Origin of the sequence: Massilimicrobiota sp. SW1139 (assembly GCF_012027715.1) — a bacterium.
GTDB classification, from domain to species: Bacteria; Bacillota_I; Bacilli_A; order Erysipelotrichales; family Coprobacillaceae; genus Allocoprobacillus; species Allocoprobacillus merdigallinarum.
The window spans coordinates 1-48,304 of sequence record NZ_SJOR01000016.1 but is presented as its reverse complement, the minus strand read 5'-3'; the positions used below and the strand labels follow the sequence as shown (position 1 = coordinate 48,304).

Here is a 48,304-nt window from a genome sequence, read left to right as displayed (position 1 = left end):
TTTATTATAAAAGAAACAAGACTTTGAAACAAGCCCAAACATTCACACAATCTTCTTATTGTCATATGTCCTGAAATTTGTTAGAATATGAACATTAGGAGGCATCAAACATGAATTTTATAAAGAAGTTTGCAAAAGAAATTAGTGTCTTTGGATTAGTACTTTTGATATTCTTAGGACTCTTTATATATCGTCAGGCAACATTTAAAGATTATAAGACAGTATCAGAAAGTCGATTAACTCAAATGATAGAAGATAAAAAAGATTTTGTCGTTGTATTAGGAGATTCAACTGATTCTACAATGGTCAGTTATCAAGACATCATGACGACATATACAACCAAAAATCGTTCTACACCTTTTTATTATCTAGATACATCTGAAGTTGATAATATTGACAGTTATGTAGAAAAAACATTTGATACAAATGTAACTTATCCAGCAACTCTTATTATTAAAGATGGAAAGATGACTGCCAAAAAAGAAGGATACAATCAATATTATTCTTTATATGATTTCGTTAAAGAAAATTTCGAATAAAAAATAAACAATATTATAAAATGAAGTTGACACTATTTTAACCAGAAGTGATATTCTCTTCTGGTTTTTATTATTGTATTCTCACTGACCATGACAATGACAAACTTGAGATATGACTTTTTACCTTTTATTTTTCATACAAAAATATTTTGTCTCTTATCTCATATATAGAAAAAAGAGAAGCATATTTATATACTCCTCAAAAATCATCATATTCTTAACTCCATCATATTTTTCAATGGAATTTTTATTTTTTATAAATTCTTTCGACACGTTCACTCACTAAACACACAATTTCATATGGGATTGTTGACAATTCCTTAGCCATACGAGCCAGTGTTATATGTTCACCAAAAATTTCCACACGATCATGTAAATGAACATTCTGATCGACCTTAACCATCATTTGATCCATACAAACTCTACCAACAATTGGATAATAATGTCCCTCTATATAAACTTCTCTACCCTGATTCGCGCGAATCAATCCATCGGCATATCCAATAGGTAATGTGGCTATATACTCATCTTCTAAAGCTGTATATGTGAGTCCATAGCCAATGCGTTCACCCTTCTTAACCTGTTTTATCATTGAAACACGTGTATATAAAGACATCACCTGTTTGAGTGCTTGACATTCTTCACCAGATGGATCAACGCCATACATAGCTATACCAATACGTGCCAAATTAGAGCGGTCATCTTGATGATACATCATAGCAGCTGAATTTTGGCAATGGATATATCGAAAAGAATGTTGACCAATAATATCATAAAACATCTGAATTTGCTGTTCATAAGCATCATTTTGCATCTCATCATCAGCAGTTGCAAAATGCGTAAAAACACCATCAACCTGAAATATAGAATTTTGACAACAAGCCAAAATGTCCTCAAATTCTGCTTTTGATTTCAAACCAATACGATTCATTCCAGTATCTATTTTAATATGAACTTTCACAGGTTTATGATGATGATAAAGCTTTTGAATTTCAGCCATATATTCCTTTGAAAATAGCGATAAAGTAATATCATAATGAATAACCAAATCCAAATCTTCAATAGGAATAGCACCTAAAACAAGTATATCCTGTTGAATCCCAATCTTTCTTAAATCAATAGCTTCTTTCAGTGTTGCAACACCAAACATTGAAATATGTGGATTATCCTTTAAAATATTGGCAACCTGCTGATAACCGTGTCCATAAGCGTTAGCCTTAATGATGGCCATAAGCGGTTTACGTACTTTTTGATATAATGTTTCAACATTATCCTGTAAATAATCTAGACGAATGCAGGCATAGGTATCACGATAATGTATCACATTTTCACCCCTTTTCATTGTTTTAGTATAATCCATCATACTCTTTTTTTCAAGAAAAAATAGGGTTTTCCCCTATTTCACTTGTGATGATTGCATACTTGATAAAACAGCGAGTTTTTCTTGTGATGTTAAATCATTAGAATAAAGAGAACAAACAACCCCTGATGAAATATATGTCATTTGCTGATCATTTTCAAAAGCTACTCCATCAATCATATCTATCATATTGCCATCAATACTTTCAATTTGTAAATCATCATTTTCTTTTGATGTTTTTTCAACGATAGTAAATGATTTTTCACCAGTAAATTTTAAAATATGATTAATTTCATCATCAATTGTAGATACTTTTTCATTTTCTAGTGTTGATCCCATTAAAGAGACTGGATAAAGTGGTAATGATGCTGCCACACTATCTGTGTATTCTGTTTTTGTTTCTTTAATGATATTGTTTTGTAAAAAGCTATCTTTTTTCATATCCTGATTCATTTCAAAAGATGTGACTTCAACTTTAATAACTTCTGTTCCATCCTGATCAAACACACTAATATATACTGGTTTTAAAGATTTATCAAACTTCACTTCCTGACTTTTAACACGTTCATCATTTTCATAAGTCATTTCACCTTGAACCAGATACCCATCTTTGACTTTTTCAGATTTATTATCTTTTAAAAATGATACAAGTGATTGATAGATGTATGGTTTAGGTGAATTATGAGGCCATTCGCTTTGAAATTGAAAAGCCTGATTCAGTGATGGCGTTAAGACAAACACACCTTCATCATTTCTAACAATCACTTGTGATTGATTTAATGATTTATCGTAAAGCTCAACTTTATAATAATCTTTTTTATCAATACGTGCAAAAGTTGATGTGACCTGATAAGATTTTAATTCATCATTCTCTAACATCTCCATATTTCCTACAAGTTGATAACTTTGACATTGATTTGCTTCTTCAATCAAATCATTAAGTGATGTAGATTTCAAAAAAAACCAGCTTACACCTATAACAATCACAACAATCACACTCACTGCAATAGCAATGATTTTTTTATTCATGATTATTCCTCCTCATCACATCTTATGATTTGTCAATGTTTTTATGAATAAAGATATGAGGTTTGGTTATAATATCATTAGGAGGATAGAAAAAATGAATATGATACAGAAAATTGCTTTAGTTTTTACCATTATTGGTGCAATCAACTGGGGACTCATTGGCCTCTTTAATTTTAATCTTGTAGAAGCTGTTTTTGGCGATGCGCTTTTAAGTGCCATTATCTATATGATTGTAGGAATTGCTGGTATTATTAATATTATGTTGTTATTTACTGATTTAGATCGATAAAGAAAAGACAAAACGTTTGAAGTATAACTTCTAGACGTTCTGTCTTTTTTATATGATGATTTTTTTAAAAATCACTTATTTGACCAGTCTTTAAAGCAATTCTTTTTCTATTTTTAACAAGAGCTAACATAGGTAAATCTGAAGTAGAATCAGAATAACCAATAGAGTTTTCAAAATCAATTTCAATATTCTGTGATTTTAAACATTCAAGAATACGTGGTACTTTTCCTTCACCTTTACAATTTTTACCAATAACTGTGCTTGTTGGTTGACCATTTTTTGTGAGTGTTCGAGTTCCTATTAAATAATCAGCAGGTAACTGATGATATTTCATATAAACTTCACAAGAAGCTGTACAGACAATCACAATATAGCCTTGTTGATGCTCTTTTTCCATTTGTTCGATCATATGTGGATAATAGCTTGGAACAACTTCATTTTCATAAAATGTTTTTAATTGTGAATTATTCATATGATCAAGTGGAAACAATAAAGCAGATTTGGCTTTTTCAAAACTACTGATATGTAATAAATATAAAAAGTAATAAAATGCGACTTTAAAAAAATAGAAAAAATGTACAGGATGCTTCTTTAAATCATATTTCAATAAACGAACGATTGTATCTCCTGAAGCAATTGTATTATCAAAATCATATAAAGCAACTTTCTTTAACATTAAGCAATCTCCAAAGCTATTTCCATCATTGTCGTAAATGTCTGTTCTCTTTCTTGAGCAGTTGTTTCTTCCTGAGTCACTAAAGAGTCAGAAACAGTAAGTAATGTCAATGCTTTTTTACCAAGATAAGCCGCTGTTGCAAATAAAGCATAAGATTCCATTTCGACACCTAAGCAGCCCATAGATGCCCATTTTTTCCCTGAATTCTGATCAGCATGATAAAAAATATCAGATGCAATGACATTTCCAACATGATAGCTGGCACCTTTCAATTTGGCCTGTTCTACAGCTTTTTCTAATAAATCATATGAACTAATCGCAGAATAAGTACCTGGCAATTCAAACTGATGAGCAAAATTACTATCTGTACAAGACCCTTGTACAATAATAATATCTCTTAAATGAACATCTTTTTGTAAAGAACCGCAAGATCCAATACGAATAATAGCTTCTACATCATATTGCGTAAACAATTCATGTGAATATATTCCTATAGATGGTTGTCCCATTCCAGAACCCATAATAGAAACTTTTTTACCATGATAAAATCCTGTATATCCAAACATATTTCTTACAGCATTAAATTGATGTACATCTTCTAAATAATGTTCTGCTAAAAATTTAGCGCGCAACGGATCTCCTGGCATTAAAACAGTTTTCGCAATTTCTCCTTTTTGTGCTTGGTTATGTGGTGTTGACATTTTTCATCATCCTCCTTCGTGAAATGTCTGACCTTCTTTAAAAAAATATATTTCATGATTATCAACTGATAATTCTTCTCCAGCAATAGCCTGACGAACCATTTCTAAAAATTCCTGATCTTCGCCCATCTGATAACCTACCCATGCAAAATAGCCATCTAATACAATAAAAGGCACACTACCTGAGTTATCATTCACAACATAATCTTCTAATAAATGACAGGTCTTGGCATAAGATTCGATTGATGATTCCTCATCAATATCCAGCTGGATAATATCCATATGGCTACCATATTCTTCTTCCAGATCAGGAATGACAACTTGAATAAACGAACGACAATGTGGACATGTTTTCGCATAATAAACATATAAATAATATTGTGGTCGATTTTGACAACCACTCAAAAAAAGCAATAAAACAAGAAATAACTTTTTCAATTATTCTTGTTGATAAAGAAAACGTAGTCCACTTAATTCATCACTTAACGCTTTATCATTTATAGCGTTATCAATATCTTTGACTAAATATTCTTCATCACCAGAAGTATAGCCAACTTTCGCAAAATAACCATCTAAGGCATACATTGGCCCCATCCCATAAAGCGATTGGTCAAACTGATCAAGCTGTGTAATGACATCTTCATAAACAGCCTGTGTCGCTTCATCATCAAGATCATATTGTTGAATTGTTAATGAATCTCCAAATGTTTCTTGTAAATATGGAATAGCATCATCCTGGAAAGATTGACATTCTGAACATGTTTCAATATAAAAATAGAGCAATGTCGCTGGTTGAATTAATGTTATTTTATTGATGGGTTGTTGACTTGATTGACACCCCATTAATAACATCATTGATAATATAAATAATATTTTCTTTTTCATTCTTTTCTCCTTTTACATGTATTATAAACTATCTTATCCAAATTGTATACTCACACATTTAAAATCTTTTTTAATTTTGTTGCAAAAAAATAATTTTAATAATATAATATATTTAAGGAGGAGGATATAAATGAACTTTGAATGGTCAACAAATGATATAGCCACAATGACTGTTACCATTTATGAAACAAATTTAACTTTAAACAAAGCAGCCTGTGTTCATTTTGAAGACGTGAATTATGTTCTTTTAGGGATAGATAGAACCGCTAGACAAATTGGAATCAAACCTGTTACCAAACAGGAAATAGATGAAAATATTTACCCAAAGAGTCAATTACATCGTATTTCACTAGGAAAAAGCTATGGAAGAATTTCTAACAAATCATTTGTATTAGACCTCAGTGTGGAATTTGATCTAGATTTTTCAAAACAGCAATGTTATAAGTACAAGGCTACATATGATATTGTTCATTCTATTATGATTGTTCAACTATAAGAGAAAGGGGAAATGATTATGTCAATTACTCTTGTATGGACTATTATTCTTGTCATTGCGGTCATTGTCGAAGCCATTACAATTGACTTGGTCAGTATCTGGTTTGGGATTGGAGCCATCGCTGCATTAATCTGTCATTTCTTTGGTGTTGGAGAAGTTTTGCAAATTGTTATTTTTGCGATTGTTTCCATTGTCTGTATTGTTGCCTCAAGACCACTGGCTAAAAAATACTTACGTGGAAATACTGTCAAAACAAACCTTGATCGTATGATTGGAAAACATTGTTTAGTTACTGAAACAATTACTGCTGATCAAAAAGGTGAAGTCAAAGTCATGGGAAACTTATGGTCAGCAACAAGCCTTAATAATGAAACAATTCAAATTGGCGATTATGCTGAAGTTATTTCAATTGAAGGTTCACATGTTGTCGTAAAAAAAATAAACAAAGGAGATGATACTTCATGTTAGATGGAATCTTTAGATATTTATGGATTATTTTATTAGTTGTATTAGTTGTTGTCATTATCGCAAAAACAATTCGTATTATTCCTCAATCTTATGCATATGTTGTAGAAAGAATCGGAGCTTATAATCGTACATGTACAGTTGGGTTGCATATTATGATTCCTTTGCTTGACAGAATCGCAAATAAAGTTTCTTTAAAAGAACAAGTATTAGATTTTGCTCCTCAGCCTGTGATTACAAAAGATAATGTCACAATGCAAATTGACACTGTTGTTTATTTTCAAATCACAGATCCAAAATTATTTACTTATGGTGTTGTCAGACCATTGAATGCTATTGAAACCTTAACTGCCACAACACTTCGTAATATTATTGGTGATCTTGAACTTGACGAAACATTAACATCTAGAGATATTATCAACTCAAGAATGCGTTCTATTCTTGATGAAGCTACAGATCCTTGGGGAATTAAAATTCATCGTGTTGAAGTTAAAAACATTATTCCTCCACGTGATATTCAAGAAGCTATGGAAAAACAAATGCGTGCAGAACGTGAAAGACGTGAAGCCATCTTACAGGCTGAAGGTAAAAAAACTGCTGCTATTTTAACTGCTGAAGGTAAAAAAGAATCTATGATTCTTGAAGCCACTGCAGAAAAAGAAGCACAGATTGCTCGTGCTGAAGGTGAAGCTGAGGCATTAAGACTTGTTTATGAAGCTCAAGCTAAAGGTATCGAATATATCAATAGTTCTCAACCTCAACAAGCTTATATTACATTAGAAGGATTTAAAGCATTAGAAAACCTTGCTAAAGGAGAATCAACAAAAATCATTATTCCAACTGATTTACAAGGTATGGCTGGTGCTGTAACATCTATTGCCGAAATAGTTAAAGATCCAAAAAACAAACAATAAACAAAAAAAACAAAGCATGTCAGTCATAACTGATATGCTTTATTTTTTCTTTTGAAAGATAAAACTTACACCAACATCATGATTCTTTGCAGTCACAGAATACTGGAACATAGAAGCAATCTTACTAACAATAGAAAGTCCTAAACCAAATTGCCCTTTCACTCCTTTAACATATGGATCGAACAAATATGGTAAAGTGGCTTCATCAATATTTTCACCATCATTATATATTTCCAGATAATCTTCCTTAAGCGTAATTTTAATAACAGATTTTGCATAGCGTGAAGCATTTTCAATAATATTTTCTATAGCCACTCGCCAATGTTCCTCATCACCATCAAATTGTACATTTTCTAACTCTGTTTCTAAATGTAAATCTGGCTTCATGAAATCCATCTGCAAAACAATTTTTTCAATTAAATCTTGAATAGCAAAAGATCCTATTTCATTATCTTCACCCTGCAAATAATCCAAACGATTTAAATATAAAAATGATTTGACTTTATGTTCTAAACGATCAGCATTTTCCAAAATAATATCTATAGAACTGTCTTTATCTCCATAAGGATAGACATCATCTTTAATACTTTGTGCATAAGTTTGAATAAGAGCGATAGGTGTTTTTAAATCATGAGAAATATTGTGAATCATTTCTTCTTTAATACTTTCCTGTTTATCTAGATCTTCTTTCATTTCGACCAAGGCCTTAGAAACAATTCCAATCTCATCTTCACGATTCATAATCAAATCACTATCTTTTCTATCTTTAATATTATCAATATAATTTTTTATCTTTTTCAAAGGATTGATTAATGTTAAAACCCATAGAATCATCACTAATGCAAAAATAATAAAGAAACCATATTGAATATAAATAATCTGATTACGTAATGAAGTAATCAAGGAAACAGAGTATTCACTATCCACAAGTGAAATCAAATATTTTGAAGTATTATTGATTTTCGTAATCATATAATAGTATGTTCTTTCATCATACTCTCCTTTATTCTTTAAAACTTCCTGATCTGTATTGACAATTTTGGCTAAATCATCTTTAAAGAGATAAGAGTATAAATCATAAACAACCTGAACACTCCCTATATTTGATTGAACAAAAGAATTATTGGACGTTTCATAAATAATATGATAGACCTCTTTTTCCTGTTTATAGGGCATAATATTATTATATATGATAGAATACTGAGAAATTGTTAAACGTTCATACATCTGCTTATCAACAATTGAAGTCACATTATAATCAACAATAGGCATTAATACAGCAACCAATAATAATCCAACAAAACATAAAACAACAATCAACTGTTGAACCAACGATAATTTTTTTAAAAAAGATAATTTTGATTTTATTTTTTCCATATTAATCTAATCTATATCCAAATCCATAAATCGTCTTAATATTTAAATCAGGCATCTTTTTTCTTAAACGACGCAATGTATCATCTACAACTCGGTCACTACCAAAATAGTTTTCATCCCAAACTTTAGATAAAACCTGATCACGTGAAATAGCCAATCCTTTATTTTTAATAAAATAAAGTAATAATTCATATTCTTTTGTCGTTAATTCAATTTCAGTATTTTGAAATAAAACCTTTCTTTTTTCTTCATCAATGGCATATCCATCAATATTAATCAAGGCTGGATCATCCTTATAAACACGTTTTAAGACATTATGTATTCTTAAAATCAATTCTTTAATATTAAAAGGCTTAGTTATATATTCATCGCAGCCTTTTTCCAATCCAATAATACGATCAAATTCCTGATCTCTGGCACTCATAAAAACAATAGGCATATCAGGCTTACAACCTTTGATTTCATTCAGTAAATCAAAACCACTATTTTTATCTAACATAATATCTACAATCCATAAATGGACATCATCATCTTTATGTAAAAAAGCTTCTTCATATGTATAAAAAGAATAAACAATATATCCTTCTTTTTCTAAATAAGTTCTGACAAGATCATTTAAATTTTTTTCATCATCTATGATATTAATACGGTATTTCACATTCCTCACCTCTTTCATTCATTATATACAAAATATTGCCATATAAAATGGCAATATTTTGTGATAATATGTGAAATTATATTATTTTTCTACAGCATACCCTTTTGCTTTGATTGTATTAACAACTTTCAAGACATATTCATGACAGATTTCATCACTTTGTGCTTCGACCATGACTCTTACAACTGGCTCAGTTCCACTTTCACGTACTAAAATTCTTCCTTCATCACCTAATGCTTCTTCAACTTCTTTGACTGCTTTTTGAACATCAGGATCATTTTGAGCTAAAGCCTTATCACTCACTCTTACATTAATTAATAATTGAGGATAAATTTCAACATGTTCAGTTAATTGAGCTAATGTTTTCTTATTTTCAACCATTGTTTCCATGATTTTCAATGATGTTAAAATACCATCACCTGTTGTTGCATGTTTAGAGAAAATAATATGACCAGACTGTTCTCCACCAATACAATGTCCATTTTTCACCATATTTTCATAAACATATTTATCACCTACAGCTGTTTTTTCATATTGAATACCAGCCTTATCCAATGATTTATATAATCCAAAATTACTCATCACTGTTGTAACAATGGTGTTATTTAAAAGTTCACCTTTTTGTTTCATTTCTAAACCACAAACATATAATATCAAATCACCATTGACTACACGTCCAAATTCATCTACTGCAATACAGCGATCCGCATCACCATCATAGGCAAAACCAACATCCAAGCCATTTTCAACCACATATTTCTGTAAAACTTCAATATGTGTAGAACCACAATTTGTATTGATATTCAAGCCATCAGGCTGATTGTTAATCACATGTGTTTGAGCACCTAAAGCATCAAAAACACTTTTTGCTATGGCACTTGATGAACCATTGGCACAATCAAGACCAACTTTGATATCTTTAAAAGCACGTGTTGGAATACTCATTAAATATCCAATGTAACGATTTCTTCCCATTGAATAATCAATTGTACGTCCAATCTTATCTTTTGTAGCAAATGGAATAGGATCTGCTAAACCATCAATATATTGTTCAATGAGGTTTTCTATTGTTGCTTCTAATTTATGTCCTTTTCCATTGATAATTTTAATACCATTATCATAATAAGGATTGTGTGAAGCAGAAATCATGATTCCACAATCAAACTCTTCGCTTCTTACTACATAAGAAACAGAAGGTGTTGTTGTCACATGTAATAAATATGCATCAGCTCCACTTGCAGTTAATCCAGCAACAAGAGCATATTCAAACATATAAGAACTTCTTCTTGTATCCTTTCCAATCACAATTCTTGCTCGATGAGAACGTGAAAAATACCATCCTAAATATCTTCCTACCTGATAGGCATGTTCTACTGTCAAATCTATATTTGCTTCTCCTCTAAATCCATCTGTTCCAAAATACTTTCCCATTTTTCTAATTCCTTTCTATATTAATTGTAACTTTAGATGATGATAATAATTTCATTGTTAATGTTTCATCATCACCAGCTATTTTAACATTCACCTGATGCGTTCCAACATCCAAACCATCAATATCAATTGTTGCTTGAATATTGTCAACTTTTAAAGTATTGATTTTATCCTCGGTTCCCGTCACTGATACTGAAGCATTCTGTCCTTGGCCAGCAAACGAAACCTTATAATCACGCGAATTATTCAACACCTTAATAGGAATGTTATCGAATTTTTTTGTAATGACTTTTTCGATTTCCACACTGACATCAATTGCATCCTGTGAAAATTTATTAATACCGGCTATCTTTTTCAATGCAAGATTCGTCATAGTTGTACTTGATTTTAAATCTGTGATATCAACATCAACTTCAACTTGTTGAATTTCATTTAATTGTTCTTCTAATCCAAAAATTGTAACTTCACTTTGTGACAGTGTATACTGAGATACCTGATATCCCGTTGGCAGGTTCCCTACAAGATTAACATGAATAGGAACTGTCTTACTATAAGATGATACCTGACATGTGACATGGACAGATTCAGGACTCATTTCTACATTTAATTCTTCACCATTACTGTCATAAGCTCTAATTCTTGCATTTTGTTCAAAATCTTCAGTCTTATCAGATACATCAATGCAAGCCTCAACCATTTCGACTCTAGATAAAGTTTCTTCACTTGCTCGTAACTCCACGGTATCTAAATCCATTTGATTCACACTGACCGAATATTTACTATCCAGTTGATCTTCATTAATAAAACGATATCCTAAATCAAATGTACGCGTTACTTTTTTAGCAAGCGTCACCTTAATTGAACTAGGAATGGATACAACCTGTAACGATTCAGGAAAATTACGTGTCCTTAAATTCAAAACATAATCTCCTTCATCTAAATCCTGCAAATCTAGATAAACCTGATAATCTTTAGAAAAATTCGTTTTATATATATCTAGCGATGGTCCAACCAAAACAACTGATACACTTTCAGGTATGCCTGATGCTTCCAAAGAATCATTAAGATTTTCTACATAAACAGGAACATTTTCTAATGTTGCTCCTGAAGTTGGACTTGTGAGAATATCTTTTCCTGATACACTATAAAATAAAACTGCAGCCATGACAAAAGATAAAATTGTAATCGAGACCTTACTTGATAATATTTTATCTAAAAGCTGATTCATATAGTTATAAAAGCGTGCCCCCGTATCAATAGCTTTCACTTTTTTTTCATTAACACTTTCTTTACTAGATATATCTTTATTTGTCTGGTCTTTTTCTTTTTCAATAATTTTCAAGAAAAAGTCAGTTGTTGTATCTTTTAAAGGTCTGTTATTTTTTTGATTTCTAGGACTCATGAGCTTGACCTCCTTCATCACTAGATTTAAACCATTGCAATTCATTCACTAATGATGCCCTTAATTCCTTAATAGGAATCTTTCTTAATTCACCATTCGTTGCAAAAGAAATGGTTCCCGTTTCTTCACTGACAACAACAGTTAATGAATCAGTAATTTCACTAATTCCAATCGCTGCTCTATGACGTGCTCCATATTTAGGACTGAGTTCCTTATTTGTTGGTGGATAAAATGCTGCCGCACAGGCTACACGATCCCCCTGAATAATTGTTGCCCCATCATGAAGCGGTGTCCCTTCCCAGAAAATAGTCAAGAAAAGTTCACTACGTATATCGGCATTGATTTTTGTTCCTGTATTGATATAATCAATCATGGATTGACCTCTTTCAAAAGTAATTAATGCTCCTGTCTGCTCTTTTGCAAGAGTCGAAATCGCATCTACCAATTCATCCATCAGTCTTTCCTTTTCATCATTACTTATTTCTTTTTTAACTTCTAATTTAGTTTGTCCCATCTTTTCCAGTAGAGTTCTAATTTCTGGCTGAAAAATAATAATAATGGCTAATACACCCCAATTAATAATACTATCAACAAGATAATTAAGTGTCGTTAATCCAAGCAAACTTGTTAATACTTTGACAATCAAAATAAAAAGAACACCTTTAAATAATTGCATGGTTTTCATATTTGTCTTAAACATTGAAATTAAGTAATATAAAATAAACCATACTGCAATCAAATCTATCGCTGATCTTATAAAATTTATCACAACACTAAGATTCAATCTTTATCACCTACATTTCTTTTTTATTATATCAGTTTTCCATCAAAAGTAAAACGTTACCTTTTTCATTTCCTGAAAATCTATATCTTCATTTTGTGAACTTCATCTTTTTTATCAAAAAGAAACAAATTCCTTTGCAAACACACAAAAAAGTTGTAAGATAAGTATGTTATAGGAGGATATTTTATGGGAAAAACAATTTTAGTCGAAACTTCTGCTAGACATGTACATTTATCACAAGCAGATTTAGAAACTTTATTTGGTAAAGGATATGTTTTAACAAACAAAAAAGATTTATCACAACCTGGACAATTTGCCTGTCAGGAAAAAGTCACTGTTATTGGTCCAAAAGGCGAAACAAAAATGTCTATTTTAGGACCTACACGTGCTCAAACTCAAGTTGAAGTCTCTTTAACAGATGCTAGATCATTAGGAATCAAAGCATTAATTAGAGAATCTGGAGATATCGAAGGAACTGCTGGATGCAAATTGGTTGGTCCTGCTGGTGAAGTTGAAATTTCTTGTGGTGTTATTGCTGCAAAACGTCACATTCATATGACACCTGCTGATGCCCAAGAATTTGGAGTACAAGATAAAGATATTGTCAGTGTTGAAGTGAAATCAGCTGACCGTTCACTTGTTTTTGGTGATGTTGTCTGCCGTGTCAGCGATAGCTATGCTTTAGCAATGCATATTGATACTGATGAATCAAATGCTGCTGGTGCACCTTGCGAAGGAATCATTATTAAATAAAATAATACCTATAAAGATTAATCAAATCTTTATAGGTTTTTTATTATATTGAATCATTTCTTAAAATAAAAAAAGCTGTCATCACAGCTTTTTTATCTCATTATTTACCATTAACAACATTCTTTAAAGCTGAACTTGCTTTAAATGCAGGAACTTTACTAGCAGCGATTTCCATTGTTTCACCAGTTCTTGGGTTACGTCCCATTCTAGCTTCTCTTGTACGAACTTCAAAAGTTCCAAAACCTTTTAAAGAAATCTTATCTCCTGCTTTTAATACATCAGTTAAAGTTTCTAAAAAAGCATTAATTGCAGCTTCAGATTCTTTTTTTGTTAAACCTGATGCTAAAGAAACTTTTTCTAATAATTCATTTTTATTCATACTATAATCTCCATTTCTATGTATATTAGGGTATTCCCTAAAATTTATTATAATACAAGTCTCATGTCTTGTACAGTGCAATCGTCTATCTTCCATCAAAGATTTTCAATAAGCGAAACAAACGATAATACAGCTTCTTGAGAAGTTGCCCATGAAGTGACAATACGTACGCGCTCACCACCAGGAATAGCTCCCATATGCGTCACCATAAACTCTTTTTCAATAGCCTCTAAAGCATTTTGTGGTAAATCCACAAAAATCTGATTAGTGGCAGAAGGCTCATAAAGTGGGATTCCTTTTTTCATCAATGCCTGACGTATCATATCAGCCATTCTATTTTCATGAAGACCAATCTCTTCATATAAATGATCTTTAAACAATTCATAAAATTGAATGCCCAACAATCGTCCTTTTGCTAACATAGCCCCTTTATTTTTCATATGATAACGAAATTGAGGTTTTAAATCATCATGAATAATAACGAGCGCTTCTCCAAACAAAGCACCCATTTTTGTTCCACCGATATAAAAGGCATCAACATATTGTGCAATTTCTTGAAGCGTTGGAGCATCTGGTAAAACCAGAGCACTTCCAAGTCTTGCTCCATCTAAGAATAGATATAAATCATATTTTCTTGTGACTTCATAAAGTGCTTTTAATTCATCACGCGTATAATAAGTTCCTAATTCTGTTGTTTGAGAAATATAAACCATACGAGGTTGAACCATATGTTCATCTGTATGTTGCTGACAAATGTCTTCAATCATTTGACATGTCACTTTACCATGGACATGTGGACGTGTTAAAATCTTATGTCCTGCTCCTTCAACAGCACCCGTTTCATGAACCTGAATATGTCCTTCATCACAGGCAATAACAGCCTGATAATGTTTCAAAGCATATGAAATCATTAACATATTTGTTTGTGTTCCACCAACAAGAAAATGAACATCAGCCTGTTCATTATGAATACGTTCTTTAATGACCTTTTGAGCCAGATGACAATATTCATCTTTACCATAACCAACAGTCTGAATCAGATTTGTCTGATTTAATGCTTCTAAAATTTGAGGATGTGCTCCTTCACTATAATCATTTAAAAAACTATACATACTTTCTCCTATTCTCGATATAATAATCCATATCGAACATATATTAAATTCAATAAACTTAAAAAATTCATTGTTCCCTGTAATGAAGATTCACTGTATTGACTTTCAGTACCATCAATACGATAAATCCAATCTATATCATCATTTTGATATGTCTGATTCATTGTTAATAATAAAATCTTTGGATGATGTTCCTTAATTTTATCTATTAATGCCTTCATCAGCTGTTCTCTGGCACGGACAGTAATAATAATAACCAGACTATCCTTATCTATAATATCCAATCTTTGAATTTCATCACCACGTTCAACAAACGCATAAACAAATTTACGATGTTTTAGCATCTTCATTTGAAAATCATTAGATATAATCTTGTTAAACTGATAACCCAACATATGTACTTTTTTAGCCTGGTATATCATTTCACAAATACGATCAATATCTTTCATATCAATAGATTTTTCAACAAGTGCCAAAGACTCCATTGCTTCATGATACATTTTCTTTTTTAAATAATCAGGATCTTCCGAAACTTTTTGAGCATCCTGAGTTGATAAATGAATTTCATTGCGTGCAATTTCTAAAGCTATAGCAATTTCGTTTTTAAAATTCACAAAGCTTTTACAATTCATATCTTTACAAAAACGTGAGATTGTTGCTGGAGAGGTATAACAAAGGTCTGCCAAATCATTAATGCTGATACTTGGAATCTGATCTATATGAGTTAAAATAGTATGAGCAATCGCATAATACATGTCCTGAGGTGAAGAGACATTCACATAAGACATCAGAGTATATAAAATATCAACTTCATTATAATCATGAATTGTCATGGCTATGCTCCTTTAAATACTGACTTCTACCCATTTCATATAAATCATGTCCATAGCAGTCAATCACAACTGTTAAAGGTAAATCTTTGACTACTAAACGACGAATAGCTTCAGGACCTAAATCCTCAAAAGCAATGACTTCACAAGATTGAATACATTGTCCAATATAAGCGCCTGCTCCTCCAATCGCTCCAAAATAAATACTCTGATAGTCCATTATAGCTTGTTTGACATGATCTTGACGATAGCCTTTACCAATCATTCCACGCAAACCTAGCTGCATAAGTGCTTTCGCATAAGCATCCATGCGTCCAGATGTTGTCGGTCCCCCACTGCCAAAAACATGTCCTGGTTTTGCTGGAGTTGGTCCAACATAATATATAATTTGATCTTTAACATCAAATGGTAATTCTTCTCCCTTTTCTATTAAAGCCAGCAAGCGTTTATGTGCCGCATCTCTGGCAGTATAAATAACACCTGATAATAAAACCTGATCGCCAGCTTGCAAGGCAAGAGCCTGTGATTGCGTCAAAGGTGTTGTCATATGTTTGATCATAAAATAACCTCCTTATGTCTGGCAACATGACAGCAGATAGAAACAGCAACTGGCATTCCTGCAATATGCGTTGGATATGTCTCAATATTCAATGACAAAGCTGTTGTTTTCCCTCCATAGCCAGCTGGTCCAATACCTAACTGATTAATTTTTTCTAATAATTCTTCTTCTAATTGTTGATATCGTAAATCACTATGATGTGTTCCTATATCTCTGAGCATCGCTTTTTTCGCAAAATATGTGACATAATCAAAAGAACCCCCAATACCAACTCCAATCACCATAGGAGGACAAGCATTAGGTCCTGCTTCTTCCACAACTTTTAAAACAAAATCTTTAATTCCTTCTACCCCATCACTTGGTTTGAGCATTTTGACCTGACTCATATTTTCACTACCAAAACCTTTTGGAGCAACAATGATTTTCAATTTGTCACCTTCCACAATTTCATAGTGAATCAAGGCAGGTGTGTTATCTTTTGTATTGATTCGATCAAAAACAGGATCATCAACAACACTTTTTCTTAAATATCCTTCCTGATATCCCTGTCGAACACCTTCCTGTAAAGCCTCCTGTAAAGATCCCTGCACATGAACATCTTGTCCTATTTCAACAAATAAACAAGCCATCCCTGTATCCTGACAGATAGGGACTGACAATGATTGAGCCATTTTTGCATTTTCTTTTAAAATAGATAATGTCTGTTTAGCCAATTGACCATCTTCAGTTTGACTTGCCTGATCAATCGCATTTCGAACATCTTGAGGCAATTGATAATTAGCCTCTATGCATAATGTTTTGACTGCCTGTATAATATCTTCCTGTTTTATTTCCCTCATGTTTTCACCTTCTTTTATTATGTTTATTATATATAATTTTCTATCCTACCACAAGAAAAAAAGAATTAAAGAAGATGCCCCTTTAATTCTTGAAGTGAAGGATAATATAAACAATAATATCTCAGTGACATAAGTTCTACTGCAGTTAACAAACTATGTTTACCTGTTTTTCTGTTTTTAGATTGACCTAATACTAACTTATGATGAACTGGTATTTTTAAATCCAACTGTGGATGACAAGTCATCAAAACAACCTGACATCCTGATTTTTTTATATACTGTAAAATCTTTGCATTACTGTTTGCGAAATATCCATTAACAGTCATAATAATTGCTACACTGCTTTGATTTAATTGTTTTGCACATTCTAGCTGTCGTGAAGAATCCATATATGCCATTGTAAACTTTTCTAACATCAGTAAATCTGTTTGTAAGTGTAAAGCTGCACTTTGTGAAAATTGTGTACCAAAAAAAGCAACTGATTCACTATCATGAATTAATTTTAAGATTGCATCAACTTCATTCCAATCTAAAAGCTTTGGTAAGTCAGAAATGTATTGAATAACTTGTTGGATATATTGTTGCGTTGCCTGTAAAGGAGAATCCTTCATTGTTTCGAGTGAAATATTAATAAGATTATTGAATTTTTTATCATGTGAATGGAATGTATAACATTCCTGTTTAAGATGCGCAAAATTTTCATAGCCTAAAGCACGACAAAAACGTGAAATCGTTGCTGGTGAAACAAAACATTCTGCGGCCAACTCACTAATACGCATATTCGCAATACGATAAAAATTATTAGCCATGAACCAGGCAATATTATAATTGGTATCATTTTCTTGAGCTGTATCTAAAAAGATAATCAGCCTATAAAACAAATTCTTCACGATAAATCCTCCTGTAATACATAATGCCCAGACAAATCAGCACTCAAATAATTTTCTTCATCAGTTATTTTCACAATAACATAATCCTTGCCAAAAGTAAATGTCAATTGGCAGTCTTTTTGATGAGATAGTATACATGTTGCCTGTTGATGAGAATCATCCTGGTAAGTAGCAAAATCCCCGATTCCAGATTGATTGAGTTCAAATTCAAAAGTAAAACCATTTTGCTTTTCATCGTTTTCATAAATATATAAAAGATAATCATGATATTGATAAACTTTTCTATCAAGTGGCTTTTCATGAAATTGAGATGATAGAGGTTGTGAGGAATGAACTTGACAACCTACTAACAAAAACACACATATCAAAAACATTACACACTTTTTCATAAAGAGCTAACCTCCATATTTCGACTTTATATGATTATATCACAAAATGATTTATGAAATATAGTCCCATTTATGTAACATCAAAAACAATCACATATTTTTTGACAATTGCATGAAATTTTATACAAAATAATTTGTTAGATTATATGTGTAGTCAAAAATAATTTGTTTTCCCTTCAAATTTGACTACTTCATGATATCCTTTCCCAAACTGATATCAAAAAAAGCAGATGAGGACTCCCACCTATCTGCTTTTTTATTTACTGAAGAATATCTTGATAAACTCTCAAAACATTTTTAAAGAATATTTTTTCAATCTCCAACGATGATAATCCCGCTTCTTTTAATGCCTGTTCTAACTTTGGAAGATAAGAGGCATCTTTTAATTCTAAATATGGTGGAATACCATCAAAATCACTTCCTAGACCAATACAGTCAATGCCAGCTAAATTTTTAATATATAAAATGTGTTTGACAATATCATCTATTTTTGATAAACACTTTTCTTCATCATTTTCTGTTAAAAAGTCAGCAGCATAATTCATCCCCATGACTCCACCACGACTTGCGAGTTTTAAAATCATCTCATCAGTTAAATTACGCGCATGTGGACAAACACTTCTCGCATTGGAATGTGAAGCGACAAACGGTTTAGTAGTCAAACGATAAACATCTTCAAATCCAGCGTCTGAAAGATGTGAAACATCAATAATGATTCCTAAACGTTCACATTCTTGAACATATGCCTTACCAAATTCAGTTAAACCATTTTTTGTATCACAAACATGATAGCCATGATTGTCATCATCTCTTGAAAAATTAGGATAACCTATACCATTAGAAAAATTCCATGTGAGCGTAATCATGCGCACACCTAAATCATAATAATGTTGTAAATAGTGAAGATCATTTTGTACAACCGCACCCTCTTCAAGCGTTAACATAGCACTCATACGATGCTGATTCATATTATTCATAATATCCTGATAATTTTTAATGACACCTATCATATCTGAATACTGATTCATTTCATGATAAAAAGCATCTATCAGATCATGCGCATATTGAAAAGGATTATCAGTTTTATGCAAAGGTGTAAACATGGCAAAGTTTTGTAAAAGGTAATCACCTTGTTGCATTTTTTCTAAACTTATATTCAGGTTATTCTGTTTTAATGATATATCTTGATTTGATTGTCTTTGTAAATATATCTCAGAAATTGTATCACAATGCATATCAACAACTTTCATTTCCAATCCCTCCTATGAAAAATAAATTTCTGTTGTCTGATATAATTTTGTGAGTGATTGTGTTTCTTTAAGCCAGTCTATTGCTTCATTTATTTCTTCTGGCGTTAATTCTACAATTCCATAAGTCGCCAGCTGACAAATATCATAGAGACTTTGCCATAAATCATCAAAATCATGTGTTTGTTCATCAGCCTGCTCACTTTCTAAATATGCGCTCATTTGATGCGCTTTTTTTGTTGCTTCTTCTTTTGTCATTAGAACTCTCCTTCTTGAATCAATCCCAGTTGAAGACATGCATAATATATACCATCTTCATCAATAGGTTTTGTAATAAAAGTAGCGATAGATTTTAATTTTTCATTTCCTTGCCCCATTGCCACACTTTGAGAGGCATGTTTAAACATATCGACATCGTTTAAAGAATCTCCAAAAGCAATATATTCCTGAAGTCCTAATAAATGCATCAGTTTTTGAATTCCTGTTGCTTTTGATAATCCAGCAATTGTAATATCAGCATATGTAGATTCTCCAGGCAAAACATGAACTCCAGATACTTTTTGAAAAGGTGCATAATCATAGCCAAGTGGTCCATATACAATCATTGCATCGACTTCTTGACCACAATATGTTCCAACTGGGGGAATCTGATTTTGAAAATATCTTTGTGTCTGCAAAACATATTCATCAGGTTCCTTAGAAATAATACGTTGCTTAGATTTTAATGTCACAGCATAATTATATTGTTTCGCTATAGATAAAACTTCCTGTACGGCCTGAGGATCCATGGATGCGTGAAAAATTTCTTTTTTATAGGCATCTAAAACAACCTGACCATTATTACAAACAAATCCATCCCATTCAAACATATCCATAAGTCCTGTTCGTGTTAATGAATCAATTCCTCGCCCTGAGGAAATAATCATATGATATCCATTTTTCTTTAATAGACGTAACGCCTTTTGTGTTGATAACGACACTTGATGATGGACATTATCTCTTAATGTACCATCAACATCAAAACATAATAATGGCTTCATACTTGTCCTCCTTGTCTTTTTTATTATACAGTAAAATAACTTTTATAAAAAGAAGAGAATTTATTCAATCAATAAATTCTCCATATTCACTCACCTTTTGTTCATAAACACGTCCTTGTTGGAGGCTTTTATGAATGTCTATGATTCTTTGATTAGATGAACCTTTATAAATCAATTCTAAACTACGTAGTGATAATACAAAACGTCCATCTACCAATGTATCGCATAATGATAATAAATCAATGGCATCCTGTCCAAGTTTAAGAATGTCTTCATAGACATATCCACTATAAATCATAATATGTAAAGAAGTTTGAGCTTTGATTTGAGAAACCAATATTTTCAAAGGCTTCACTTGTAAAAATGGTTCACCTCCAGAAAGGGTTATACCATCTAAAAGTGGATTACTTAAAATATCAGCAACAATTGTTTCAATATCTTCTTCATATCCACCATTTATATCCCAGCTTTGAGGATTATGGCAACCAGGACAATGATGTAAGCATCCTTGTGTAAATAGAGTATAACGTAAACCAGGTCCATCTACAATTGAATCATGAACAACACCATATAATCTAATCTTTGTTGATTCCATGTTTAACACGATCTTTTTCTTCTGCTCTTTTAGCATCATTGAAACGATCAAGCGTTCCTACAAGATAACCTGTGATACGTCTAATTCTTTCAAATTCTTCATGAGGTGCTTCTTTACGACCACATTGAGGACAAACATCATTAATAATGCCATTATATCCACAAACAGGATCACGATCAACAGGATGATTAATAGCACCATATCCCATATTGGCATCATGCATAGCTCTTACAATTTTTTCAAAAGCTGGTAAATTCTTTGTTGGATCACCATCCATTTCAATATAACTAATATGTCCTCCATTTGTGAGTTCATGATAAGGTCCTTCAATTCTTATTTTATCAAAAGCACTGATTGGATAATAAACAGGAACATGAAAACTATTTGTATAGTATTCTCGATCTGTGACTCCTTCAATCTTTCCATATAATTGTCTATCTAGTTTTACAAAACGTCCTGATAATCCTTCTGCAGGTGTGGCAATTAAAGAAAAGTTTAAATGGTATTTCTGACAGGCTTCATCAACACGACGACGCATATGTGCTACAATTTGTAATCCCAAAATTTGTGCCTTTTCACTTTCACCATGGTGATAACCAATCAAAGATTTTAATGTTTCGGCTAAACCAATAAATCCAATCGTTAAAGTCCCATGTTTTAATACTTCTCTGACTTCATCTGTTGATTTTAATTTTTCTGAATCAAGCCAAACACCCTGTCCCATTAAAAATGGATAATTCATCACACGTCTTTTACACTGAATTTCAAATCTTTCTAATAATTGATCTATACATAAATCTATTAATTGATCCAGCTTAATAAAGAATTCATCAATATCACCTTTTGATTTAATCGCTAAACGAGGTAAATTAATAGAAGTAAAACTTAAATTCCCACGTCTTGGAGAAATCTCACGAGTTGGATCATAAATATTCCCCATAACTCTAGTACGACATCCCATATATGCAATTTCTGTTTCTGGTGTTCCTTTATAATATTGTTTATTAAACGTTGCATCAACAAACGAAAAATTAGGAAATAAACGCTTTGCTGAAACACGACATGCTAATTGGAATAAATCGTAGTTAGGTTCACCTTTTTGATAATTAATGCCTTCCTTAACTCTAAATATCTGAATTGGAAAAATAGGTGTTTCTCCACCACCCAAGCCAGCCTCCGTTGCAAGAAGGACATTACGAATAGCCATTCTTCCTTCAACTGATGTGTCCATGCCATAATTCAATGAACTAAATGGTACTTGTGCTCCAGCACGTGAATTCATCGTATTTAAATTATGAATCAATGCTTCCATAGCCTGATACGTTTCTTTATCAGTATCCTGATATGCTCTTTCACTTGCAAATTTTTGAATACGCTCAATAATTTGTGGAGATATATGATTATGCATCAATACATCTTTTTCTTCTATAACATAATTTTGACAACTTAAAGAAGGCTGATGATCTAATGATTTCAACTGTGCCATAACATCTGCAACATTGACATCAGTTAATAATGTTAATGCTTCTTCAATAGCTTTCAAATACCACTTACGATATGATTTTTTAATTCCTTCAGCCATTCCATAATCAAAATTCACAATAGCCTGTCCGCCATGCTGATCATTTTGATTAGATTGAATCGCAATGCAAGTTAAAGCAGAATATGTCGTAATACTATTAGGTTCACGCAAAACTCCATGACCAGTTGAAAAACCACCTTTAAACAAATCAATAATATCTATTTGGGTGCAGGTTGTTGTCAATGTCAAAAAATCCATATCATGAATATGTATATCGCCAGAACGATGTGCTGCGCTATGTAAAGGATTTAAAACAAACATCTCATTAAACTGTTTGGCTGCTTCAGCCCCATATTTTAACATTGTTCCCATTGGAGCATCAGCATTCACATTCGCATTTTCTCGTTTTAAATCACTATCCTTAGCATCCTGAAAAGTAATTTCTTCCAATGTTTTCATTAAACGTGATTTTCGATCTCTAGAACGTGTACGTTCAGCACGATACAAAATATAAGCTTTTGCAATACGTACATACCCTTTTTCTATTAATGTTTCCTCTACAGTGTCCTGTACCAGCTCTACTGTTGGCAATTCTGTATGACGATCCTCTAATTTCTGCTCTACAATATGTGCCAAATGAATAGCTGCATCTAGACCATATTTTGCTTCTGTTGCCTGGAACGCCTTATAAATAGCTCCTGCAATTTTATTGACATCAAAGACATCCATACGTCCATCTCTTTTTCTAATGTATTGAATCATGAATCAAACCCCCTTTTGTTTAGTATCTCACATCTCTTCGTTTTTCTCAAATCTTTTGAATGATTCCCCTTACAAAAAAAGGTATTCATCACTGAATACCCTATATAACTATTCAATTGTTGAAATTCCTAATTCATTAATTTTATCTTTAATTATTTCAATTGCTTTTTTTTCATCTTCACCGTCAGTAATAATTTCAACTTGTGCTTTCGTTGGAATTCCTAAAGATAAAACTCCCATCATACTTTTTAAATTGACACTTTTATTACCATAATTTAATGTTACATGGCAATAAAATTGTTTCACAGTATTAACCAATTCAGTTGTAGGTGTTGCATATAAACCAACTGGATCTGTAACAGTAAATTTTAAATTTTGAGCCATATCAAATTCCTCCTTTACTCATACTATTATTATAACATAAAGATATTGGATATTTGAAAAAATATGACTCTTCAATTAAAAATTATTTTCCATTTTTTTAATCATCTGTAAATCATATTGCTGTTCAAAATCTTCTAAAAATCGTTCTATATATTCACGTCGTGGTGTAATCACATTCATATCTATATGAGGATGATTTTGAACATACATTTCTAATCTTTTTTGTAAATTATCTTTGGATATCAAATAATCCTCAACAATACTTTCGTGATCCATTCCAAAATAAAGCATTAAAATGGCTGACACAATTCCTGTTCGATCCTTACCAGCATTGCAAAAATAAAGGACATGCGTAGAAGCATGAAGCATCATGTATATAATTTTCCACATGTTTTCATCTACCATATGAATATATGATAAACTGACTTCTTCAGGAGTACGTGGAATATGTTGACCTCCTGTTACTGGTGTATGATGATAAATAAAACGTGTATCGTTTTCAAATAAACTTGGTTGCTTGAAACGTTCATTTTCACTGCGTAAATCAAAGATAGTACGTACATTATGATGAATTAGCCATTGTATTTCATCTTCAGTTAACTTTATAGGTACATCACTTCTTATAAAACGTGTATCATGTTTAAATAATAACCTTGTATTACAAGTATTTTCAAATAGCGAACTCATCTATACACCTCCATAACACAAAAAAATTATTATATGTTAAAAATATTTTTTAAAATTGATCTGTTCTTTCTCGTGAATATAACCATTCTTACGATAAAATTCATGAGCACCTTTTCTCATTCCACCAGAAACCAATCTAATACCTATAGCATTATCCTCATGTGCCCATTTTTCTACCTCTGCCAAAAGTAAAGAACCTATACCATGACGTTTATGTAACGATGATACAGCAATTCCCATTATATTTTTCATGTGTCCAAAATAAAGCGTATCATAGTTATTAGCATGAACATATCCAATAACCTTTCCACTTTCTTCTGCAACAAAAATGCGATCACATGACGACTGACATAAAGCCATTATTTTCTTAGCTGTAAGTTCTATAGGATAGTCATAAGCCATTTCTTCTTTATTTAATTGATAAATATCTTCAACATCATCAATTTGACACTGTCTTATATAACAACTCATATCACTTTTCCCCATTTCTACTATCTTTTCTTGATAGGATGTCTAATCACTGTTCTTAATTTTTCAACCTTTGCTTTTCTAGGATCACTTAAATAAATTTCATGATGAAATCTATGATCATGAATGTCCAGCTCATAACCCATACTTTCCATATATTCATGCATCAGTGATACAGTTTGAGGTTCGTTATCATAGCTGCCAATATGCATACACTGCACACACAGCCCTTCATCATAGGTTAAAAATTCCACCCTTGAAAAATCTTGTTTCTTTTTTTGCGTTGCTGTATGAATAGCCCAATCAAAATCTTCCTTTTTGACAAAATCTGGTAATCGAATCAAAGAAATAAATTGCAGATCATCTTTTCTTTGATAATCCATTCCTTTGACTCCTTCCTGCCACCAAAAACCTTCCAATGGTGGAACAACATATTGAAAAAATCCATCTATCTGATATGAACTTTTATAACTCATTTTAATTGTATAAGCTATCTTATATAAAAGGCTAATGGTTTGTTGATAATCTCCATTTTCATCATTAGGATTTCCTTTCCCTTTGACTGCCAGATAATTCATTGGAGGTATTGTTATAATATTGGGTTTCTTTTTAGGCATATAAAATTCCTTATATTCTTTTTTATAATCAAAAGTCATCATTTCACTTCCTTTACTTACAAATCCTATTTTACCATGAATATTTTTTATATAAAATAACATAAATATTTCTTCATTTTTTCACCTTTTATAAGTCCATATCAAATAAGCTCAATTGAACATTTTTCTTTTTATCTTCAAATTTCTTTAAATACTCAAATATCTGTTTATTATCATGTACAATACCATGTTCCTCACACATCTGATGAAAGATCTTCATTAACTGATGATTCTTTAAACTATAAAGTTGATATTGATTTCCATAAGTTCGTATATATTTTTCTTTCATATGAGGAAACAAATGATCTAACTGATTGTAAAAATATTCTCTATTACCCTCACGAAGTGTTAGTCCCATCCCAAAACAGATAACACCGTAAACCTTAGCTTCAATACAATCATTTAAAATATTTATAATATTTTCTTTCGTATCATTAATAAATGGAAGAATTGGGCAAAGCCAGACAACCGTTGGAATACCTGCATCACGAAGTTGCTTTAAGACTTCCACTCTTTCACGAGTTGTACAGACGTTTGGTTCAATCATTTGACATAAATCTTCATCATAAGTTGTTAATGTCATTTGTACAACACATTTTGTTTTATTATTAATCGCTTTTAATAGATCTAAATCTCTTAATACACGATTAGATTTTGTGATGAAAGTAAAACCAAAACCATACTTATATGCTAATGATAATGCCTTTCGCATATAACCTATTTCATTTTCAAGAGGAATATAGGGATCTGTCATAGAACCTGTGCTCAACATACACTTTGATCGTTTTCTTTTTAGAGTCTGTTCCAACAGTTCAATAGCATTTTCTTTAATTTCAATATCCTCAAAATCATGTTCCATATGATAACAATGACTTCTTGAGTCACAATATATGCAGCCATGAGTACATCCTCGATATAAGTTCATTCCATTTGACGAAGATAAAATCCCTTTTACTTTTTTATAATGCATAAATATTTTCCTTTCATATATTGTTTTTGAAAATTCATCACATTTTTTAACACTATCCTTGATGTCAAATATTTATCTAAAAAATATAGCTTTTTCATAATGAATCTATTGAAATTATATCAAATAACCAATCATAACGTATATTTATATTTTGACATTTATGAAATCTTAGTTTTTTAGAGAATATAATCAATGATTCAATCATCTGTAGAAACATTTGTATAATAATAAACATCTAAAACTTAGATATATTTATTTTTTCATTGACTATCGCACTAAACCGAGAGAATTATGCTGATTATTTTACTCATAAGAACTTAAATTCCACTCATTCTACTTTCTGGTTCTATACTTACACTTTGAAATGTTTTATAATTCAGTTAGGAGGAGGTTTTAGATATGGATATAAAAAAAGTAGGAAAATTTATTGCATCTTGTAGAAAAGAAAAAAACATGACTCAAAAAGAATTGGCTGAATTAATTGGTGTTACAGATAAATCAATATCCAAATGGGAAAGAGGCATCAATTTACCAGATAGCTCATTGATTATTCCTTTATGCCAATGCTTAGATATAGAAATACAAGAATTGTTGTTGGGAGAATATTGTGAGAAAAAAGATTTATTAAATGAATCTAACGAATTAATTATTGATTTAATGAAAGATAAAATCACTGATCAGGAAGCTTTTATGACATATAAATTTATTCTCTTTTTTATCGTGATTCTTCCATTGTTCTTCATTGTTATAGTTAGTCTATTCCCATATTTAGAAGGATTTATATCTTTTGGTGTTATTTGGGCACCATTTACTCTTATCTTTGGTTTGATTAAAATGATTGAAGGAATTATAAAACATAAAAGTTATTTTGGATACTTTGTTATAACATCAATGAGTTTATTTACAATTATCATCTACTTCCAAACACTTGCACTGCTTTAAAAATTCTATTCAAATACAAAATGATAATTCTATTTCATGAAAATATAGATAATAATAAACCCATATATATCCAATAACTAAAAAATCAAATGAATGAACCCAAAAATATTTGGCATATGATTTTATACAAATATTCAAGAAATTAAATCTCAATGACATCCTAAAATAATTCTTATGGATTACTGAATTTTAATACAGACCATAAAAGTAATAATCATTTTCAAATGATAACCACGTTTAAAAGTATGGAAGCTCTCTTATTGTTATACTATTTTTAAGGTTCCATTTCATGAATACGTGGTTTTTATATACTCATTTTTTTATTATGTTAGCTATTTTCTACCATTTTTTATAAATTCTATTATTTCATTTTCTGTGTCAAATTGATCATAATCTCCTATATGCTTATTTTGATAATGATATACAATTCCCTTTTTATAATTTTCTTCCAAATGCTTTTTTAAATCTTCTTCTCCATATCTTTGAATATATTGACAAAATGTTCTTATCCTTAGTTTATGTAAAATACTATCTTCACACGGAAAATCTGGACATTCAAAACAATACTTATAATTTTTAGATGTACAGCATTGATAGTTTTTACAAGCATCCTTTTCAGGACAGCCTCCCTTTTTGCAACCAACACAATTTGGATTATCCTGACAATAATCACAAGCTAATCCACAATAGCCAAATCCTTTAGAGCTCATAAGCATTACCTCCTCTTTCATTTATAAAAATATCATAACACATTTTTAAATATCTTGTTCATCGTCACACAAATGAAAAAAATTTTAATTTTCATATAAAAAAGCAGTTCAAAAAGAACTACCTCTTAATCATTTCTATTTTAAACTTTTTCATTTCATATATGAAATCTTTTACTCTAATGTAATATGTCTTTTTGTCTTTTCTTCAGGATGAATATTATTTCTTCTTTTTCCTACCATATCTAACACTTTTAATCTAAAGACTGTTGTCGCCTTCATAAGATTTGTATTAAATTGAAATTCTTCATTATGATAATGTTTCATTAATATTTTTAATGCTTCAAATTTATCCTCATCTTCTACGAATTCAATTTCTCCATGACCAATTACACTTGCATATCCCATTGTACATGACATTCTTTCATCATAAAGAATAATATTATGTTCACAATCCATTTCAAAAGTAGCCTTATTGTTTTGTTTCATCAAGTCTAATTTTTTTCCTTGATTAGCACAATGAAAATACAAATACAATTGATCATCTTCTTTATCTACACCAAAATTCAATGGGACGATATAAGGATAATCTTCATCAAATAATGCCAAACGACACACATCACACTTATTGATAATATTCATGATTTCATTAAAATCTGTTATTTCTCTATCTTTTCTTCTCATAATACTTCTCCATTTGACTTAATAACTTCTTTACAGCGATAATAAAACTCAATTCCTACATAATCTAAATAATAGTTTCTCAGGATACACTCTATGCTTTAACCATCATTACATCAGCAATACTTAACCCTTTTGACGTTTCCACAATAACATATTTAAACTGCTATGCATCTAAGGTCCCACCCCATAAAAATTCTTTCTTAAAACCATGTATAATCTCTCCTTTTCATAAAACTGTTGACATATTTATCATACATTGTTTTTATAATTATACAATACACAGAAATGATTATGGAATGTTACTACAAAATTTATCCTAAAAACAGTTATAAGGTGTTACATTGTAACAAAAAGTAGCTAATGATCCCTTCATTTATTGTATGACATTTTCTTATCAAATAGCGACCCATAAAGCTGATCCACTTCTTTAGCCTGTTGTAAATTGTCTGAAATGATAATACTGTATATCAGATCAAAAATATACTTTAAAGAAATATAAAAGACCATATCCTTTAAGCTTTCAAATTCATCATGAACCATACCATGTAACAAAATAGCTTGCTTTTTTGAAAGAGGATTTTCTTTATGACTTGTAATGATAATAAAAGGAATTTTTCTTTTGATCAAAATATCAGCAATATTTAAAAGATGTTCATTTTTGCCATTTTTACTTATCATAATGACTGTATGATGAGAATCCACATTCAAACTCAGCCATAACTGTTTATCCCTGTTTTGGTAAACCGTTGTTATTTTTCCTGTACTCAACAATAAATGACTAGCATATTCACCAATGCAGGCATTTGTGTCATTAGCAATAATATCAATATATTGATTCTGCGAAATATGGAACATGACTTCTTTTAAAGTATCTATTGAAAGCATATGCTTTGTCTGATTCATAATACCTACTTCAATTTCAGACAACTTCTCCTTAATTGAAAATAAGCTTTCATGAGATAAAATTTCCATATCTTTCAAATAATATTGATTTAAAAAAGAATGAATATGAATTTTAAAATCATTATAACTTACAAAACCAAGTTTTTTTACGAATCTTACAACAGCTGTTGCACTGGTGTATGTATTTTTAGCAAGTTGATGCGTAGACAGATGAATCACTTCATCACTATGATCAATAATATATTGAGCTAAATATAAATCATTATCATTCAATTTATAATCTTGTGCTATTTTTTCTAAAATCAGACTCATAAAGCATCACTTTCCTCTTCTATTTTCAATTTATTGTTTATAAAACTCATGTTTATGATACATTGATTATTTCATGAAAATAACTATTTCTATATTCTATAAAAATATTATACCATACTTTTTAATTTCTCGTTTATTTCCTGTTAAAGTAAATACTTCTATTTGAGAAATGATATTACAAGCCATCTAAAAAACATGAAATCTCTATAAATAATAACAAAATTATCAAATATTTTTTTACATTAATCATATATAGATTTCATTGAACAAAAAGCCACCCAATTACTATTTATCTCAATGAGATGACTTTTGTTGTAAATAATATATTTGGATAAGAAAAAAGAGCGATCAATCGCTCTAACTTACTGATGGCAGGGGCGGCAGGAATCGAACCCGCGTCCACGGTTTTGGAGACCGATGCTCTACCATTGAACCACGCCCCTATATGGTGACCTGTACGGGATTCGAACCCGTGAATGCATGCGTGAAAGGCATGTGAGTTAACCGTTTCTCCAACAGGCCAATTGATTTTGCTTTGTAATAATAACATATAAAATATAGAAAAGCAATAGAAAAAATAAAGAAATAGTGATATTATAGATAAGTATTGGAGGAAATAAAATGTTTGGTTTTGGAAAAAAAGTAGAAATTAAGAAAATAGATATTAATGAAGGATTTCGTCAATATGAAAAAAATCCTGATAAAATCACAATTATATGTTTAGATGAATTAAAAGACTATGATGAATTACATATTGCTGATGCAGAATGTTTTCCTTTTCGTTTATTAGATAGATTTGAAGAATCATATCCTAATAAAAACATGAAATATTATTTATATGCCATTAACAAGGCACTCAGTGAAAAAGCCTGTAAAAAACTATTAAAGAAAGATTATGTTGTTTATGATCTAGGAAGTTTTTTAAATTATAGAGAAAGAGAAGAAGGATTTCAAGCGACAAGAAAAAATCGTAGAAGAAAAAGATAATAATGAAAATTCTTTATAAAAATATACTCATTCGTGATGCAAAAGAAAATGATGCAACCATTCTTACAAAATGGTGGAATGACAGAAAAATAATGGCTCATGCTGGATTTCCAAAAGGTATCAATACAACCGTACAAAAAGTTAAGCATCAGCTCCAAGAAGAAATCAAAAATCATAAGCATCGTCTTATTATCGAATATAAAGATTGCCACATTGGGGAGATGTGCTTTTTTCCTTGTCATGACGCAGTTGAAATTGGCATTAAAATATGTGAAATAAATATGCAAAATCAAGGTTTAGGTCATACCATACTCACATTATTCATTCATGAACTCTTTCAAAAAGGTGTACCCAAAATAGTTTTAAGTACAGATTTGAATAATCTTCGTGCGCAACATGTTTATGAAAAAATAGGTTTTCAAAAATATGATATCCAATATAATTATTGGAAAGATCCTCAAGGAGAAATGCATTCAGCTATTTTTTATGAACTGTTACCTCAAAATTTTATTCATCAACGAAAATAATTTTCAAAAAATAAGAGAACAGCTAAATCGCTATTCTCTTATTTTCATTTATTCATAAAAAAAGCCCTTGAAATAAGGGGCAGTTTTTATAACACTTTTTGTCCGTTGTAAGTTCCGCAATGTTTGCATACTCTATGAGATAATTTATATTCTCCACATTCTGGGCAAACAACGACACTTGGTACTGTTAACTTGTCATGTGTTCTTCTTTTGTTTCTTCTTGTTTTTGAAACTCTTCTTTGTGGTACTGCCATAGGTACACCTCCTTATTCCTTATCCTTAAAATAATCTTTAAGCTTCGCTAAACGAGGATCAATATAATCCTCATCATGTTTTTCATCCTCTTCACTTAATACTTTCCAGCCATGACCTTGAGTCTTTAAAGAAGCACCTTCCTTAACAACTCTCATTGGAACTTCCAGCATAATCTCCTGGAAAATGACAGGTGTTAAATCAACAATGTTTTTCTTAACTTCTATAACCTCTTCATCATCTTGTGGTTTATAAAAAGCAAAAATAACATTTGATTCAATATGGAAAGGATAATCCACATCTTCCAATGATATGGCACATGGTAAAATCAATTCTCCATCTATTTGGAAATCAACGTATAATTGATGATTTTTTGTGTCTAAACGTCCCTGTCCTTGAACATGAACATCCTTTAAACCATTAATTTGGGATAAATTATGGAACATTTCTGATGGAAAACTTAATTTTTCATCAAAATGAAAACAACCATCTTTTTGTTTAATAATCCATTGTAAATTCCATTTCAAAAAAATCACCCTTTACATCGCATAGCCCATTATATATAAAAGTAAGAAATATGTCAATCTAAATTTAAATATTTCATTGAATATTTCCACTCTTTTCAAGTAAAACTATGTTTATTTCCTAAACTATGTTAAACTATCCCTTGGAGGTGAAAGCCATGAGAATATTAGGATTAATTGTTGAATATAATCCTTTTCATAATGGACACATTTATCATATCCAAAAAGCAAAGTCTCTGGCACAATTTGATTATACAATTGCGATTATGTCATCATCATTTGTACAAAGAGGTGAACCAGCTATTATTGATAAATGGAAACGCAGTCAGTTAGCAATCGAATTTGGTGTAGATTTAGTGATTGAATTACCTTTTGTTTATACTTGCCAGAGTGCAGACTATTTCGCAAAAGGAGCTATAGATTTATTAGCAACTATAGGAGTCACTGATATATGTTTTGGTAGTGAAGATGGCCGTATTTCAACTTTTGTTGATATTGCTCAAGCCATTTTTCAGCATCAAGATATCTATAATGAATATGTTCAAAAAGCTATGAAAAAAGGATTACGCTATGCTGATGCCTGCAATCAGGCACTTCAATACATTATGAATAAAGAAATTAAAACACCCAATGATTTATTAGGACTCAGTTATGTCAAAGAAATTATTTTCCATCAATATCCTATAACTCCTCATTGTTTTCCAAGAACAAATGCTTATCATGGATTAAATCTTCAAACCATTGCCAGTGCATCAGCTATCAGAAATGCTATAAGAAATAAGCAAGATTTTTCTCATTCCCTACCTCATGCCAATCTTTATCATCATTGTGATCTTTTTCAACTTGAAGATTTTTTTCCATATTTACAATATCAAATTTGTACATCCAGTTTACAGGAACTAAAAAGCTATCATATGGTCGATGAAGGTTTAGAAAATTTATTATATAAACATATCCAATCTTGTTCATCAATGGAAGAATTCATCAATCAGTTATCCTCTAAACGTTATACACGTCCACGTATTTCGCGTATGCTTATTCATATTTTAATGAAGAACACAAAAAATGATATTCATAATGCCATGCATGTCGATTATTTAAGAGTCTTAGCTATGAATCAAAAGGGAAGACAATATTTATCTACTATTAAAAAAACATGTCCTTATTCTTTAATTACTAACCTGCCAAAATATCATCACCCTGCTTTAGAAATAGAACTGAAAGCAACACGTTTACTTTCACTTTTATCTTCTCACCCACAAGCACTTATTCAAGAAGAATTTTCACATATTCCATTGATTCAATCATGAGGTTTATGATATAACAATTATCTGTGGGGTGAAAAAAATGAACGATTTAGACATTTTACAACAAATCAATAAAATTGGACAATTGTTATTAAAGCATGGTGCAGAAATATACCGTGTAGAAGAATCTTTAAAAAGAATGTGTGAAGGATTTGGCTTTACTGATATTGAAGTTTTCGCAATCCCATCATATTTTACTTTATCATTAACTTTGCATGATGGAACACCCTATCAATCATCCAGGCGATCACGTAGTAATCGTACTCATCTGGATCATTTATATGAACTCAATTGCTTAGTCAGACAAATCAGTAATCAAGAATTATCTCTAGATGAAATCAAAAATCAAATTGAGATAATTGAATCCGAAAGATTGAATTATCGTCTCATACTTATTGGCTATATTGTATCCGCAGCCATGTTCTGTGCATTTTTTGGTGGACATATTAACGAAATGATTGTTTCTGCTTTTATCGGGTTTATTTTATACTATTTTATATATCTTTTAGAAAAGCTTGATGTTAATGGAATCGTTCGTACAATTCTAGCAAGTATGGTTTTAGCCAGTATTGCTATTATTGCACAAAAAATAAATTTCATTACCAATCAGCAGGCAGTGATTACAGGAACTTTAATGATTCTTGTTCCTGGTATTGCTATTACAAATAGTCTAAGGGATATTATTGGCGGTGACTTTGTTTCTGGATTATCTCGTATGATTGAAGCTATTTTAATAGCTGCCAGCATTGCTATTGGTGTAGGGATTATGATGATGGTTTTACAAGGAGTTTAAAATGGAAGGGTTTATACAATGTTTATCAGCTTTTATAGGCTGCTTTGGTTTTACTTTTATATTTAGAATACAGAAAAATATTCGATTTTCTTTAACAGGATCTCTTATTGGTGCGCTAGGATGGTTTATTTATTTAGCAACTGCTTCACTCAACAATATTTTCCTACAAAGTTTTATTGCAATGCTTTGCGTATCATTGCTTGCTGAATGTTTTGCTAGGTTTTTCAAAGCCCCTGCTACCATTTTTATTGTTATCGGTTGCTTTCCATTAGTTCCTGGTAGTGGTATTTACTATACAATGCTGTATGCTGTACAAGGGATGAATGACCTTTTTATGAAAAGCTTTTTATCCACTTTAGGAACCAGTCTTTCACTAGCTTTAGCTATTTTGATTTCCTCTACAGCATTTCAAGTTTATAAAAGAATCAAAACAAAGAATTTTATTGATATGGGATAAATAAAAGAAGTTATAATGCTAAGATGATGAGCATCTTGTATTATAACTTTTTATTTTATACACATTCATAAAATCATATCATTATATAATAAATAAGGAGATGAACAAAATCATCTCCATTTATAATCAATCATGGTAGCTTGAAAACTTTTAACTTCTAAAGTAAGCCTTCATCAGTTCGTTTTCAATCCATTCTTCAAATAACAATATAAACCGCATAAAGAGAACTCAAAGTATTGAATTTAAACTCTTAAATGTGCTCCATATTCTTTAGAAACAGCATTTAAAATTTGTTCCATAGTTGCATTAATTGTTGCATCATCCAATGTTTTTGAAGCATCCTGGAATGTTAACGCAATAGCAACAGACTTTTTACCACTTTCAATACGTTCTCCTTCATAAATATCAAAAATCTTTGTATCAACAATGAAACGTTGACCTGCTTTACAAATAGAGCGTACAACATCATTAACAGGAATATCTTGATCCATAACCAAAGCAATATCTCTTGTTACTGAAGGATATTGTGGAATATCTGTAAATTTAATTGCTGGTTTCTTTAAATTTAATAAAACAGATAGATTTAATTCTGCAACATAGACATCTTTGACATCATATTTTTTCGCAAGGCGAGGATGAATTTCACCAATAACACCAACAATGTCATTACCCATCATTAAATATCCACTTCTTCCAGGATGGAAGTGTTGATTATCTTCTTCAACACGTTTTAATGTATAACGTGATTCTTTAATTCCTAATTTCTTTAAAATTGTTTCCACAAATCCTTTAACCAAATAGAAATCAGCTTTTTGTTGAATTTGTTGCCATGTCACATCATGATACATACCTGTGCATGCAATAGCTAAATTTTGAATTTCATGACCTTGAGAATAAGTATTAGAAATTTCATAAATCATAACATCTTTTTGAGAATGAGCTGTATTATAATTAATTGCCTGTAATAAAGATGGAATTAATGATTTTCTTGTTACACTTCTTTCTTCACCGATTGGCAACATTAAAGCAATATGATCATCTTTATGGAAAAGATTAAAATCATCTACCATAGATGGTGAAGTCAACGTATATGTTATAACTTCATGTAATCCTAAATCTGTTAATAAATGTCTTATTGCTTTTGTATGACTTTGAACAGGTGTTAAAGCCCCTTTTGTCATTTCCATTAATGGTAATGTAGATGGAATATGATCATAACCATACATTCTAGCAATTTCTTCAATGACATCCGCATCCATTGACATATCATTACGATATGATGGAACATGAACAGTAAATGTTTCATTATCTAATGTATATGTAAAATGTAATCTTGTTAATATATCTTCAATATCTTCAGTTGAAATTGTTGTTCCTAATAATCCATTGACACGTGATGTTGTCAATGTAATCACTTTTTCTGCCATTTCATAATCAGTCATGACTGTTTGATAAATTTCTTTAGCATCAGCCAATTCTTCAAGTAAAGCAGCACAACGATTTAGAACACGAGGTGTATTTGCTGTATCAATAGCTCCTTTGATATAGTGTTGAGAAGCATCTGTTAATAAATTTAAACGACGTGCTGTATTTCTTAATGTAGCTCCATGGAATGTTGCAGCTTCAATGACAATATTCACTGTATTTTCATCAATCTTTGTGTCATCACCACCCATAACACCAGCAACACATCCAATTCCCTGATCAGTAGAAACAATAATATCTTCAGGTAAGATTTCATATTCTTTACCATCTAATAATGTTGCTTTTTGATGGAATCCAGTCTTAATAACAAAACGTTTTTCTTTTAACTTATCATAATCATACATATGAATAGGTTGTCCTGTTTCTAACATAACAAAGTTAGAAATATCTACAATATTATTAATTGGCTTAATACCACTTGCCATTAAAAATGTTCTTAGCCATTCTGGTGATTCCTTAGTTTGAACACCTTTGACTAGTTTAGCCCCAAAACATGGACATAAATCTGTTTGTACATCAATTTCAATATCGCTTTCTAATTCATTTAAAGTTTTCATTTCTGGAACATGAACATCTCTTTTTAACAATGCTCCTACTTCATAAGCCAAAGCAATCATTGCCATACAATCAGCACGATTTGGTGTTAAACCAATGTCTAAAACAGTATCATCATACCCCATATATTTTAAAGCCTCTTCACCAACTGGAGCATCAGCATCTAAAACATGAATTCCTGCTTTATCTTGTTCACGTAATAATCTTTGATCAATTCCAAGTTCAGCAATAGAACAAATCATACCATTTGATTCTATACCACGTATTTTGGCTTCTTTAATTTTAAACCCATCACCTAAATCACATCCTGGTAAAGCCACAATCACTTTTTGCCCAGCAGCAACATTAGGAGCTCCACAAACAATCTGTTGAGTGACTCCATTTCCTACTTCTACTTGACAAATATTTAAATGGTCACTATCAGGATGAGGAACCTTTTCTTTTACATATCCAACAACAAGTTTATCACCTCTTGCAAAGACATGCATTCCTTCAACTTCATGACCTATAGATGTCAATTGATCAGCAATTTCCTGAGCTGAAAAATCATCAACTTTTACATATTGATTTAATAATTTTAAACTTGCTTCCATATGTCTAATCCTTTCTTACAAATTGATTTAAGAATCTTAAATCACCACTATAAAAATCTCTAATATTATCAATACCATATTTCAACATAGCCACACGTTCTAATCCAATACCAAATGCAAATCCCTGATAAACCTGGCTATCAAATCCACACATTTCTAAAACTTTAGGATTCACCATACCAGCACCTAAAATTTCAATCCAACCTGTATTTTTACACATTGAACATCCTTTTCCATTACAGTTATAGCATGAAATATCAACTTCAACACTTGGTTCTGTAAATGGGAAATATGAAGGTCTTAAACGAATTTCACGTTTTTCACCAAACATCTTTTTCGCAAATAATTCCAATGTTCCTTTTAAGTCAGCCATGGTAATATTTTTATCAATAACCAATCCTTCACATTGACTGAACTGATGCGAATGTGTTGCATCATCATCATCACGGCGATATGTTTTTCCTGGACAAATAACTTTGATTGGTCCTCTTCCATTAGCCGCTAACATAACATGTGCCTGAACTGGTGATGTATGTGTTCTTAATAAAGTATTTTCATCAATATAGAAAGTATCTTGCATATCTCTTGCAGGATGATCCTTTGGTAAATTCATAAGCTCGAAATTAAAATGATCGCTTTCAACTTCAGGACCTTCTGCGATACTATATCCCATTCCAATAAATAAATCTTCTAATTCTTCTCTAATCATTGTTAAAGGATGAATTGTTCCAAGTGGCAATTGACTACCAGGTAAACTAATATCAATTTTTTCATTTTGAATTTTCTTAAGCATTTCAGCTTCTTCTAATACTTTTCTTTTTTCTTCAATAGCTTGTGTTATCTCTTGTTTAACCTTATTTGATACTTGCCCAAAAGACGCACGTTGTTCTTTAGACATATCTTTCATTGACTTCATTGCAGATTGCATTGGGCCTTTTTTCCCTAGATAGAAAACCCTTAAATCATTTAAATCTTTTAATGATGAACAATCATGAATCTTCAATAAAGCTTCTTCTTTAATCTTTAATAATTCGTCCATAATATCCTCCTTCAAATAAAAAAATCGTTCCACATAGGAACGATTGTATCGCGGTACCATCCTAATTCATAACAAATGTTATGCACCTTTACTGCAATAACGCTGCTTCGCGGCGATGATTAGTCGCACTCCAAGGTGAATTCAATAAATGCATTGTAAGAAAACTTTCAGCCATCGTTTTCCTCTCTGATACAAATTCTTTATCTACTTGTCCTCTTCATCGTATTAACGGTACTATTATAACTAACTTTTTATATAAAAACAAGTTTTTCTTTACTCTTTTAATGCCTGAACAGTGTTCATTTTTAAAATATACAACAATGGTGGTAACTGACTTATCAAAACAAGTAAGTCACTAACAATAAAAACAAAAGCAATAATATTTATATCTACCTGTATAGAAAACAATTCACTTTCAAACATATTCTGTAAAAAGATATTCATCATATGAATCAATTGATAATACAAAATCATGCATATAGACTGTGTTAATATAAGAATTTGTAAAGACTCATAAAGCACAATTTTAATAATATCTAAAGAACTGGCTCCAAAACATTTCATGATAGCTAAATCTTTTTTCTTTTGTATCACATTTAAAAACATAACTTCACCAATCAAAAATAAAGAAGATAAAATAGCCAAAAGAGAAAAAACCAGCAAGGTGATATTCGCTTGATTTAAAACTTGTGATACATTTTGAGTTGTCGATTCTCCTATCGCTAAAAATTCATAATCTGGAAATTGTTTTTTCAACTGTTTCATAACATGATCTCTATGATAGTCAGGATGTACATAAACAATTCCTAAATGTGATGACACCTGTTCAAGCTCATATTGATAAATATCTTTCAATAAATAAATGTAAGCATGATCCATCTGATAGAGTGTATCTAGAGCGGTAGTTTGATTCGTAATACCAACAATTTTATAACAAATACCTTTCACTTCCCAATCATGTTGATACCAGGCATAAACATTCTGCCCGATCAAAGAAGCGACATCCTGCTGTCCACAAAGATGTCTAGCAGTTGAAAGAGATAATAAAATTTCATGATGTGCCTGTGGATAATTTCCGTATTTTAATGACAGATATGTATAAGGAGAAGTATCATCTCCAATAAATAAAGTCTGAGATTGTTCATATCTTTCAGATTGAAAACCAATTCCTAAACATTCATAATCATCTAAAAACATCTCACTTTTCATAATTCCAGGTTGATTTTTTATCTGATCTAATAAATCTAAAGACAGAGATTGTTGATAACGTGATTGAAAACTGATTCCTGATGCAGGAACAAGTGAGTAAATATATTGATGAAACTGCTGTTCAAGATGACGAGTGAGTGTTAATGCTAAAACAATGCTTAATAATGATAATAGTAAACCTATCATCAATTGAAATGAACGTGCCTTATGTGAACATAATGATGCAAACGCAAGGCGCATATGGCATAAGAAATACTTCTTTTGTACAGTTGGAAAACGTTCAATTTTTTCTGTTTCATGAAAGCATATATGCTCAATAATCTGTCCGTCCTGCATTTTATAAACTTCATCACTATATTGGCTTACCAGCTTTTCATCATGAGATACCAAAATAACTAAACGATGTTGAGATTCTTCTTTTAATAATTCCATCACAGCTTGTGCATATTGGGGATCAAGTGATCCTGTAGGTTCATCACATAAAAGAATATCACTACGGTGATAGTGACTTCTTAAATATGCCAGACGCTGTCTTTGTCCAAGTGAAAGTGAACGCAAAGACTGATTTTTTAATGTTTCTAAAGCCAGTGATAATGATGCTTTTTCCTGTTTATGAAAAAAACGTGGTAAACTTATATTTTGTTTTACAGATAGCCACATAATCAGATGAAACTGTTGAAAGATAAAACTGACATGATGGCGTCGATAACGTGTCAAATGATGCTTAACACTCTTGTTTTTCCATAAAATATCACCTTGAAAATCAGTATCAATACCTCCTAGAATATGTAATAAGGTTGTTTTTCCACAACCGCTAGGACCCACAATCGCAACAATGCCTGAAGTTGGAAAACACATACATATGTCATCCAAGACTTTTTGATAGAGATATCTTTTTGAAATATGTTGAACTTCAAGCATATTATTCCTCCCTTAAAACATCAATCTTCGTCATTTTCATCATTTTTCTAACAGGATGCAAAACAGATAAAACACTCATCACAAGATAAATCATAAAAATAATCACATATAAATCATAGCGTGAATAAAAGATAGGCTTTAACAATAATGAAAAAGAAACATATTGCGAAATATTCACAACATGATTGATATATTCATATATAACCATCGCCAGCAAACAACCTCCACCAGCAATAATCAACCCCAATTGCATCGCCTCAAAAAGAGATAATATAAACAGTCTGAAAGATGAAATACCTAGTGATAATAAATATGCAATATCATGTTTTCTTTCAAAATAAATAATGGATTCTACAATTCCAATTAATATCAGTGATATCAACAAACTCATTCCAATGAAAATCATTGCTACTATTTGAGCTAAAGACAATAAAGATTGATAACTTGATACTCTTTCTTGAATTTCACTATAAACAATATAGTCTTTAGATAATGTCTGATATAAACTTTCATTTTTATTGAATTGACTTTCTACAATCAATTCACGATTATTCATCAATTCTGGCATTTCTTGTTTCAATGTATGATTGAGATAAATTTCATTTTGACTGAAAAAATCTTTTTGAAGAACGCCCACAACTGTTAAAGATATACTTTTTTGTTGATATGTTAAAACAATGGACTGCTGATGATATTTTTGATCAAATGACTGACTGACAACAATTTCATGAGCTTCCTGTGGAAAACGTCCTTTCAATAAACGAACATGTGTGTTTTGCACTGGTAAAAAATATAAGGCAGTATCTTCGATTTCCTGTTGGGACTGCCAAAGCTGATATTGTTCTAATTGATAACCATAATCTATATAAGCAATATCTTCATGAGAAAGCATTGTTTCAAATGGCATCCCATCTTTGTTTTCAACATTTATGATATTTTTTAAAACAGCTTGTTGCTCACTTTGAGACGTTGCTTCAAACGCTCCAAAAATAGCTGTTACAATCAAAAAGAACGCTACAATCACTATCCATTGAAATAAAAAAAGAAACATGAGTTTGTTTCTTTGATAGACTATTTGTCTGATAGGATAAAACCATAAAGTATGATGCTGGTGTTTCTTTAAAGATATTTCTTTTGGCTTTTGAGATTGCTTCATATGTCCTTTTAATTGACCATCTTCTAATGTCAATACACTATCGCAATATGTCTGTAACAACTGTGGATCATGCGAAACAATAATAACCAAAGCATCTTGAGAAATCATTTTTAAATATTTCATAACGTCTTGAGCCTGATGATGATATAAAGCCCCAGTCGGTTCATCACATAAAATAATATCGGACTGCTTTAATAACGCCTTCGCAAGAGATGCTCTTTTCATTTGACCACCAGATAATTGCGAAGGATAGCGGGACAACAAATCTTGTATACCAAGTCGTTTCACAACTTTTTGAAGCAATGACGAACTATAATGAAGATGACTGATATGGCAAGGCAAAATAATATTTTCTTTAATGGTTAAAGAAGAAATAAAATCTTTATTTTGCATCATAAAAGACATATGTTCGCATATAAACTTTTCTTTATCTTCAATTTTTTCATGATTAAAAAGAATATCTCCCTCATAATCTTCATCCAATAATCCCATAATATACAAAAGTGTACTTTTTCCACAACCACTTTTTCCTTGAATTCCAATCATTCCTGTGTCTGGAAAACAAATAGAAATATGATTGAGAATTGGGGTTGTTTCATATTGCTTATAAATATTTTTTAACTCTAACATTCTATTCTCCTTTATGTTATAATCTTAGCGGGTGATGCTATGAATCAATTTCCTTATACATTAGATAACAAACGCTATCATACATATAACTATTTTTTAAAAAATAAATATCATCATAAAGTTGCGAAAGTATCTTTAAATGCAGGTTTTACCTGTCCTAACCGAGATGGAACATGCGGGTATGGAGGCTGTATTTTCTGCTCAGATTCTGGCTCAGGCGACTTTGCTGGAAATGTCCAAGATTCTTTACAAAAACAATTTCACGATATTTCTTCGATAATGCGTCAAAAATGGCCTGATTGTCAGTTTATTGCATACTTTCAAGCCAACAGCAATACATATGGTACTGTCGCTCAACTCAAAGAAAGATTTGAACCATTTGTTGATATGAAAGATGTTGTTGGCATTGCGATTGCAACACGTCCTGACTGTTTAGATGATGATATTTGTGATTATCTATATCAATTATCTCAAAAATGTGATTTATACATAGAGCTTGGTTTACAGACTATCCATGATCAGACAGCCAAACTGATTCATCGTGGACACGACTATCAGACTTTTTTAGAAGGACTTGATCGTTTAAGAAAACGCCATTTAGATGTTTGTGTTCATATCATTAATGGTCTACCTTATGAAACATATGATATGATGTTAGAGACAGCAAAACAGGTTGGTCAATTAGATATTCAAGGACTTAAAATTCACAATCTTTATATGCTGAAAAATACCGCTTTACATCGTTTATATCAAAAACAACCTTTTCCTATGTTAACGCGTGAAGACTATATTTCATTAGTTGTTGACCAATTGCAGTATATTCCTAGTCATGTTGTGATTGAAAGACTGACCGGAGATGCACCATTACAAGATTTAGTCGCACCTTTATGGTCAATCAAAAAAGTAACAATTCTTAATGATATTGATAAATTGATGAAAGAAAAAGATACCCATCAAGGGTATCTTCTAGAAAGCTCTGTATAGAGCTTTTTTATTGTGCTTCATGAGTTTCAATAAGTCCGTAACCACCATTATGTCTTTTATAAACAACACTGATTTCATTTGTTTCTACATCACGATAAACAAAGAATGAATGTCCAATCAATTCCATTTGCATAATCGCTTCTTCCATATCCATTGGTTTAGGACTGATTGATTTTGTTTTGACAATAACATCTTCTTCCTCATGTTCTAAAGGTTCAATAGAAGCAACATTAAATGCGAGTTTATTATCTTTAGATTTACGACTTAATCTCGTTTTATACTTTCTAATTTGTCCTTCTAATTTGTCGATAACTAAATCAATAGCATTATAAAGATCATTATCAACAACTTCTGCTCTTAATAATACATATTCTGTTGGAATAGTCACTTCAATTTTTTGACCAACTGGATAAGTACGAATCAAAACTTTTGCTTCAACATTATCACTGACAATGAAATACTTATCTAACATGCTGAGCTTTTTATTGATTTTTGTTTCAATCCCTTCAGTTAGTGCAATATTTTTTCCTCTTATACTGACTTTCATAAATATTCCTCCTTCGTTAATCTTATTATACCATTTCTGTCATATAAAAAACACTCATTTCGCTCAAAAATTAAAAAAGCCCCGTTAGGAGCTTATAAATATTTTTTTAAACTTTCTACTCGATCTAATTTTTCCCATGGAAGATCAATATCTCCCCTACCAAAATGACCATAGACTGCTGTTTTTTGATAAATAGGTCTAAGCAATTGTAAAGTATCAATAATACCTTGTGGTGTCAAATCAAATTCATTTTCAATAGCCTGTAAAATAACATCTTTTGATACTTTTTCTGTTCCATAAGTTTCGACAAAGACACTTGTTGGCTCTTTGACCCCAATAGCATAAGACAATTGAATTTCAATACGTTCACAAAGTCCGGCTGCCACAATATTTTTAGCCATATATCTTGCCATATAAGCACCGCTACGATCAACTTTAGAAGGATCTTTTCCAGAGAAAGCACCTCCACCATGTCTTGCAGAACCTCCATAAGTATCAACAATAATTTTACGACCTGTTAGTCCTGTATCGCCATGAGGACCTCCAATGACAAAACGTCCTGTTGGATTAATCAAAACTTTATAATCTGTATTCATGCCATATTTTTTCACAACATCTTGCATAATGACATTTTGAATATAATCCTTAAAAGCTTTTTCATCAAAATCAGAATCATGTTGAATAGACATTAAAATTGTATCAATACGGGGATGCAAAGCATCTGTATAATCAACTGTCACTTGTGATTTCATATCTGGTCTAGCCCATTGGAATTCACCACTATGGCGTTTTTCAGTTGCATAACGTACCAAGTGATGCGCAATAGAAATTGGTAAAGGCATATATCCTTCTGTTTCATTGGAAGCATAGCCAAACATAATTCCCTGATCGCCTGCTCCTCCAACTTCTTTATTCGTTCCTAAAGCAATATCGCTTGACTGTATACCTATAACATTTTTAATTTCACAATGATGACCATCAATCCCAATCTCATCACTTGTATATCCGATTTGACATAATACATTTCTGGCAATTTGTTCATAATTAACCTCTGCCTGTGTTGTAATTTCACCACCAATGACCAAAAGATTTGTTGTTGTAAAACATTCACATGCTACACGTGAATATGGATCTTCAGCCAAACAGGCATCTAAAATAGCATCACTGATTTGGTCACAGACTTTATCAGGATGTCCTTCTGAAACTGATTCAGACGTAAATAAAATTTTCTTCATTTTTCTCCTCCCACTTTTCAATAAAAAAAGCTTTCAAGAGGAAAGCTTTCTTTCCTCTTATTGTTCAAGTCTAACTTGCTAGGTAAGGCACCTTCTTTATACAAGGGTTGCCACCACTTCATAGATCCTCATCTCGTGGTTCTTAATAAGAGCTTTTATTATTGATATAATTTTTTTAAATCCTCATGACTTAAAGATGTCATAGCTTCAATTAATTCCATGTCTAATCCTAAGTCATAAAGAATTGATGCAATTTTTAATTGTTCTTGTTTTCTGTTCATTCTTATCACCAATCTTATTTTAACCGTAATAAGTAGACATTATTCTACAAAACAAGACTTTCTAAGTATATAAGAATGTTTGTTATAAATCAAGTGATATTATCACATAATATAATTATAATATATTTTTCGTCGTTTTTTTCTCAAATTTTTCTCAATTTTTATTAAATAGCCTGAACTTCTAAAACTCCTGGAACTTCTTCAATTAAAATCTGTTCGACACCATCCTTTAAAGTTGCATCCAACATCATACATCCAGCACAGGCACCATGCATTTGTACATAAACAATTCCATCTTCAAATTTTACAAATTCAATGTCTCCACCATCTCTTTGTAAATAAGGTCTTAATTTATGTATCACTTTTTTAATTTCTGCTTCTTGATCCATGATTTCAGCCTCCTCTATAAATCTTTCTTATTATACCACAATTTTTTAAGAATAAAAGTCCAATGCTTTGATTTCACTTTCCACAAATATGACTTTATGCTATAATGAGTGTGATTGGAGGGCTGTCAATGGAGCATCGTGTCAAAACTGGTGATATTATTGATGTAACCATTACGGGAATTCAACCTTATGGTGCATTTGCATCTTTACCTGATCAATCTTCTGGTTTAATTCATATCTCTGAAATATCTGATAAATTCGTTAGAAATGTAGAAAATTTTGTACATGTTGGCGAAGTTATTCGTGTAAAAGTGATTGATATTGATCATACAACACATCAAGCCAAGCTTTCTTTAAAAGCTGTTCATATGGCGAAAAGAAAATACAAAAGAGCTTATAAAAACCAGAGAGAAAAGATACAAGAAACACCTTTAGGATTTTATCCATTAAAAGAAAAATTGCCTGAGTGGATAACTCTAGGCGTAATCAAGGAGGAAGAATGATGATTAAAGTTGATTTATCAAAAGCAAAATTAACTGAAAGTATGGACTCATACAAAGAACAAGTTGCTCAAATTCATGATATGATCCATAACAAAACTGGACAAGGAAGTGACTTCTTAGGATGGGTTGACTTACCTGTAAACTATGATAAAGATGAAGTTGAAGCTATTAAAGCAAAAGTTAATGAGTTAAAAGATGAAATTGATGTTTTATTAGTATGTGGTATTGGTGGTTCTTATTTAGGTGCAAGAGCTGCCATTGAAGCCTTAAATGGTTTATACCCTACTCATTCTGTGCAAATTATTTATATTGGAAATACATTCTCTTCTAACTACTTATCTCAAGTCAAAGAATATGTAAAAGATAAAGAATTCGCAATTAATGTTATTTCTAAATCTGGAACAACAACTGAAACTTCTATTGCATTTAGAATCTTTAAAGAATTACTAGAATCAACAAAAGGTAAAGAAGTTGCAAGAAAAAGAATTGTTGCAACTACTGATAAAGAAAAAGGAGCATTAAAAACTTTAGCTACTAACGAAGGATATACAACATTTGTTGTCCCTGATGATGTTGGTGGACGTTATTCTGTTTTAACTGCTGTTGGTTTATTCCCTATCGCTATGGCAGGTATTGATATTGATGCTATGATGAAAGGTGCTGCTGATGCAAGAGAAGAATACAGCAATCCTGACTTAGACAAAAATAGCGCTTATCAATATGGTGTTGCAAGACAAATGTTATCAAAACAAGGTTATCCTGCTGAAATGTTTGTAACTTATGAATTACAGTTAGCACAAACTGCTGAATGGTGGAAACAATTATTCGGTGAATCAGAAGGAAAAGAAGGAAAAGGAATCTTACCTACAAGTGCAACTTTCTCAACTGATTTACATTCACTTGGACAATTTATTCAAGAAGGAAGCAAAGTTTTATATGAAACTATTTTAAAAATTGCAAATCCAATTTCTGATTTAGAAATTCCTAGTGATCCTGATAACTTAGATAACTTAAACTATCTTGCAGGAAAAACTGTTGATTATGTTAATAAAAAAGCATGTGAAGGAACAATTGATGCTCATGTCAATACTGGAAATGTTCCTAACATTCAAATCACACTCGATGAATTAACTCCATATTCATTTGGATACATGGTATACTTCTTTGAAAAAGCTTGTGCTTTATCAGTATACTTATTAGGTGTCAATCCATTCAATCAACCAGGTGTTGAAGTTTATAAGAAAAATATGTTTAAATTACTTGGTAAGCCAGGTGTATAGAAGTGAGCAATCAC

Annotated in this window: 56 protein-coding genes, 2 tRNA genes, 1 riboswitch and 1 other annotated feature; of the genes, 15 read left to right on the top strand and 43 right to left on the bottom strand. The window is 31.2% G+C overall.

The window, feature by feature from the left end; translation table 11 throughout:
* Nucleotides 1-110 precede the first annotated feature (110 nt).
* Nucleotides 111-539, top strand: coding sequence for a hypothetical protein (locus E0K96_RS09150; RefSeq protein ID WP_168082689.1), 429 nt, complete (start codon nucleotides 111-113; stop codon nucleotides 537-539).
* A gap of 247 nt (nucleotides 540-786) precedes the next feature.
* On the opposite strand, the gene alr is transcribed toward E0K96_RS09150, so the two are convergent.
* Nucleotides 787-1,899, bottom strand: a complete 1,113-nt coding sequence (alr, locus tag E0K96_RS09145) for an alanine racemase (RefSeq protein ID WP_240924488.1) — start codon at nucleotides 1,897-1,899, stop codon at nucleotides 787-789.
* A 36-nt stretch (nucleotides 1,900-1,935) separates the two neighbouring features.
* On the bottom strand, nucleotides 1,936-2,928 hold the full coding sequence (locus E0K96_RS09140) for a LolA family protein (RefSeq protein WP_168082687.1): 993 nt from the start codon (nucleotides 2,926-2,928) through the stop codon (nucleotides 1,936-1,938).
* A gap of 94 nt (nucleotides 2,929-3,022) precedes the next feature.
* Between E0K96_RS09140 and E0K96_RS09135 the strand changes: the two genes are divergently transcribed.
* A complete protein-coding gene (locus tag E0K96_RS09135) occupies nucleotides 3,023-3,217 on the top strand; it encodes a DUF378 domain-containing protein (RefSeq protein ID WP_087242987.1) in 195 nt (64 codons plus the stop codon).
* Between the two features lie 64 nt (nucleotides 3,218-3,281).
* Here the strand turns inward: E0K96_RS09135 and E0K96_RS09130 are convergent, their stop codons facing one another.
* Genes E0K96_RS09130 through E0K96_RS09115 form a run of 4 tightly spaced genes read right to left on the bottom strand, consistent with a single transcriptional unit; the run spans nucleotide 3,282 to nucleotide 5,479 of the window.
* Complete coding sequence (locus E0K96_RS09130) at nucleotides 3,282-3,893, bottom strand: HAD family hydrolase (RefSeq protein ID WP_087242988.1); 612 nt, start codon at nucleotides 3,891-3,893, stop codon at nucleotides 3,282-3,284.
* Entirely contained in the window at nucleotides 3,893-4,594 is a 702-nt protein-coding gene (gene deoD / locus E0K96_RS09125; RefSeq protein ID WP_168082685.1) for a purine-nucleoside phosphorylase, read from the bottom strand. Before deoD ends, E0K96_RS09130 begins: the two co-directional genes overlap by 1 nt.
* A gap of 6 nt (nucleotides 4,595-4,600) precedes the next feature.
* The gene (locus tag E0K96_RS09120) at nucleotides 4,601-5,032 is read right to left on the bottom strand and encodes a YbbN family protein (protein ID WP_168082683.1); all 432 of its coding nucleotides are present in this window, start codon (nucleotides 5,030-5,032) and stop codon (nucleotides 4,601-4,603) included.
* Entirely contained in the window at nucleotides 5,033-5,479 is a 447-nt protein-coding gene (locus tag E0K96_RS09115; RefSeq protein WP_087242994.1) for a hypothetical protein, read from the bottom strand.
* 130 nt (nucleotides 5,480-5,609) lie between these two features.
* Here E0K96_RS09115 and E0K96_RS09110 point away from each other — a divergent pair, with 130 nt between their 5' ends.
* Genes E0K96_RS09110 through E0K96_RS09100 form a run of 3 tightly spaced genes read left to right on the top strand, consistent with a single transcriptional unit; the run spans nucleotide 5,610 to nucleotide 7,354 of the window.
* Complete coding sequence (locus E0K96_RS09110; protein WP_087242996.1) at nucleotides 5,610-5,975, top strand: hypothetical protein; 366 nt, start codon at nucleotides 5,610-5,612, stop codon at nucleotides 5,973-5,975.
* An 18-nt stretch (nucleotides 5,976-5,993) separates the two neighbouring features.
* On the top strand, nucleotides 5,994-6,443 hold the full coding sequence (locus tag E0K96_RS09105) for an NfeD family protein (RefSeq protein ID WP_087242998.1): 450 nt from the start codon (nucleotides 5,994-5,996) through the stop codon (nucleotides 6,441-6,443).
* A complete protein-coding gene (locus E0K96_RS09100) occupies nucleotides 6,437-7,354 on the top strand; it encodes an SPFH domain-containing protein (protein ID WP_087297101.1) in 918 nt (305 codons plus the stop codon). Before E0K96_RS09105 ends, E0K96_RS09100 begins: the two co-directional genes overlap by 7 nt.
* 39 nt (nucleotides 7,355-7,393) lie before the next feature.
* Here the strand turns inward: E0K96_RS09100 and E0K96_RS09095 are convergent, their stop codons facing one another.
* The 5 genes from E0K96_RS09095 to cdaA all read right to left on the bottom strand — a co-directional run bounded on the left by E0K96_RS09095 (nucleotide 7,394) and on the right by cdaA (nucleotide 12,991).
* Nucleotides 7,394-8,731, bottom strand: a complete 1,338-nt coding sequence (locus tag E0K96_RS09095) for a HAMP domain-containing sensor histidine kinase (protein WP_168082681.1) — start codon at nucleotides 8,729-8,731, stop codon at nucleotides 7,394-7,396.
* A gap of 1 nt (nucleotide 8,732) precedes the next feature.
* Nucleotides 8,733-9,389 (bottom strand): response regulator transcription factor, encoded by a 657-nt coding sequence (locus E0K96_RS09090; protein ID WP_168082679.1) that lies wholly within the window; start codon nucleotides 9,387-9,389, stop codon nucleotides 8,733-8,735.
* An 81-nt stretch (nucleotides 9,390-9,470) separates the two neighbouring features.
* Nucleotides 9,471-10,820 carry a phosphoglucosamine mutase gene (gene glmM / locus E0K96_RS09085; protein ID WP_168082677.1) on the bottom strand — a complete coding sequence of 450 codons (1,350 nt, stop codon included), beginning with the start codon at nucleotides 10,818-10,820 and terminating at the stop codon, nucleotides 9,471-9,473.
* A 4-nt stretch (nucleotides 10,821-10,824) separates the two neighbouring features.
* The gene (locus E0K96_RS09080) at nucleotides 10,825-12,222 is read right to left on the bottom strand and encodes a CdaR family protein (RefSeq protein ID WP_168082675.1); all 1,398 of its coding nucleotides are present in this window, start codon (nucleotides 12,220-12,222) and stop codon (nucleotides 10,825-10,827) included.
* The gene (gene cdaA / locus E0K96_RS09075; RefSeq protein ID WP_241147098.1) at nucleotides 12,212-12,991 is read right to left on the bottom strand and encodes a diadenylate cyclase CdaA; all 780 of its coding nucleotides are present in this window, start codon (nucleotides 12,989-12,991) and stop codon (nucleotides 12,212-12,214) included. Before cdaA ends, E0K96_RS09080 begins: the two co-directional genes overlap by 11 nt.
* 201 nt (nucleotides 12,992-13,192) lie before the next feature.
* Here cdaA and pduL point away from each other — a divergent pair, with 201 nt between their 5' ends.
* Nucleotides 13,193-13,759: a phosphate propanoyltransferase gene (pduL, locus tag E0K96_RS09070; RefSeq protein WP_168082673.1), complete on the top strand. Its 567-nt coding sequence runs from the start codon at nucleotides 13,193-13,195 to the stop codon at nucleotides 13,757-13,759.
* A 100-nt stretch (nucleotides 13,760-13,859) separates the two neighbouring features.
* Here the strand turns inward: pduL and E0K96_RS09065 are convergent, their stop codons facing one another.
* The 17 genes from E0K96_RS09065 to E0K96_RS08985 all read right to left on the bottom strand — a co-directional run bounded on the left by E0K96_RS09065 (nucleotide 13,860) and on the right by E0K96_RS08985 (nucleotide 27,088).
* Entirely contained in the window at nucleotides 13,860-14,234 is a 375-nt protein-coding gene (locus E0K96_RS09065) for an HU family DNA-binding protein (RefSeq protein WP_158097255.1), read from the bottom strand.
* A complete protein-coding gene (locus E0K96_RS09060) occupies nucleotides 14,234-15,250 on the bottom strand; it encodes a threonine aldolase family protein (protein WP_168082671.1) in 1,017 nt (338 codons plus the stop codon). Before E0K96_RS09060 ends, E0K96_RS09065 begins: the two co-directional genes overlap by 1 nt.
* An 8-nt stretch (nucleotides 15,251-15,258) precedes the next feature.
* Nucleotides 15,259-16,083, bottom strand: a complete 825-nt coding sequence (locus E0K96_RS09055; protein ID WP_087297095.1) for a MurR/RpiR family transcriptional regulator — start codon at nucleotides 16,081-16,083, stop codon at nucleotides 15,259-15,261.
* Nucleotides 16,070-16,639, bottom strand: coding sequence for a Fe-S-containing hydro-lyase (locus E0K96_RS09050; RefSeq protein ID WP_168082669.1), 570 nt, complete (start codon nucleotides 16,637-16,639; stop codon nucleotides 16,070-16,072). Before E0K96_RS09050 ends, E0K96_RS09055 begins: the two co-directional genes overlap by 14 nt.
* Entirely contained in the window at nucleotides 16,636-17,478 is an 843-nt protein-coding gene (locus tag E0K96_RS09045) for a fumarate hydratase (protein WP_168082667.1), read from the bottom strand. The genes E0K96_RS09050 and E0K96_RS09045 overlap by 4 nt, the downstream gene beginning before the upstream one ends.
* 65 nt (nucleotides 17,479-17,543) lie before the next feature.
* Entirely contained in the window at nucleotides 17,544-18,368 is an 825-nt protein-coding gene (locus E0K96_RS09040) for a MurR/RpiR family transcriptional regulator (RefSeq protein ID WP_087304120.1), read from the bottom strand.
* Nucleotides 18,365-18,757 carry a putative periplasmic lipoprotein gene (locus E0K96_RS09035; protein ID WP_087304119.1) on the bottom strand — a complete coding sequence of 131 codons (393 nt, stop codon included), beginning with the start codon at nucleotides 18,755-18,757 and terminating at the stop codon, nucleotides 18,365-18,367. Before E0K96_RS09035 ends, E0K96_RS09040 begins: the two co-directional genes overlap by 4 nt.
* A 260-nt stretch (nucleotides 18,758-19,017) precedes the next feature.
* On the bottom strand, nucleotides 19,018-20,007 hold the full coding sequence (locus tag E0K96_RS09030) for a dipeptidase (RefSeq protein WP_168082665.1): 990 nt from the start codon (nucleotides 20,005-20,007) through the stop codon (nucleotides 19,018-19,020).
* 12 nt (nucleotides 20,008-20,019) lie between these two features.
* Nucleotides 20,020-20,262, bottom strand: coding sequence for a hypothetical protein (locus tag E0K96_RS09025; RefSeq protein ID WP_087243034.1), 243 nt, complete (start codon nucleotides 20,260-20,262; stop codon nucleotides 20,020-20,022).
* The gene (locus tag E0K96_RS09020; protein WP_168082663.1) at nucleotides 20,262-21,044 is read right to left on the bottom strand and encodes an HAD family hydrolase; all 783 of its coding nucleotides are present in this window, start codon (nucleotides 21,042-21,044) and stop codon (nucleotides 20,262-20,264) included. Before E0K96_RS09020 ends, E0K96_RS09025 begins: the two co-directional genes overlap by 1 nt.
* A 64-nt stretch (nucleotides 21,045-21,108) precedes the next feature.
* A complete protein-coding gene (gene nrdG, locus E0K96_RS09015; RefSeq protein ID WP_204209628.1) occupies nucleotides 21,109-21,639 on the bottom strand; it encodes an anaerobic ribonucleoside-triphosphate reductase activating protein in 531 nt (176 codons plus the stop codon).
* The gene (locus E0K96_RS09010; RefSeq protein ID WP_168082659.1) at nucleotides 21,620-23,923 is read right to left on the bottom strand and encodes an anaerobic ribonucleoside triphosphate reductase; all 2,304 of its coding nucleotides are present in this window, start codon (nucleotides 23,921-23,923) and stop codon (nucleotides 21,620-21,622) included. Before E0K96_RS09010 ends, nrdG begins: the two co-directional genes overlap by 20 nt.
* A 108-nt stretch (nucleotides 23,924-24,031) precedes the next feature.
* Nucleotides 24,032-24,307: an HPr family phosphocarrier protein gene (locus E0K96_RS09005; protein WP_087243040.1), complete on the bottom strand. Its 276-nt coding sequence runs from the start codon at nucleotides 24,305-24,307 to the stop codon at nucleotides 24,032-24,034.
* 75 nt (nucleotides 24,308-24,382) lie between these two features.
* The gene (locus E0K96_RS09000; RefSeq protein ID WP_168082657.1) at nucleotides 24,383-24,994 is read right to left on the bottom strand and encodes a tyrosine-protein phosphatase; all 612 of its coding nucleotides are present in this window, start codon (nucleotides 24,992-24,994) and stop codon (nucleotides 24,383-24,385) included.
* Between the two features lie 36 nt (nucleotides 24,995-25,030).
* Nucleotides 25,031-25,465, bottom strand: coding sequence for a GNAT family N-acetyltransferase (locus E0K96_RS08995; protein WP_168082655.1), 435 nt, complete (start codon nucleotides 25,463-25,465; stop codon nucleotides 25,031-25,033).
* Between the two features lie 20 nt (nucleotides 25,466-25,485).
* The gene (locus E0K96_RS08990; RefSeq protein ID WP_240924487.1) at nucleotides 25,486-26,181 is read right to left on the bottom strand and encodes a GyrI-like domain-containing protein; all 696 of its coding nucleotides are present in this window, start codon (nucleotides 26,179-26,181) and stop codon (nucleotides 25,486-25,488) included.
* A gap of 25 nt (nucleotides 26,182-26,206) precedes the next feature.
* Complete coding sequence (locus E0K96_RS08985) at nucleotides 26,207-27,088, bottom strand: SPL family radical SAM protein (protein WP_168082653.1); 882 nt, start codon at nucleotides 27,086-27,088, stop codon at nucleotides 26,207-26,209.
* A 399-nt stretch (nucleotides 27,089-27,487) separates the two neighbouring features.
* Here E0K96_RS08985 and E0K96_RS08980 point away from each other — a divergent pair, with 399 nt between their 5' ends.
* On the top strand, nucleotides 27,488-28,030 hold the full coding sequence (locus E0K96_RS08980) for a helix-turn-helix domain-containing protein (protein WP_168082651.1): 543 nt from the start codon (nucleotides 27,488-27,490) through the stop codon (nucleotides 28,028-28,030).
* 332 nt (nucleotides 28,031-28,362) lie between these two features.
* Here the strand turns inward: E0K96_RS08980 and E0K96_RS08975 are convergent, their stop codons facing one another.
* The 5 genes from E0K96_RS08975 to E0K96_RS08955 all read right to left on the bottom strand — a co-directional run bounded on the left by E0K96_RS08975 (nucleotide 28,363) and on the right by E0K96_RS08955 (nucleotide 31,158).
* A complete protein-coding gene (locus tag E0K96_RS08975) occupies nucleotides 28,363-28,740 on the bottom strand; it encodes a DUF3795 domain-containing protein (protein WP_240924486.1) in 378 nt (125 codons plus the stop codon).
* A gap of 171 nt (nucleotides 28,741-28,911) precedes the next feature.
* Nucleotides 28,912-29,421: a pyridoxamine 5'-phosphate oxidase family protein gene (locus tag E0K96_RS08970; RefSeq protein WP_168082647.1), complete on the bottom strand. Its 510-nt coding sequence runs from the start codon at nucleotides 29,419-29,421 to the stop codon at nucleotides 28,912-28,914.
* 369 nt (nucleotides 29,422-29,790) lie between these two features.
* Nucleotides 29,791-30,636 (bottom strand): MurR/RpiR family transcriptional regulator, encoded by an 846-nt coding sequence (locus E0K96_RS08965; RefSeq protein ID WP_168082645.1) that lies wholly within the window; start codon nucleotides 30,634-30,636, stop codon nucleotides 29,791-29,793.
* Between the two features lie 369 nt (nucleotides 30,637-31,005).
* Nucleotides 31,006-31,079, bottom strand: a tRNA-Trp gene (locus E0K96_RS08960).
* Between the two features lie 3 nt (nucleotides 31,080-31,082).
* Nucleotides 31,083-31,158 (bottom strand) — tRNA-Glu (locus E0K96_RS08955).
* Between the two features lie 99 nt (nucleotides 31,159-31,257).
* On the opposite strand from E0K96_RS08955, the gene E0K96_RS08950 reads away from it, so the two are divergent.
* Together E0K96_RS08950 and E0K96_RS08945 are read left to right on the top strand one after the other, a co-directional pair.
* The gene (locus E0K96_RS08950) at nucleotides 31,258-31,623 is read left to right on the top strand and encodes a hypothetical protein (protein WP_168082643.1); all 366 of its coding nucleotides are present in this window, start codon (nucleotides 31,258-31,260) and stop codon (nucleotides 31,621-31,623) included.
* A gap of 2 nt (nucleotides 31,624-31,625) precedes the next feature.
* Entirely contained in the window at nucleotides 31,626-32,150 is a 525-nt protein-coding gene (locus E0K96_RS08945) for a GNAT family N-acetyltransferase (protein ID WP_168082641.1), read from the top strand.
* An 86-nt stretch (nucleotides 32,151-32,236) separates the two neighbouring features.
* Here E0K96_RS08945 and rpmF read toward each other — a convergent pair whose 3' ends face one another.
* On the bottom strand, nucleotides 32,237-32,404 hold the full coding sequence (gene rpmF, locus E0K96_RS08940; protein ID WP_087243058.1) for a 50S ribosomal protein L32: 168 nt from the start codon (nucleotides 32,402-32,404) through the stop codon (nucleotides 32,237-32,239).
* 12 nt (nucleotides 32,405-32,416) lie between these two features.
* Complete coding sequence (locus E0K96_RS08935) at nucleotides 32,417-32,938, bottom strand: YceD family protein (RefSeq protein WP_370519905.1); 522 nt, start codon at nucleotides 32,936-32,938, stop codon at nucleotides 32,417-32,419.
* Nucleotides 32,939-33,084: 146 nt separating this feature from the next.
* Here E0K96_RS08935 and E0K96_RS08930 point away from each other — a divergent pair, with 146 nt between their 5' ends.
* From E0K96_RS08930 to E0K96_RS08920, 3 genes are read left to right on the top strand one after another with little or no spacing between them, the layout of a single operon-like run.
* On the top strand, nucleotides 33,085-34,236 hold the full coding sequence (locus E0K96_RS08930; RefSeq protein ID WP_168082637.1) for a nucleotidyltransferase: 1,152 nt from the start codon (nucleotides 33,085-33,087) through the stop codon (nucleotides 34,234-34,236).
* A gap of 37 nt (nucleotides 34,237-34,273) precedes the next feature.
* A complete protein-coding gene (locus tag E0K96_RS08925) occupies nucleotides 34,274-35,026 on the top strand; it encodes a threonine/serine exporter family protein (RefSeq protein WP_168082635.1) in 753 nt (250 codons plus the stop codon).
* A 1-nt stretch (nucleotide 35,027) separates the two neighbouring features.
* On the top strand, nucleotides 35,028-35,483 hold the full coding sequence (locus E0K96_RS08920; RefSeq protein WP_087297078.1) for a threonine/serine exporter family protein: 456 nt from the start codon (nucleotides 35,028-35,030) through the stop codon (nucleotides 35,481-35,483).
* Between the two features lie 242 nt (nucleotides 35,484-35,725).
* On the opposite strand, the gene pheT is transcribed toward E0K96_RS08920, so the two are convergent.
* From pheT to E0K96_RS08900, 4 genes are all read right to left on the bottom strand, one after another.
* Nucleotides 35,726-38,116 (bottom strand): phenylalanine--tRNA ligase subunit beta, encoded by a 2,391-nt coding sequence (gene pheT, locus E0K96_RS08915; RefSeq protein ID WP_168082633.1) that lies wholly within the window; start codon nucleotides 38,114-38,116, stop codon nucleotides 35,726-35,728.
* A gap of 4 nt (nucleotides 38,117-38,120) precedes the next feature.
* The gene (pheS, locus tag E0K96_RS08910; RefSeq protein WP_087243070.1) at nucleotides 38,121-39,155 is read right to left on the bottom strand and encodes a phenylalanine--tRNA ligase subunit alpha; all 1,035 of its coding nucleotides are present in this window, start codon (nucleotides 39,153-39,155) and stop codon (nucleotides 38,121-38,123) included.
* A gap of 32 nt (nucleotides 39,156-39,187) precedes the next feature.
* Nucleotides 39,188-39,385 (bottom strand) — a binding site (T-box leader).
* A gap of 43 nt (nucleotides 39,386-39,428) precedes the next feature.
* A complete protein-coding gene (locus E0K96_RS08905; RefSeq protein WP_168082631.1) occupies nucleotides 39,429-41,285 on the bottom strand; it encodes an ABC transporter ATP-binding protein/permease in 1,857 nt (618 codons plus the stop codon).
* Nucleotide 41,286: 1 nt separating this feature from the next.
* Complete coding sequence (locus tag E0K96_RS08900) at nucleotides 41,287-43,071, bottom strand: ABC transporter ATP-binding protein/permease (RefSeq protein WP_168082629.1); 1,785 nt, start codon at nucleotides 43,069-43,071, stop codon at nucleotides 41,287-41,289.
* A gap of 39 nt (nucleotides 43,072-43,110) precedes the next feature.
* Between E0K96_RS08900 and mnmL the strand changes: the two genes are divergently transcribed.
* The gene (gene mnmL / locus E0K96_RS08895; protein ID WP_168082627.1) at nucleotides 43,111-44,055 is read left to right on the top strand and encodes a tRNA modification radical SAM protein MnmL/YtqA; all 945 of its coding nucleotides are present in this window, start codon (nucleotides 43,111-43,113) and stop codon (nucleotides 44,053-44,055) included.
* A 7-nt stretch (nucleotides 44,056-44,062) separates the two neighbouring features.
* On the opposite strand, the gene hpf is transcribed toward mnmL, so the two are convergent.
* The 4 genes from hpf to E0K96_RS08880 all read right to left on the bottom strand — a co-directional run bounded on the left by hpf (nucleotide 44,063) and on the right by E0K96_RS08880 (nucleotide 46,507).
* On the bottom strand, nucleotides 44,063-44,602 hold the full coding sequence (hpf, locus tag E0K96_RS08890; RefSeq protein WP_087243078.1) for a ribosome hibernation-promoting factor, HPF/YfiA family: 540 nt from the start codon (nucleotides 44,600-44,602) through the stop codon (nucleotides 44,063-44,065).
* Between the two features lie 92 nt (nucleotides 44,603-44,694).
* Complete coding sequence (gene metK, locus E0K96_RS08885) at nucleotides 44,695-45,837, bottom strand: methionine adenosyltransferase (RefSeq protein WP_168082625.1); 1,143 nt, start codon at nucleotides 45,835-45,837, stop codon at nucleotides 44,695-44,697.
* A 54-nt stretch (nucleotides 45,838-45,891) separates the two neighbouring features.
* Nucleotides 45,892-45,989: riboswitch (SAM riboswitch) on the bottom strand.
* 6 nt (nucleotides 45,990-45,995) lie between these two features.
* On the bottom strand, nucleotides 45,996-46,118 hold the full coding sequence (locus E0K96_RS12200) for a flagellar transcriptional regulator FlhC (protein ID WP_224759512.1): 123 nt from the start codon (nucleotides 46,116-46,118) through the stop codon (nucleotides 45,996-45,998).
* A 164-nt stretch (nucleotides 46,119-46,282) separates the two neighbouring features.
* Nucleotides 46,283-46,507, bottom strand: coding sequence for a NifU family protein (locus tag E0K96_RS08880; RefSeq protein ID WP_087243082.1), 225 nt, complete (start codon nucleotides 46,505-46,507; stop codon nucleotides 46,283-46,285).
* Nucleotides 46,508-46,635: 128 nt separating this feature from the next.
* Here E0K96_RS08880 and E0K96_RS08875 point away from each other — a divergent pair, with 128 nt between their 5' ends.
* Both E0K96_RS08875 and E0K96_RS08870 read left to right on the top strand, forming a co-directional pair.
* Complete coding sequence (locus E0K96_RS08875) at nucleotides 46,636-47,010, top strand: CvfD/Ygs/GSP13 family RNA-binding post-transcriptional regulator (protein WP_087243084.1); 375 nt, start codon at nucleotides 46,636-46,638, stop codon at nucleotides 47,008-47,010.
* The gene (locus E0K96_RS08870; protein WP_087243086.1) at nucleotides 47,010-48,290 is read left to right on the top strand and encodes a glucose-6-phosphate isomerase; all 1,281 of its coding nucleotides are present in this window, start codon (nucleotides 47,010-47,012) and stop codon (nucleotides 48,288-48,290) included. Before E0K96_RS08875 ends, E0K96_RS08870 begins: the two co-directional genes overlap by 1 nt.
* The last annotated feature ends 14 nt before the right edge of the window (nucleotides 48,291-48,304 follow it).

Bases quoted from the DNA above. Each gene is read 5' to 3' on its own strand.
- E0K96_RS09150 (WP_168082689.1), top strand. From the start codon at position 111: ATGAATTTTATAAAGAAGTTTGCAAAAGAAATTAGTGTCTTTGGATTA.
- alr (WP_240924488.1), bottom strand. From the start codon at position 1,899: ATGGATTATACTAAAACAATGAAAAGGGGTGAAAATGTGATACATTAT.
- E0K96_RS09140 (WP_168082687.1), bottom strand. From the start codon at position 2,928: ATGAATAAAAAAATCATTGCTATTGCAGTGAGTGTGATTGTTGTGATT.
- E0K96_RS09135 (WP_087242987.1), top strand. From the start codon at position 3,023: ATGAATATGATACAGAAAATTGCTTTAGTTTTTACCATTATTGGTGCA.
- E0K96_RS09130 (WP_087242988.1), bottom strand. From the start codon at position 3,893: ATGTTAAAGAAAGTTGCTTTATATGATTTTGATAATACAATTGCTTCA.
- deoD (WP_168082685.1), bottom strand. From the start codon at position 4,594: ATGTCAACACCACATAACCAAGCACAAAAAGGAGAAATTGCGAAAACT.
- E0K96_RS09115 (WP_087242994.1), bottom strand. From the start codon at position 5,479: ATGAAAAAGAAAATATTATTTATATTATCAATGATGTTATTAATGGGG.
- E0K96_RS09110 (WP_087242996.1), top strand. From the start codon at position 5,610: ATGAACTTTGAATGGTCAACAAATGATATAGCCACAATGACTGTTACC.
- E0K96_RS09105 (WP_087242998.1), top strand. From the start codon at position 5,994: ATGTCAATTACTCTTGTATGGACTATTATTCTTGTCATTGCGGTCATT.
- E0K96_RS09100 (WP_087297101.1), top strand. From the start codon at position 6,437: ATGTTAGATGGAATCTTTAGATATTTATGGATTATTTTATTAGTTGTA.
- E0K96_RS09095 (WP_168082681.1), bottom strand. From the start codon at position 8,731: ATGGAAAAAATAAAATCAAAATTATCTTTTTTAAAAAAATTATCGTTG.
- glmM (WP_168082677.1), bottom strand. From the start codon at position 10,820: ATGGGAAAGTATTTTGGAACAGATGGATTTAGAGGAGAAGCAAATATA.
- E0K96_RS09080 (WP_168082675.1), bottom strand. From the start codon at position 12,222: ATGAGTCCTAGAAATCAAAAAAATAACAGACCTTTAAAAGATACAACA.
- pduL (WP_168082673.1), top strand. From the start codon at position 13,193: ATGGGAAAAACAATTTTAGTCGAAACTTCTGCTAGACATGTACATTTA.
- E0K96_RS09065 (WP_158097255.1), bottom strand. From the start codon at position 14,234: ATGGAAGATAGACGATTGCACTGTACAAGACATGAGACTTGTATTATA.
- E0K96_RS09060 (WP_168082671.1), bottom strand. From the start codon at position 15,250: ATGTATAGTTTTTTAAATGATTATAGTGAAGGAGCACATCCTCAAATT.
- E0K96_RS09055 (WP_087297095.1), bottom strand. From the start codon at position 16,083: ATGACAATTCATGATTATAATGAAGTTGATATTTTATATACTCTGATG.
- E0K96_RS09050 (WP_168082669.1), bottom strand. From the start codon at position 16,639: ATGATCAAACATATGACAACACCTTTGACGCAATCACAGGCTCTTGCC.
- E0K96_RS09045 (WP_168082667.1), bottom strand. From the start codon at position 17,478: ATGAGGGAAATAAAACAGGAAGATATTATACAGGCAGTCAAAACATTA.
- E0K96_RS09035 (WP_087304119.1), bottom strand. From the start codon at position 18,757: ATGAAAAAGTGTGTAATGTTTTTGATATGTGTGTTTTTGTTAGTAGGT.
- E0K96_RS09030 (WP_168082665.1), bottom strand. From the start codon at position 20,007: ATGAAAGTTGTTGATATGCATTGTGATACAATTTCTGAGATATATTTA.
- E0K96_RS09025 (WP_087243034.1), bottom strand. From the start codon at position 20,262: ATGACAAAAGAAGAAGCAACAAAAAAAGCGCATCAAATGAGCGCATAT.
- E0K96_RS09020 (WP_168082663.1), bottom strand. From the start codon at position 21,044: ATGAAGCCATTATTATGTTTTGATGTTGATGGTACATTAAGAGATAAT.
- nrdG (WP_204209628.1), bottom strand. From the start codon at position 21,639: ATGGAATCAACAAAGATTAGATTATATGGTGTTGTTCATGATTCAATT.
- E0K96_RS09010 (WP_168082659.1), bottom strand. From the start codon at position 23,923: ATGATTCAATACATTAGAAAAAGAGATGGACGTATGGATGTCTTTGAT.
- E0K96_RS09005 (WP_087243040.1), bottom strand. From the start codon at position 24,307: ATGGCTCAAAATTTAAAATTTACTGTTACAGATCCAGTTGGTTTATAT.
- E0K96_RS09000 (WP_168082657.1), bottom strand. From the start codon at position 24,994: ATGAGTTCGCTATTTGAAAATACTTGTAATACAAGGTTATTATTTAAA.
- E0K96_RS08995 (WP_168082655.1), bottom strand. From the start codon at position 25,465: ATGAGTTGTTATATAAGACAGTGTCAAATTGATGATGTTGAAGATATT.
- E0K96_RS08990 (WP_240924487.1), bottom strand. From the start codon at position 26,181: ATGTTATTTTATATAAAAAATATTCATGGTAAAATAGGATTTGTAAGT.
- E0K96_RS08985 (WP_168082653.1), bottom strand. From the start codon at position 27,088: ATGCATTATAAAAAAGTAAAAGGGATTTTATCTTCGTCAAATGGAATG.
- E0K96_RS08980 (WP_168082651.1), top strand. From the start codon at position 27,488: ATGGATATAAAAAAAGTAGGAAAATTTATTGCATCTTGTAGAAAAGAA.
- E0K96_RS08975 (WP_240924486.1), bottom strand. From the start codon at position 28,740: ATGAGCTCTAAAGGATTTGGCTATTGTGGATTAGCTTGTGATTATTGT.
- E0K96_RS08970 (WP_168082647.1), bottom strand. From the start codon at position 29,421: ATGAGAAGAAAAGATAGAGAAATAACAGATTTTAATGAAATCATGAAT.
- E0K96_RS08965 (WP_168082645.1), bottom strand. From the start codon at position 30,636: ATGAGTCTGATTTTAGAAAAAATAGCACAAGATTATAAATTGAATGAT.
- E0K96_RS08950 (WP_168082643.1), top strand. From the start codon at position 31,258: ATGTTTGGTTTTGGAAAAAAAGTAGAAATTAAGAAAATAGATATTAAT.
- E0K96_RS08945 (WP_168082641.1), top strand. From the start codon at position 31,626: ATGAAAATTCTTTATAAAAATATACTCATTCGTGATGCAAAAGAAAAT.
- rpmF (WP_087243058.1), bottom strand. From the start codon at position 32,404: ATGGCAGTACCACAAAGAAGAGTTTCAAAAACAAGAAGAAACAAAAGA.
- E0K96_RS08930 (WP_168082637.1), top strand. From the start codon at position 33,085: ATGAGAATATTAGGATTAATTGTTGAATATAATCCTTTTCATAATGGA.
- E0K96_RS08925 (WP_168082635.1), top strand. From the start codon at position 34,274: ATGAACGATTTAGACATTTTACAACAAATCAATAAAATTGGACAATTG.
- E0K96_RS08920 (WP_087297078.1), top strand. From the start codon at position 35,028: ATGGAAGGGTTTATACAATGTTTATCAGCTTTTATAGGCTGCTTTGGT.
- pheT (WP_168082633.1), bottom strand. From the start codon at position 38,116: ATGGAAGCAAGTTTAAAATTATTAAATCAATATGTAAAAGTTGATGAT.
- pheS (WP_087243070.1), bottom strand. From the start codon at position 39,155: ATGGACGAATTATTAAAGATTAAAGAAGAAGCTTTATTGAAGATTCAT.
- E0K96_RS08905 (WP_168082631.1), bottom strand. From the start codon at position 41,285: ATGCTTGAAGTTCAACATATTTCAAAAAGATATCTCTATCAAAAAGTC.
- E0K96_RS08900 (WP_168082629.1), bottom strand. From the start codon at position 43,071: ATGTTAGAGTTAAAAAATATTTATAAGCAATATGAAACAACCCCAATT.
- mnmL (WP_168082627.1), top strand. From the start codon at position 43,111: ATGAATCAATTTCCTTATACATTAGATAACAAACGCTATCATACATAT.
- hpf (WP_087243078.1), bottom strand. From the start codon at position 44,602: ATGAAAGTCAGTATAAGAGGAAAAAATATTGCACTAACTGAAGGGATT.
- metK (WP_168082625.1), bottom strand. From the start codon at position 45,837: ATGAAGAAAATTTTATTTACGTCTGAATCAGTTTCAGAAGGACATCCT.
- E0K96_RS12200 (WP_224759512.1), bottom strand. From the start codon at position 46,118: ATGAACAGAAAACAAGAACAATTAAAAATTGCATCAATTCTTTATGAC.
- E0K96_RS08880 (WP_087243082.1), bottom strand. From the start codon at position 46,507: ATGGATCAAGAAGCAGAAATTAAAAAAGTGATACATAAATTAAGACCT.
- E0K96_RS08875 (WP_087243084.1), top strand. From the start codon at position 46,636: ATGGAGCATCGTGTCAAAACTGGTGATATTATTGATGTAACCATTACG.
- E0K96_RS08870 (WP_087243086.1), top strand. From the start codon at position 47,010: ATGATTAAAGTTGATTTATCAAAAGCAAAATTAACTGAAAGTATGGAC.